Source organism: Streptomyces sp. NPDC041135 (assembly GCF_055592085.1).
This window is the reverse complement of sequence record NZ_JBVIYZ010000001.1, coordinates 675,577-731,697: the sequence shown is the minus strand read 5'-3', so window position 1 is coordinate 731,697 and position 56,121 is coordinate 675,577. Positions and strand designations below refer to the sequence as shown.

Genomic DNA, 56,121 nt, shown 5'->3' with positions numbered 1-56,121 from the left:
GCCGTCGGGGCGTGGGACGACGCGGAGTGGGCGGGCGGCGGCGAGCGGGCGCTGCGCAAGCGGGTGCGGGAGCTGACGGACGCGGTGCGCGCGACCCGCCGGACGGTGGTCGCCGTGTCCAACGAGGTGGGTTCGGGCATCGTGCCGGCCACCCCGTCCGGGCGGCGCTACCGGGACGAACTCGGGCGGCTGAACGCGCGGTTCGCGGCGGAGTGCGAGCAGGTGGTGCTGGTGGTCGCCGGGCAGGCGCTGCGGCTGCGCGGCTGACCGGCGCGGGCGCGGGCCGCGCGGGGTTCCCCTGGGACAGCCCTCAGCCGGTGCGGGTGGGTGCCGTGGCGGCGGGCGGGCGGGAGCCCTTGCGGGCGATGACGCGGTAGGCGCCGGCGAAGCGGGTGCGGCGCAGCAGGGGGGCCAGGAGGTGGTCCAGGGCGGTGGCGAGGACGGTCACGGGGGCGGCCGCGGCCCGCACGAGCGGACCGCGGTGGGCGAGGGCGAGGGACACGGCGGCCGCGAGGTCGCGGGGGACGTGGGCGGCCGCGTGGCCCGCGGTGAGGATCGCGCAGCCCTGGGACTCCAGTTCGGCGCGGAGGTTGGCCAGGGGCAGCAGGTGGAGGTGGCCGGGCTGGGCGTGGTGCGGCCACCACCGGCCGAGCAGCACCGCGAGGACGCCGCTCGGTTCGGGCGCCTCGATCAGCAGGTGGCCGCCGGGGCGCAGCGCGGCCAGGGCGGCGCGGAGTTCGGCCCGGGGGTCGGGGGTGTGCTGGAGGTGGTGGAACATGGTGATCACGTCGTACCGGGCGCGCAGGCGGTTGCGGATCTCCGAGGAGGCCAGCAGACCGCGGTGCGCCTCCTCGATGCGTTCCGCCGCCAGGGCCCGGTGGACGCGCGAGGTGAGGTCGACGCCGTCGAACGCGGTGTAGGGGAACAGGTGTCTGGCCGTCGCCGGGAAGTGGCCGTGGCCGGTGCCGACGTCCAGCCAGCTCTCCGGCTCCGGGTCCGACCAGGCCAGGACCGCGCGGGCCGCCGCGTGGTGCCTGCGGTGGTCCGGGGCGCCGGACAGCGGGCGCCCGGCGGCGCCGGCCGGGTGCCCTTCGCGCGGGTCGCGGTGGAGGAAGGCGAGGCCCTCGGCCGTGAGCCGGGGGTTCTGGAAGACGTGCCCGCAGTCCCGGCACCGGTCGAGGACGAAGGTGCCCGGCAGGCGGCGCAGCGGGTCGGGGCTGCGCAGCCGGGTGCGCAGGCGGCGGGAGCCGCACCAGGGGCAGTCCTCGCGGCGCGGCTCCTGGAACCCCTGGGCGGCGCCCCGCGGGGCGGGCGGCGCGGACCGCGCCGGCGGCATCGGCTGCGTGGACGGCATCGGCGACTCCCTTTGCGACATTCCGCTGCAAACCGGAACGTATGGGATGGCGATCCGGGGTGCAATGACATCGCCGCGACGGGGCGGGCCCGTGGCGCGGAACCGTTCGGCCGGTGCCGGTACTGTTCGGCGAATGAGCAGGCTTGAACTCGACGACTTCACCGATCTGATCGAGCGCCCCGACGGCGGCGTCCGCCGTGACGCCGAGGCCCGCCGGGAACGTCTGACCGTGCCGCCCGGGTCGCTCGGGCGCCTCGACGAACTGGGTGAGTGGCTGGCCGCCGCGCAGGGCGCCGTACCGGTCCGGCCGGTCGAACGGCCGCGGGTGGTGCTCTTCGCCGGTGACCACGGCATCGCCGCGCTCGGCGTCTCGGCCCGGCCCGCGGGCGGCGCCGCGGGGCTGGTGCGGGCGGTGCTGGAGGGCGGCAGCCCGGTGGCGGTGCTCGCACGGCGGCTCAGGGTGCCCGTGCGGGTGGTGGACATGGCGCTGGACTGCGCGCCGGAGGAGTTCCCGGCGGACGTCGTACGGCACCGGGTGCGGCGCGGCAGCGGCCGTATCGACGTCGAGGACGCGCTGACCGAGGAGGAGGCCGAGGCGGCCTTCCGGGCGGGCATGGCGGTCGCCGACGAGGAGGCCGACGCCGGTACGGACCTGGTGGTGCTCGGCGACGTCAGCGTGGGCGGGACCACGGCGGCCAGCGTGCTGGTCGCGGCGCTGTGCGGGACGGACGCCTCGGTGGTCACCGGGCGCGGGGGGCTGGCGATCGACGACCTGGCGTGGATGCGCAAGTGCGCCGCGATCCGGGACGCGCTGCGGCGGGCCCGGCCGGTGCTCGGGGACCAGTTGCAGCTGCTGGCGGCCGTCGGGGGCGCCGATCTGGCGGCGATGACGGGGTTCCTGCTTCAGTGCGCGGTGCGCAAGCTGCCGGTGATCCTGGACGGCGTGGTGGCGGCCGCCTGCGCGCTGGTGGGCCAGCGGATCGCGTTCCGGGCGCCGGACTGGTGGCTGGCGGGGCACGACAGCGGGGAGCCGGGTCAGGCCAAGGCGCTGGACCGGATGGCCCTGGAGCCGCTGCTGGACCAGGGGGTCACCGTGGGCGAGGGCGTGGGCGCGCTGCTCGCCCTGCCGCTGGTGCAGGCCGCCGCCGCGCTCTGCGCCGAACTGCCCGAGCGGCCCGCGGAACCCGAAGGCGACGGAGAGACCCCGGAGCCCGGAGAGCCCGTGCGGCCCGGGGTGGCCGCCGCGCCCGGGGGCGTGGAGGAGGCCGCGCGGGCCGGGGAGGCCGCGCCGGAGTAGTACGCGCGTTCCGGACGCGGCGCGCGTGCGGCGGGACCGCCGTCGCGGACGGGGGCTCACGCGGCCGGGATGACGCGGTTCACGGCAACTGCGCCCATATGATCCCTCCCCATGGGAGATGCCCGAATCGCCGTGGCGCAGGAAGCCGTTCCGGGGCGCCCCCGTGACCCGGAACGGCCGGGCGGCGCGGCCTCCTCGCGGGCCGCCGCCCTCGCCGTCTGGTATCTGCGGGCGGTGGCGTCGGTGAACTTCCTGAGCGCCGTGTGGGTGACCCTCGGCCAGGACGTGCGCCGGCACAACCAGGAGAACCTCTTCACCCCGTACCTGCTGACGGCCGGTTTCGCCTCGGGGGTGTTCACCGCCTTCCTCGCGATCACCATGCGCCGCCGCAAGCGGGCCGCGTGGATCCTCAACCTGGTGCTCAGCGGCGTGTTCCTGGCCCTGTTCGGCTTCGCCATGACCTTCCCGGAGATCCGGGGCTACGCCCAGAACTGGATCTCCCTGGTGCTGACGGCCGCCTTCGTCGGGGCGCTGGTGGCCGGGCGCCGGGAGTTCTACGCCAAGGGCGACCGGTCCAACCCCCGGCTCGCCGCCACGGTCGCCGTCGGCGGCGGGCTCGCCGCGTCGCTGCTGGCCGCGCTGCTGGTGACGGTCACCAACCAGGCGCCGGACGCGGCCCGTTCGACGTATGCGGAGCGCTGGCACTACGGGGCGCTGCGGCTGGTGTCGGTGGCCGCCGACGAGTCGCGCTTTCCCGGCATCGCCCCGCCGAACTGGGTGAACGTCGCCGTCAACGTGCTCAGCACGCTGCTGGTGCTGGCCGTGCTCTACGCCGCCTTCCGCTCCCGGCGGGCCGTGGACCCGCTCACCGAGGACGACGAGAAGAAGCTGCGGGCGCTGCTGGAGCGGTACGGCGAGCGCGACTCGCTGGGCTACTTCGCGCTGCGCCGGGAGAAGAGCGTGCTGTGGTCGCCGACCGGCAAGGCGGCCGTCGCCTACCGCGTCGTCGGCGGGGTCAGCCTGGCCTCCGGGGACCCGATCGGCGACCCGGAGGCGTGGCCCGGGGCGATCGTGCCCTGGCTGGCCGAGGCCCGGGCGCACGGGTGGATCCCGGCGGTGATGGGCGCGGGCGAGGAGGCCGGCACCGTGTACGCCCGGCACGGTCTGGACGCCCTGGAACTCGGCGACGAGGCGATCGTGGAGGTCGCCGACTTCACCCTGGAGGGGCGGGCGATGCGCACGGTCCGCCAGGCCCACAACCGGGTGCGGCGGGCCGGGTACCAGGTGCGCATCCGGCGGCACGAGGAGATCCCGGCCGAGGAGATGGCCCGCCTGGTCGAGCGGGCCGACGCCTGGCGCGACGGGGCGACCGAGCGCGGGTTCAGCATGGCGCTGGGGCGGCTCGGGGACGCCCGGGACGGGCGGTGCGTGATGCTGGAGTGCACCGACGCCGGGGGCCGGCTGCGGGCGCTGCTGTCCTTCGTGCCGTGGGGGCCTTCGGGGCTGTCCCTGGACCTGATGCGGCGGGACCGGTCGTGCGACAACGGGCTGATCGAGTTCATGGTGATCGAGCTGCTGCGGCGGGCCCGGGAGAACGGCATCACCCAGGTCTCGCTCAACTTCGCGATGTTCCGGTCCGTCTTCGAACGCGGTGCGCGCCTCGGCGCGGGGCCGGTGCTGCGGCTGTGGCGGTCGCTGCTGAGCTTCTTCTCCCGCTGGTGGCAGATCGAGTCGCTGTACCGCGCCAACGCCAAGTACCGGCCCATCTGGGAGCCGCGGTTCCTGCTCTTCGAGAAGAGTGCCGACCTGCCGCGCATCGGGCTGGCGTCGGCGCGCGCGGAGGGGTTCCTGGAGGCGCCGGGACTGCCGAAGTGGCTGCACCGCAGGCATCTGCGGACCCACCCGGACCCGCGGAGCGACCCGTAGACGAGCCCCGCCCGGGGACGGCGCGGCCGGTGCCGCCGGCCGTCCGGTGGGCGCGCGCGGAGTGGGGGCCGCTGTACGACGCCGTGCGCGGGCCGCTGCGGCGGCGGGGGCCGCGGGCGGTGCCGATGACGCTCGGGGCGGTGTTCCTGACGGCGGCGCTTCAGTTCGTGCAGAACCAGCCCTGGGGGTACCGCCTCGTGCAGGACGCGGGGGCCGTACGGGCGCGGGACCCGCTGTGGCTCGCGCTGCCGCGCACGCCCCTGTCGCTGTTCGTGCCGGCGCTGGACCTGCCGGTGTGGGGGGCGCTGGCGCAGATCCTGTGCGTGTTCGGGATCGCCGAGGTGTGCCTGGGCCGGTGGCGGACGCTGTGCCTGGCCTACGCCGCCACGCTCGCCGGGACGCTGTGCGCGCGCGTGGGCGTCGCGCTGGGGCCGCATGCCCCGCTGGGCCTGCCGGCCTCGGACGCGCAGGTGGTGGACACCGGCCCGTCGGCGGCGGTGGTGGGTCTCGCGGTGTTCCTGGGCTGGCGGTACGGGGCCCGGCTGACGGTGGCCGCGGTGGCGCTGGCGATGGTCGCCGAGGTGCTGGTGAAGGACAACCTGGCGGGCAAGGAGCACCTGGCCGCGCTCGCCGGGGCGGCCGCGCTGTGCGGGGTGGCGGCGCTGCGGCGCCGGCCGCGCGTCCGGCGGGGTCAGCGGCCGTCGGGCAGCCGGGCCGGGCCGGGGTCGGGCCGGCCCCCGATCCAGTCCTGAACGGCCCGGCGCGGCCTGTTCCAGCGCCGGTCGTGGCGGTAGGCCCGCAGGATGGCCCGGGCGCGGGCCCTGGGCCGGCGGCCGTAGCAGCGGCGGGCCCACGGCGAGCCGGGGCGGGCGAGGCGGACGGCGCCGACGAGGGCGACCAGGGGCACGATCACCCCGAAGACCGCGATGCGGGCCTTGCCCTTGCCCAGCGCGACCAGGGACAGCACGAAGTTGCCCGCGACCGTGGAGATGACGGCGCCGCGGTCCTGGAGTTCCCCCGGGGTGAGGTCGTTGACGCCGAACGGCGAGAACCCGGCGAGCAGCAGCCCGACCAGGGCGGCGGTGAGGACGACGACCTCCACGCTCTTGCGGCCCTCCTCGCTCCAGTAGACGTCGTCGAGGTGCAGGATCAGCGCGAACTCGTCCAGCACCAGGCCCGCGCCGATGCCGAACAGGACGGCGGCCAGGCACCCGCCGAAGCCGTGCCGGTCGCTGGCGACGGCGCCGAAGCCGCCGCCGACGGTGAGCAGGACGCCGGGGACGACGTGGTGGATGTGCAGGCCGCCTGCCTGGACGTTGCCGAAGGGGCCCTTGCCGCGGCGGATCAGCCGGGTGATCAGGCGGGTGACCGCGAAGGTGAGCACGAAGGCGGTGAGGGCGAGCAGCAGCGGGAGTTTGCCCGGCTCGATGAGGTTCCGCTGCAACCAATGTCCCATAGGCGAACTTTATCCCCGCCCCTGTGTCCCCGGCCGGGAGACGGCCTCCAGCGGCCGCCCGGTAGCCTGCGCCGGTGCCCTCACCCTCACCCACCGCCACCCCCTGGCCGGACGGCCTGCGGTTCGCCTTCGGCACCCTGACCGTGCTGCCGGTCCGGGTCACCCGCTGGGACCGGGACGCCGCGCGCGGCGGCATGCTGTGCGCGCCGCTGGCCGGTGCGGTGGTCGGCGCGGGGGCGGCGGCGCTCGGGGTGCTGCTGCTGTTCCTCGGCGCCGGGCCGCTGCTCGCCGCCGTGGCCTCGGCCGCCGTACCGGCCGCGCTCACCCGGGGCCTGCACCTCGACGGGCTCGCCGACACCGCGGACGGGCTGGGCAGCGGCAAGCCCGCCGAGGACGCGCTGCGGATCATGAAGCAGTCGGACATCGGCCCGTTCGGGGTGATCACGCTGGTCCTGGCGCTGCTGGCCCAGGTGGCCGCGCTGGCCCAGGCGTACGGCGGTTCGTGGGCCCGGGGCGCGCTGGCCGCCGTGGTCGCGGCGACCGCCGCCCGCCTCGCGCTGACCGCGGCCGCCCGCACCGGGGTGCCGGCCGCCCGGACGGAGGGGCTCGGGGCCGCGGTCGCCGGGGTGGTGCCCCGGGGCGGGGCACTGGCCGCCCTGCTCGCCGTGACGGCGGCCGCCGCGGTGGCGGGCGGCTGCCTGGGGGCGTACGACGCGGTCCGCGCCGCCCTCGCCGTCCTGGCCGCGGCCGGCGTCGCCGAACTCCTGCTGCGGCACTGCACGCGCCGCTTCGGCGGGGTCACCGGGGACGTGTTCGGCGCCCTGGCGGAGACGGCCGCGACGGTGGCGCTGGTCGTCCTGTCACTGGGCTGAAACGATCCGGCCGGACCGCCCCGCGCCGCGCGCCGCGCCCCTATCCTGATCCGCTGTACCGACCCGCTGTACACGGACAACCCGCCCCGGCGCAGGCCTGCCCCGGACGGCCGGGCTCCGTGGACGGCCGTAGGGAATCGTCACCGATCGGGGGATCTCCGTGCCGAAGCTGCGCCGCGCCGTGGCCTGGTCCATCGACTTCGCACTGGTGCTGACCGGAGCCGCGCTGCTCGCCGTGCTGACCTTCCACCGGATAGCCGCCCTGGTCACCGACGTGCCCGAGCTGGCCACCCGGGGCGGTTTCGACCTGCTGACCTCACGCGGCGACGTGCTCGTCGCCTCCGCGGGCCTCGGTCGGTCGCTGTGGGACCAAGCGGTGCTGGACGTGGAGGAGGCCTTCGGGGCGCTGGTCGCCGTCACCTTCCTCTACCAGTGGGCCTGCCTCGCCCTCCTCGGCAGCACCCTCGGCAAGGGCCTGCTCGGGCTGCGGGTCAGCCCGCGCCGGCAGCGGCACGTCCTGCGCCGCGCGGCCGTCACCACCGCCGCCGACGTCGCCGTCTACGCGCTGGCCTGTGTGCTGCTGATCGAGGGCCGGCCGGTGCTGTCGGTGCTGGTGTGGGCGGTGGCCGTGCTGCTGTTCCTGCTCAACGCGCTGCCGGTGTTCCTGCCCGGCGGCCGTTCCCTCGCCGACCGGCTGTCCGGCACCTCGGTGGGCGGCCTGGGGCTCAGCACGCCCGGCGCCACGCCCCCAGCTCGTACCTCTTCAGCAGCGAACTCAGCCGCAAACGCCGGGACTGCGCGCAGAACCGGCTGGTAGGCAGCTCGTACTCGGTGTGGAAGACGGCCTTGCCGGCCGCGACGAACGGCTTCAGCAGCGCGCACTCGCCGTACTGGGCGCACTGTTCGTCCACCGAGAAGTCGAAGTCGTCCACCAGCTGCGGGATCTGGTCGAGGTCGTTCTTCAGGCCGACGGCCAGGCCGCGCTCGTGGGCGAGGCGGGCGATCAGCCGGTTGTAGCGGAGCTGGTCGGCGGCGCGCAGCGGGAAACCGGTGCGGTTGCGGTAGCCGTCCATGTTGTCGGGCTCGACCGCGTCGAAGCCCTTGTCCCGGCACATGTCGAGACGGGCCGCCATCAGCGGCTCGAGGACGCCGGTGCGGCGGATGTCGAGCCAGCGCTCGCCCCGCCAGCCGTTGCCGCGCCCCAGCACCGCGCGGGGGAAGCGGCGGGCGTCGGGGCGGAAGTCCTCCCAGGCGCCGGTGGAGACGTAGCAGACGACCTTGCGGCCACGGCGGTGCAGGCCGGCGACGGTGGCCGCGGTGTGGTCGAAGCCGTCGATGTCGTAGACCGCGGCCTCGACGGAGGTGTCGAGGCGGCCGCTGAGCTGCCACTGCCAGGACAGCCCGGGCCGCGGCTGCCACCGGGCGCCGCCGGGCCCGGCGTCCGGCCGGGTGTGCGGGGCGGGCGCGGAACAGCCCGCCACCAGCAGCGCGAGCAGGGTGAGGAGGGTCGGCAGGGCGGGAAGCGGCGGGCGGGGATTCACCGGGCGGGCTCCAGGGTGTGCGGCGGCGTACCCCAGGCATGATCTCCCACCGCTCATCGGTGCGCGGTCGCCCTTCCCAGCAGGACGCAGGCGAGGGCGGCCTGGGCGGTCGCCGCGGTGGCGTACACGGCCACCGCGCTCCAGTCCGGGCCGGCCCCGGGGGTGAGCAGGGTCAGCGTCCGGGCGAGCGCGGCCAGGCAGCAGACCGCCGCGGCCCCGGCGACCGCGCCGAAGGACTGCAGCAGCAGGCCGGTCCACAGCACCGTGCCGAGCAGCAGCAGCCCGGCGAGGCGGACGCCGGCCGGGGCCGGGGCGTGCGGCCACAGCGCGGCGGTGGCCGGGCCGAGGACGAGCAGCGCGGCCAGATAGCCGGCGAGGCACCCGGCGAGGGCGCGGGCGGTGGTCCGCCGGAACGCCCGGGGGGTGCCGCTGGCGCGCAGCCCGGCCAGGGTGGCGCTGCGGAAGCGGTACAGCAGCCACTCGGCGGGCCCCATGCTGAGGGTGAGGGCCACGGCGGCCGGGGTGGCGACCGCGCCGGCCGGGTCACCGGACGGCACGTCAGCGAGCGCCGCGTACATCACCAGCACCCCGCTGCCCAGCCCGAACACGGCGTACGGCAGCGAGGCGAGCGCGCGCGGCGCCCCGGTGGGCCGCCGCGCGGTGAGCCCGGCCGCCCGGCCGGCCTTTCCCGGCTCCCGCACCGCCGGGGCGACCTCCAGCAGGGCCAGGACGGCGACGGCGGTGAGCGAGCCCAGCAGCAGGACCAGCCGGGCGGCCGCCGGGACGGGGCGGGCCAGCGACACGACCGCGCCGGCGGTCACCGGCAGCAGGGCGGCGAGCAGCACCCGCTCGCGGCCCGTCACCAGCAGGACCAGGGAGGCGCCGAGGTAGCAGGACTGCCCGGTGGCGAACGCGGCGGCGCCCGGGTGCGCGGTGCCCGTGACGGCCAGGGCGGCCAGCGCGCCGAGCAGGACGCCCGCCGGGGTACCGGTCAGCAGGCAGCGGAGGGCGGCCGGGCGGTCGCCCAGGCCCAGCCAGGAGTAGGCGCGGTGGGCGAGGCCCTGGTTCCAGGCCCAGCCGCACAGGGCGGCGGCCAGCAGCGGGAGGGTGCCCGCGGGCAGGCCCCGGCCGCCGGGCGGCCCGGCGAGCAGGGGCGCGCCCAGGACGTAGGCGAAGCCCGGCAGCGCGAAGACCAGCCCGCGCAGCAGGCAGCCCGGCAGGCCGATCCGCCAGGGGTCGTGGGGCGGGCCGGCCGGTTCGGGGTGGCGGCGCGGGACGCGGTCGTACAGCTCCTCCGCGAGCGCGAAGGAGTCCTCGACGCCGTAGCGCTCGCGTATCCGGTCGTCGGAGAGCCCGTCGGACTCCAGCAGGGCGGCGATCTCGTCCGGGTGGACGGCGGCCGCCGCGAAGTCGGTGAGGTCGCGGGCGAGTTCGTCGATCGGGTCGGGTCCGGCCCAGCCGGGCGCCCGGCGCGGGCGGGGGATGCCGTCGAGGGCCGCGGCGGGCGGCCGGACGTCGTCGCTCACCGGTCGGCCCCGTCCGTGGCGGCGGCCGTGTACCAGGGGTCGCGCAGCTCCAGGGTCCAGTCGGCGACCGTCTCGACGGTGGGCCGGTAGACCTCGGGGCGGCCGGCGAGTTCCCGGTAGATGGTGCGGAAGTTGTCCACCGAGCGGCGCAGGGTGAAGCGGTCGATGACCCGCCGGCGGGCCGCGGCGCCGAGGGCGAGGCGCCGTTCGTCGTCGCGCAGCAGGGTCAGGGCAGCGGCGGCCATCTTCTCCGGCTCGCGCGGCGGCACCACCAGACCGGTGTCGCCGACCGCCTCGCGGACCCCGCCGACGTCGGTCGAGACGGTCGTACGGCCGCAGGACATGGCCTCGATGAGGGAGAACGGGAAGCCCTCGGAGACGGACGACAGCATGACGAGGTGACCGGCGGCGTAGGCGCGCCACACCTCGCTGATCCGGCCCTCGAAGGTGACGCCGTCGGTGACGCCGAGTTCGGCGGCGAGTTTGGCCAGGCGGGTGGCGTAGGCCTCGCCGCCGGGCGGGACCGGGCCGAACAGGCGCAGCCGGGTGGGCGGGATCTCGGCGCGCACCAGGGCGTAGGCGCGCAGCAGGGTCTCCAGGTCCTTGATGGGGTCGACGCGGCCGCACCAGGTGAGGGTGGGCACCTCGGGTTCGGGGCCCGCGTGCGGGAAGGCGTGCGGGTCGACGCCGTTGTAGACGGTGCGGATGCGGCCGGCGTCGGCGCCCCCGCGCTCCTCCCAGCGGCGGTTGTACTGGTTGCAGGGCGTGATGAGGTCGGCGGCGCGGTAGCCGAGGGAGTTCAGCGCGCGGTAGAAGCCGAGCATGAAGGCCTTCACGGGCCAGCGTCCGTCCTCGTGGCGGTGGCCGAGGTAGCGCTCGCGCAGGTAGATGCCGTGCTCGGTGAGCAGGAACGGCACCCCGTCCAGGCGGTGGGCGGCGAGTGCGGGCAGGGTGGCCAGTCCGCTGCTGACCGCGTGCGCCACCGTGTCCTCGGGGATGCGTACGCCCAGCGGCCGCAGGGCGTGTTCGAGCAGGCCGGTGGCGGTGAGGGCGTCGTGCACGGTGGGCCGGGCGGCCGCGGTGGGCAGATGCGGCGTGGTCCAGGCCCACATCAGCGAGCGCAGCGCGGACTCGGTGCGCAGCGCCGCCGGCAGCCGTCCGTCGCGGGCGAGGACGGCGAGGTCGTACAGCGCCTCGCCGAAGTCGCAGGGCGCGGTCGGGTCGAGGAAGGACAGCAGCAGGCGTTCGTAGGCGTCGGTGAAGCGGCGCCGGGCGGTGCCGCGCGGGGCGCGCCGGTGTCCCGGACGCGGGCCCCAGGTGGGTACGGCGGTGTGCCGGCGGACGTTGGGCGGCAGCTCCCAGGCGACCGGTTCGCGGCCGGTGCCGGTGAGCGAGACGAGGTGGAAGTCGACCTCCGGCATGCCCTTGACGAGCTGGTCGCACCAGGTGCTGACCCCGCCGTGGACGTGCGGATAGGTGCCTTCGGTGAGCATGGTGACCTGGCGGCCGGTGCGCGGCATGCGCGGTTCCCCCCTGGAACGTGTGGTGCGGCCCCGCGGGCACCCCGGAAGGCGCGGGCCTGCCGGGGTGCGTGCGGTGCGGATGCGCGTGGTGCGGGATGCGCGTGGTGCGGGATGCGCGTGGTGCGGGATGCGCGTGGTGCTACGCCGGCAGCTTCAGCGTGAGGGCGCTCTGGAGGGTGCCCGGGGTGGCCCAGGCCGAGCGGCGGCCCGCGTACGGGGTGCCGAACGCGGTGGAGCCGAGCAGGAGTTGCTGGGTCGTGCCCTCGGGGGCAGTCACCGGTACCCGGGTCCCGGCCGGGGCGGTGACGGTGACGGTGTTGCCGATCCGGTAGGCCGTGACCTGGCCCTTGTCGAGGGCGGTCTGCCACGTGGCCCGGTTCTGCAGTTCGGCGCCGATGGCGCTCTGCCGCAGGTTCACCACCGGGGTGTTGTCGGCGAACAGCGCCTGGTAGTCGTCGAGGACGCGGTCCAGCACGGGGTAGAGGAGCCGGTCCTCGGCCAGGTTGGACTGGTGGACGTAGTGCGGACGCGGGTCGTTGGCGAGGACGTGCCCGAGGTCGGTGCGGGCCTCGGCCGGCACGATCCGGGAGTCGAAGCCGGTGGCGGTGTCCAGCGGCGCGGGCAGGCAGGTGGAGGTGGCGTTGTTCTCGCAGATGCCGCTGCCGCCGTCGGCCTTGGAGGTGTAGATCCAGTTGTACTCGTCGGCCAACTCGGCCTTGGTGCCGGTGTTGTAGTACACGTTCATCGGGTAGCGCGGCACGGTGAGGACGCTGTTGCCGACGGCGCGCTGCTCGGGCTCGCGGGAGTTGTCCGAGGCGGTCCACCTGACGCCGTTCAGCGACAGGGCGCCGGCCAGGTTGGGGTTGTCCTGCGGCTGCTGGGGCAGCGTCTTCAGGCCCGAGTGCTCGCCGGTGACCAGCTCGGTGCGGTCCAGGGTGAGGCCGTGCACCGCGGCCCAGTCGTTGTTGTCGGCGATCTGCGCGGAGACGTCGGAGAGGCTCGTCCACCGCGTGGAGCCGTCCGGGTTCTTCGCGCAGCTCCACGGCACGCTGGTGGTGTCCTGCACGCAGCCGAGGAACAGGTGGGTGTAGGTGTGGTTGACCCAGCGGTACTTGGCCCGGTCCGCCAGCAGCCGGTCGGTGAGCGCGTCGGTGCCGCCGTTCTCGCTCTTCCACTCCTCCCCGGCGCCCGCGTTGAACACCATGTCCAGGGTGAAGCCGTGGTCCTGCTCCCACTGGGCGGCGTAGGCGGCGTCGGCGGCGGTCATGCGGATCGGCGCGCCGGTGTCCTCGCCGCCGCCCGCGCAGTCGATGTCGCCGGGCGTGCAGTTGCGGTCGGGGTCCCAGCGGGCGTCGGGCGCGAAGACGTCGTCGACGTGCACGGCGAGGTAGTTGCGGGCCCGGCCGAGGTGGACGCCCTGGGTGAGCCACTCCACGATGCCCCGGGCGAGCACCCGGAACTGCTGCTGGTACTGGTTGTAGGCGAACGTCAGGACCAGCTCGCGGCGCCCGTCGTGGGCGTACTCCCCCATCAGGCTGCCGGTGCCGGTGCCGCCCGGCACGGGGGTGTCCACGTAGCTGGTGTAGCCGGCGCGGGGCTGGGCGACGAAGCCGTAGCTCTCCTGGACGGTGGCCGAGTTGTCCTCGAAGCCGAAGCCGCCGTCCAGGTAGCCGAAGGGCCCCGAGCGGCCGGCCGTGGTGACGGTGGCCGGGCGGCCGTCGAGGGCGCCCGCGTAGCCGTTGTTGTCGGTGTAGTCCAGGCCGACCTCGGGGTGGGCCCAGGTGTAGGCGTCGACCTGCGGGATGCCGTACACCCTCTCGTACGTCTCCAGGGCCGTCTGCTCGGCGGAGCCCGCGCCGAACGGGGCCTCGTCGGGCAGGACGACGCCCTGGAACTTCGCCCGCGGCCGGCCGCTCACCGTGTCGCTCAGATAGGCGCCGGTGATCGTCGGGCGGGCGGTGTCGGAGAGGTCGACCCGCGTGTACGGGACGCCCTCGCTTCGCAGCTCGGCCGCGATGGCCGCCACGGAACTGCCGCCGTCGTCGACGACCAGCACGCGCAGATCGATGCGCGGATCGGTCGCGGCCGACGCGCCGGGAGCGGCGAGCCCCAGCGTGACCAGCCCCGTCGCCGCGGTCACGGCCGCCGCTCTGCACAGGCGCAGACTCTGCCTCATCGGTGGTTTCTCCCCCCAGAGGATCCCCCGGTGATGAAAATGCGGGGGATCTGTGGAAATCATGCGAATCGGTGCGCGAACCGCCCACCGAACCCGATGAGTGTGGCCCAGATCACCGAGGTGTAAAGGTGAAAAGCGGACACGACGCCACGTTCGGGTGAACGCCCGCAGGAATGAGCGAACCCGCACACACGCGTAGGCTCGTGCCGGGTGTTTCGCCGGCAAGGGGGGAGGGACCCGGTCGGCACCGGCCCCCGGACGAGTTCTAGGGTCGGTTCCCGGGCCCGGTCGACCCACCCCGTCTCGGCCACAGCAACTTCACATCGGAAGCGAGATTTCACCACCGTGACTGCTCTCACTCTCAGCACCGCCGCGGTGCCCGGCCTGCGGGCCGACGCCATCGTGATCGGTGTCGCCAAGGGCTCCGGCTCCAGGTCCGGGCACCTCGTCGTCGCGCCGGGCGCAGAAGCCGTGGACAAGGCGTTCGACGGCCGGCTGGCAGGCGTCCTGGAGACCCTCGGCGCCTCCGGGGCCGAGGGCGAGCTGACGAAGCTGCCCGCCCCGGCCGGCTTCAAGGCGCCGCTCGTGGTGGCGGTGGGCCTGGGCGCGGAGCCCGGCGAGGACGCCGGCTACGACGCCGAGACGCTGCGCCGGGCCGCCGGCACGGCCGCCCGCGCGCTGGCCGGCACCCGCAAGGCCGGCTTCGCTCTCCCCCTCGACGACGCCGGCGCGGTCGGCGCGATCGGCGAGGGCGTGCTGCTCGGCGCCTACGTCTTCGACGCGTACAAGGACAACGGCGCCGACGCCCGGGGCCGGGGCGGCCGGGCCCCGCTGGCCGAGGCCACCCTGCTGGGCGGCAAGCCGCGCGACGCGGCCCACAAGGGCGCCGTCGCCCGCGCCGTCGCGGTCTGCGAGGAGCTGAACCGGGCCCGCGACCTGATCAACACCCCGCCGAACGACCTCACCCCCGAGGCGTTCGCCGCGATCGCGCAGACCGCGGCCAAGGAGCACGGCATCAAGGTGCAGGTGCTCGACGAGAAGGCGCTGACCAAGGGCGGCTACGGCGGCATCCTGGGCGTCGGCGGCGGCTCGGCGGCCGCCCCGCGCCTGGTGAAGCTGTCGTACACGCACTCCAAGGCGGAGAAGAGCCTGGCCTACGTCGGCAAGGGCATCACCTACGACTCCGGCGGCATCTCGCTGAAGCCGGCCGGCCACAACGAGACGATGAAGTGCGACATGAGCGGCGCCGCCGCGGTCTTCGCCGCCGTCGTCGCCGCCGCGCGCCTGGGCCTGCGGGTCAACGTCACCGGCTGGCTGGCGCTGGCCGAGAACATGCCGTCCGGCTCCGCCGTGCGCCCGGGCGACGTGCTGCGCATGTACAGCGGCAAGACCGTCGAGGTGCTCAACACCGACGCCGAGGGCCGGCTGGTGCTCGGCGACGCGCTGTGGGCGGCCTCGCAGGAGCGGCCGGACGCGATCGTGGACGTGGCCACGCTGACCGGCGCGATGGTGCTGGCGCTGGGCCACCGCACCTACGGGATCATGGCCAACGACGACGCGTTCCGCTCCGCGGTGCACGAGGCGGCCGAGGAGGTCGGCGAGCCGGCCTGGCCGATGCCGATGCCGGAGCACCTGCGCAAGGGCATGGACTCCACCGTCGCCGACATCGCGAACATGGGCGAGCGGATGGGCGGCGGCCTGGTCGCCGGGCTGTTCCTGCGGGAGTTCGTGGGCGAGGGCATCACCTGGGCGCACCTGGACATCGCGGGCCCGGCCTTCAACGAGAGCGCCCCGTTCGGGTACACCCCCAAGGGCGGTACGGGCTCCGCGGTGCGGACGCTGGTGCGGCTCGCGGAGCTGACCGCCGCCGGCGACCTGGGCTGAGGCCCGCCCGAGAGCCCTGGGCCGGTCCGGCGGACCGGGCCGGTGACGCGGCGCCGCCCCGGCGCTCCGCGTCACCGGGCGTGATCCGCCGGACCGGCCCCGCGGCGGGCGGCCGGCGTCCGGCCGCCCGCCGTCCGCCGGCGGCCGCGGGGGCCGGCCGCCGGTTCCCCGGGCCCCCGGAGGGGCCGCTTCCGGGGCTTTCACAGGCGAGCGTGTGTTGTCTCACACCACAGCCCCGCGTCTCGATCTCGAGCGACAAGTGCGAAGATGGGGCTCGGCAGGACAGGGCCCCCACCGAAGGGCCGAAGCAAAAAGCGGCCGGACACCAGCCGCCGACCGGTCATCGAGGACCGGCGTGGCGCACATGCATGGAGGACGTGACGTGGCGAACGACGCCAGCACCGTTTTCGACCTAGTGATCCTCGGCGGTGGTAGCGGTGGTTACGCCGCGGCCCTGCGCGGGGCGCAGCTGGGCCTGGACGTCGCCCTGATCGAGAAGGACAAGGTCGGCGGTACCTGCCTGCACCGGGGTTGCATCCCCACCAAGGCCCTGCTGCACGCGGGCGAGATCGCCGACCAGGCCCGCGAGAGCGAGCAGTTCGGTGTCAAGGCCACGTTCGAGGGCATCGACGTACCGGCCGTGCACAAGTACAAGGACGGCGTCATCGCCGGCCTGTACAAGGGCCTGCAGGGTCTCATCGCCTCCCGGAAGGTGACGTACATCGAGGGCGAGGGCCGGCTGTCCTCCCCGACCTCCGTGGACGTCGACGGCCGGCGTGTCCAGGGCCGTCACGTCCTGCTGGCGACCGGCTCCGTGCCGAAGTCGCTGCCGGGCCTGGAGATCGACGGCGACCGGATCATCTCCTCCGACCACGCCCTCGTCCTGGACCGCGTGCCGAAGTCCGCGATCGTCCTCGGCGGCGGCGTCATCGGCGTCGAGTTCGCCTCCGCCTGGAAGTCCTTCGGTACGGACGTCACGGTCATCGAGGGCCTCAAGCACCTCGTCCCGGTCGAGGACGAGAACTCCTCCAAGCTCCTCGAGCGCGCGTTCCGCAAGCGCGGCATCAAGTTCAACCTGGGCACCTTCTTCTCCAAGGCCGAGTACACCCAGGACGGTGTCAAGGTCACCCTCGCCGACGGCAAGGAGTTCGAGGCCGAGCTGCTGCTCGTCGCCGTCGGCCGCGGCCCGGTCTCGCAGGGCCTGGGCTACGAGGAGGCCGGGGTCGCGATGGACCGCGGCTACGTCCTCGTCGACGAGTACATGCGGACCAACGTCCCCACCATCTCGGCGGTCGGCGACCTGGTCCCGACGCTCCAGCTCGCGCACGTCGGCTTCGCCGAGGGCATCCTGGTGGCGGAGCGTCTGGCCGGTCTCAAGACCGTCCCGATCGACTACGACGGCGTGCCGCGGGTGACGTACTGCCACCCCGAGGTCGCCTCCGTGGGCATCACCGAGGCCAAGGCCAAGGAGATCTACGGTGCGGACAAGGTCGTCGCTCTGAAGTACAACCTGGCGGGCAACGGCAGGAGCAAGATCCTGAACACCGCGGGCGAGATCAAGCTCGTGCAGGTCAAGGACGGTGCCGTGGTCGGCGTCCACATGGTCGGCGACCGCATGGGTGAGCAGGTCGGCGAAGCCCAGCTGATCTACAACTGGGAAGCGCTGCCGGCGGAGGTCGCCCAGCTCATCCACGCCCACCCGACGCAGAACGAGGCGATGGGCGAGGCCCACCTGGCCCTGGCCGGCAAGCCCCTCCACTCCCACGACTGAGCCTTCGGTCAACGGAACGCGACGACACAGACTTCCGCAACTCGTAAGGAGCAACCGAAACCATGGCGGTTTCCGTAACCCTTCCGGCGCTCGGTGAGAGCGTCACCGAGGGCACTGTCACCCGCTGGCTGAAGGCCGAGGGCGAGCGCGTCGAGGCCGACGAGCCGCTGCTCGAGGTCTCGACCGACAAGGTCGACACCGAGATCCCCTCCCCCGCCGCCGGCGTGCTGGCCTCCATCAAGGTCGCCGAGGACGAGACCGTCGAGGTCGGCGCCGAGCTGGCCGTCATCGACGACGGCACGGGCGCGCCCGCTGCCACCCAGGCCCCGGCCGCCGAGGAGGTGGCCCCCGCGGCCCCCGAGCCGGCCCCGCAGGCCCAGCCGTCCACCGAGCAGGAGGCTCCGGCCCCCGCTCCCACCGCCGAGGCCGCGTCCGGCGGCGGTTCCGCCGAGGGCACGGACGTGGTCCTGCCCGCGCTCGGCGAGTCCGTCACCGAGGGCACCGTCACCCGCTGGCTGAAGCAGGTCGGCGACTCCGTCGAGGCCGACGAGCCGCTGCTCGAGGTCTCCACGGACAAGGTCGACACCGAGATCCCGGCGCCCACCTCCGGTGTGCTGCTGGAGATCACCGTCGGTGAGGACGAGACCGCCGAGGTCGGCGCCAAGCTCGCCGTCATCGGTGCCCCGGGTGCCGCCCCGGCCGCCCCCGCGGCTCCGGCCGCCCCGGCGCCCGCCGAGGCCCCGGCCCCGGCCCCCGCCGCCGAGACCCCGGCCGCCCCCGCGGCGCCCGCGGCCCCGGCAGCTCCCGCCGCCCCGGCCCCGGCCCCGGCCCCGCAGGCGCCGACGGCCCCGGCTCCGCAGCAGCAGACGACCCCGGCGCCCGAGCCGGTGCCGTCCGCTCCGGCTCCCGCTCCCGCTCCGGCCGCGGCCCCGGCCGCCGCTCCCGCCGCCGCCCAGGCGTCGGACGACGGCGCGTACGTGACCCCGCTGGTGCGCAAGCTCGCCGCGGAGAACGGCGTCGACCTGGCCGGTGTCAAGGGCACCGGCGTGGGCGGGCGCATCCGCAAGCAGGACGTCATCGCCGCCGCCGAGGCCGCGAAGGCCGCTGCCGCCGCCCCGGCCCCGGCCGCCGCCGCGCCGGCCGCCGCCAGGAAGGCCCCGGCCCTGGAGGCCTCGCCGCTGCGTGGCCAGACCGTCAAGATGACCCGCATCCGCAAGGTCATCGGCGACAACATGGTCAAGGCGCTGCACGAGCAGGCGCAGCTGTCGTCGGTCGTCGAGGTCGACGTCACGCGCCTGATGAAGCTGCGCAACCGGGCGAAGGACTCCTTCGCGGCCCGCGAGGGCGTCAAGCTCTCCCCGATGCCGTTCTTCGTCAAGGCCGCCGCCCAGGCGCTGAAGGCCCACCCGGTCGTCAACGCCCGGATCAACGAGGCCGAGGGCACGATCACCTACTTCGACACCGAGAACGTCGGTATCGCGGTGGACTCCGAGAAGGGCCTGATGACCCCGGTCATCAAGCACGCCGGCGACCTCAACCTGGCCGGCATCGCCAAGGCCACGGCCGAGCTGGCGGGCAAGGTCCGGGGCAACAAGATCACCCCGGACGAGCTGTCCGGCGCGACCTTCACCATCTCCAACACCGGCTCGCGCGGCGCGCTCTTCGACACGATCATCGTGCCGCCGAACCAGGTCGCGATCCTCGGCATCGGTGCCACGGTCAAGCGTCCGGCCGTCATCGAGACCGAGGAGGGCACGGTCATCGGCGTCCGCGACATGACCTACCTGACCCTCTCCTACGACCACCGTCTGGTGGACGGCGCCGACGCGGCCCGTTACCTGTCGACGGTCAAGTCGATCCTGGAGGCGGGCGAGTTCGAGGTCGAGCTGGGGCTGTGACCCCCGCCCGCGCCCTCGGTCGCTGACGAAGCTGCACGGCGCCCCCGTCCGGAACCCTCCGGGCGGGGGCGCCGCGTGCGTCCGGCCGCCACCGCGTGTAAGCCTCGTCTCACCTGCGGGAAAGCTCCCCCGTGCGCCCCTCCCGCGCGGCGCTGCGGCCTTATTGTCTAAACGTCACACGCCCCCGGGGGCCGGAGGGCCTCTCCCTAAGGAGCTTCCATGACCGCGCCCGTCGTCCACTCGCTGCGCGAACAGATCCGCGAGCACATCGTGGAGGGAATCGTCAGCGGCCGCTGGAAGCCGGGCGAGCGCATCGTGGAGCGGCGCATCGCGACCGAGCTGGAGGTCAGCCAGACGCCGGTGCGGGAGGCGCTGCGGGAGCTGGAGTCGCTGCGGCTGATCGAGTCGGCGCCGAACAAGGGCGTGCGGGTGCGCAACCTGACGGCGGCCGACCTGGAGGAGAGCTACCCGGTGCGGGCCGGTCTGGAGGCCATCGCGGCCGAGCTGGCGGCCGACCGGCTGGCCGGTGACTGCTCGGCCCTGGAGCCGCACGTCAGCGCCCTGTACGAGGCCGACCGCGACGCCGACGGCACCGCCCAGGTCCGGCACACCGTGGGCTTCCACCGCGAGCTGGTCCGCGCGGCCGGCAACTCGGTGCTGCTGCACACCTGGGAGGGCCTGGGCATCGAGGTCTTCACCGCCCTGTCCATCCGCTGGCTGGGCACGGTGCAGCAGTCGTACGCCGAGGAGCACCAGGAGCTGGTGGAGGCGTTCAAGCGGCGCGACCCCCGCATCCCCGAGCTGGTGAAGGCCCACGTGCTGGGCTGCGCACCGCGCGCGTAGCCGTCGCCGCAGCCGAGCGTGCTGCCGCTCAGACGCGTCCCTCACCTGCGGAAACCGGACCAAAAGCCGCTCTTGACGCGGCACCCGGTGCCTCGCCGCGGGGCACCCTGTGCCGAGTTTCTCGGAATCGAGAGGTTTTGGCCCTCAACCCTTTGATCGATCATCGATCAGGGAGTTACAGTCGCCGACGGACCCGGGACGCACGTCGCACACCGACACCGCATCCGGGTCCGTCCGCCCTGTCCTGCCAAAGACAAAGGGCACCCCCGAACCCCTTGACGACGAGGGAACCCCCTTCGACTGAGGAAGGCGGCGACATGACCGACCCCCACGCCATCCGGCCGAGCGCGCTCGACCAGCTCCCCGACCGCGACCCGGAGGAGACCGCCGAATGGCAGGCCTCCCTCGACGCCGTCGCCCGGGAGGCCGGGCCGCACCGCGCCGCGTACCTGATGCGGCGCACGCTGGAGCGGGCCGAGGCGGGCGGCGTCGCGCTGCCGAAGCTCCTCGAGACCGACTACGTCAACACCATCCCCACCGCCGCCGAGCCGGGCGTGCCCGGTGACGAGGCGATGGAGAACCGGATCACCGCCTGGAACCGCTGGAACGCGGCCGCGATGGTCACCCGGGGCGCGAAGCACGGCGTCGGCGGCCACATCGCCACCTTCGCCTCCGCGGCCTGGCTCTACGAGACCGGCTTCAACCACTTCTTCAAGGGCAAGGAGTCCCCGGAGGCCGACGGCTCCGGCGACCAGCTCTACATCCAGGGCCACGCCTCCCCCGGCATCTACGCCCGGGCCTTCCTCGACGGCCGGCTCACCGAGGCGCACCTGGACAACTTCCGCCAGGAGTCCGGCGGCAACGGCCTGCCCTCGTACCCGCACCCGCGCCGGCTGCCCTGGCTGTGGGAGTTCCCGACGGTGTCGATGGGCCTCGGCCCGCTGTCCGCGATCTACCAGGCGCGCTTCAACCGCTACCTCACCAACCGCGGCATCAAGGACGTCTCCGCCTCGCACGTGTGGGCCTTCCTCGGCGACGGTGAGATGGACGAGCCGGAGTCGACCGCGGCCCTCGCGCTCGCCGCCCGTGAGGAGCTGGACAACCTCACCTTCGTCATCAACTGCAACCTCCAGCGCCTCGACGGCCCCGTACGCGCCAACTTCAAGATCGTGCAGGAGCTGGAGGCCCAGTTCCGCGGCGCCGGCTGGAACGTCGTCAAGACGCTGTGGGGCACCGCCTGGGACGAGCTGTTCCGCCTCGACACCACCGGCGCGCTGGTACGCCGGCTGCGCCAGGTACCGGACGCGCAGATCCAGACGTACCAGACCCGGGACGCCGCCTACATCCGCCAGGACTTCTTCGGCGCCGACCCGGCGCTGGTGGAGATGGCGAAGCTGCTGAGCGACGACACGATCCTGGAGTGCTTCCACCTCTCCCGCGGCGGTCACGAGGCCCGCAAGGTCTACGCGGCCTACCGGGCGGCCGTCTCCCACAAGGGCGCGCCGACGGTGATCCTGGCCCAGACGGTCAAGGGCCACACCCTGGGCGAGGGCTTCGCGTCGAAGAACGCCAACCACCAGATGAAGAAGCTCTCGGTGGACGAGTTCAAGGCCATGCGGGACCTGCTGGAGCTGCCCATCAAGGACAGCGACTTCGTGGACGGCGTGGTGCCCTACGGCCACCCGGGCGCCGACTCCCCCGAGGTGCGCTACCTCCAGGAGCGCCGCGCGGCCCTCGGCGGCCCCGCCCCGGCCCGCCGCGTGCACCCGGTCGCCCCGCTGCCGGCCCCGGCCGACAAGGCCTTCGCCGCCTTCGACAAGGGCTCCGGTTCCCAGAGCGTGGCCACCACCATGGCCTTCGTCCGGCTGATCAAGGACCTGGTGCGGGACAAGGAGACCGGCCGGCGCTGGGTGCCGATCGTCCCCGACGAGGCGCGCACCTTCGGCATGGAGAGCCTCTTCCCGTCCCTGGGCATCTACTCGCCCAAGGGCCAGACGTACGAGCCGGTCGACCGCGACCAGCTGATGTACTACAAGGAGGCCACCAACGGCCAGATCCTCAACGAGGGGATCACCGAGGCCGGTTCGATGGCCGACTTCATCGCCGCTTCGACGTCGTACGCGACGCACGGCGAGGCGATGATCCCGTTCTACATCTTCTACTCGATGTTCGGCTGGCAGCGCACGGCCGACCAGATGTGGCAGCTCGGCGACCAGCTCGGCCGCGGCTTCCTGGTCGGCGCCACCGCGGGCCGCACCACCCTCACGGGCGAGGGTTTGCAGCACGCCGACGGCCACTCCCCGGTCATCGCCGCGACCAACCCGGCGGCGCTGACGTACGACCCGGCCTTCGCCTACGAGGTCGCGGCGATCGTCAAGGACGGTCTGCGCCGGATGTACGGCGCGGCGGCCCCGGACGAGGACCCGAACGTCTTCTACTACCTGACCGTCTACAACGAGCCCATGCCGCAGCCGGCCAAGCCGTCCGCGCCCGGCGTCGACGAGGGCATCGTCAAGGGCCTGTACCGCTTCAACACGGCGGAGTCGGCCGGTGCGGCCCCGGCGGCCGACGCCCCGCGCATCCAGCTGCTGGGCTCCGGCACGGCGATCCACTGGGTGCTCCAGGCGCAGCGGATGCTGGCGGCGGACTGGGGGGTGGCGGCCGACGTGTGGTCCGCGACCTCCTTCACGGAGCTGCGCCGCGACGCGCTGGAGGCCGACGCCGCCCTGCTGCGCGGCGAGGAGCGGGTGCCGTTCGTGCGCCGGGCGCTCCAGGGTGCCGAGGGCCCGGTGCTGGCCGTGACCGACTACATGCGCCAGGTCCCGGACCAGATCGCGCAGTGGGTCGAGCAGGACTGGTCCTCGCTGGGCGCCGACGGCTTCGGCCTGTCGGACACCCGTGCGGCGGCCCGCCGCCACTTCGGTGTCGACGCCGAGTCGGTCGTGGTCGCGGCCCTGGCCCAGCTCGCCCGGCGCGGCGAGGTCAAGGCGACGGCCGTGAAGGAAGCGCGGGAGAAGTACGGGCTGTAAGCGGTACGGGCTGTGAGCCCGCGGCACGGCCCCTGGGGCCCTGAGGGGGTACGGCGTCTCGCCGTGCCCCCTCGTCGTCGTCCGCGCGGGCGGCGCGGCCGGGCGGGGCGCGCCGCCGGGCCGAGGACCCGGGCGGGGGCCCGGGCCCGGCTCGGTAACGATCCGCCGCACTCCGCCGCACTCCGCGTGCGCCCCGCACCCGCAGGGCCGATGCTGGACCCGTGATGGACGAGACGGAGTTCTGGGAGCTGGTGGACACCACCCGCGAGGCCGCCGAGGGGGACCCGGAGGAGCAGGCCGACCTGCTCGTGGCACGCCTGCTCGAGCTGGACCCGGACATGGTCCTGGACTTCGCCCGTCACTTCGAGGCCCGCTACAACCGGGCCTACCGCTGGGACCTGTGGGCGGCCGCCTCGATCCTGCTGGACGGCGCGAGCGACGACGCGTTCGACTTCTTCCGGTGCTGGCTGATCGCCCAGGGCCGCGAGGTGTTCGAGGGCGCCCTGCACGACCCGGACTCGCTGGCCGACCTGCTGGACGACTTCGACGAGGAGATCGACGGCGACGCCGAGGAGCTGGGCTACGCGGCCGACGAGGCCTACGAGCAGCTGACCGGCACCGTCGCCCCCGACCTGGGCATCGCCCCGGCGCCCGCCGAGCCGGAGGGCACGCCCGTCGACTTCGAGAGCGAGGCGGCGCTCGCGGAGCGCTGTCCCAAGCTGTGGCAGCGCTTCCGGGAGTGAGCGCGGCGCCCCTCACCCGGCCGCGGGACCGCCCCGCCGCCGGGCCTTGGCCCCTGCCCTTGATGTGCGGTGTGCCACCCGGTGGAACCATCGTCCCGGTCCGGGGCGTTTGCGGGGTACCCGCACGGGTGGCCGGTCCGCCGTGCGCCGCGCGCGGGTCCGGTCGCACGCGGGCACGGCTGATCACCGGGCCGGTCCCGCCCGTACTGAGGGGTGCCCGTACCGAGGGCTGAGAGAGGCGGCCGCGTGAACCTGTTCGACCTGCTGCTCGCGCTCGTGGTCCTCGGCTGTGCGGCGTCCGGGTACCGCCGCGGGCTGGTGGCCGGGTGCGTGTCCCTCGCGGGGTTCGCGGGCGGCGCGGCCGCCGGGGTGTGGGCGCTGCCGTGGGTGACGGGCCTGGCGGCGCGCGGGTCGGCGGCGGCGACGGCGGCCGCGGTGGCGGCGGTGCTGGTGCCGGCGGTGGCCGGGCACGAGCTGGCGGGGCGGCTGGCGCGGCGGCTGCGGCGGCGCCTGGACCGGGCGGCGCCGGGTCCGCTGCGGGTGGCGGACGGGCTGGGCGGGGCGCTGGCCAACGCGGTCGCGGTGCTGCTGGTGGCCTGGGTCGCGGCGAGCGTGCTGGGCGCGGCCTCCGCACCGGCGCTGACGGCCCCGGTGCGGGACTCGGCGCTGCTCGGTGCGGTGCAGCGGACGATGCCCTCGACCACCCCGGCCTGGTTCTCGCGGGCCACCTCCGCGCTCACCGAGGCGGGCTTCCCGCAGGTCTTCGACCCGTTCGAGAGCGAGTCGGCGGCCCGGGTGCCCCGGCCCTCGGGCGACAGTGTCACGCCCGGTGCGCGCGCGGCGGCCGAGCACAGCTCGGTGAAGATCGAGGGCGTCGCGGGCGCGGAGGGCCGTGAGGGCAGCGGGTTCGTGTACGCGCCGCAGCGGGTGATGACCAACGCGCACGTGGTGGCGGGCATCGACGCGCCGAGCGTGCGGGTGGGCGGGGTCGGGCGGCCGTACCCGGCGCGGGTGGTGCTGTTCGACGCGGAGCGGGACGTGGCGGTGCTGTACGTGCCGGGTCTGAGCGCGCCGGTGCTGCGCTTCGAGGCCGGTGCCGAGCGCGGGGACCCGGCGGTGGTGGCCGGCTATCCGCAGGACGGCGGCCTCGATCTGCAGGCGGCCACGGTGGCCGGCCGGATGCGGGCGACGGGCCGGAACATCTACAACGACGCCACGGTCACCCGCGAGATCTACTCGATACGGTCGACCGTGCTGCCCGGCAACTCCGGCGGCCCGCTGCTGACCACCGGGGGGCGGGTGTTCGGCGTGGTCTTCGCCCGCTCCACGTCCGACGCCGAGACGGGATACGTGCTGACGGCGGCCGAGGTGGCCCCCGACGCGTCACGGGCGGCCCGGGCGACCGAACCGGTGGACACCGGGGACCTGCTCACGTCCTGAACGGGCGCGCCCGGTGCCCGCCTACAGCGAGCGGCCCATCAGCACGTCGTCGACGTACGTCCCCTCGATCAGGAACTCCTGCGGCAGCACGCCCTCGACGGTGAACCCCTCGGCCGCGTAGAGCGCGCGGGCGGGCGTGTTGTGGCCGAGCACCCGCAGCGTCAGCCGCCGGGCGCCGCGCCGGCGGGCCTCCTCGGCGGCGGCGCGCAGCAGGGCCCGGCCGACGCCCCTGCCGCGGGCCTCCTCGGCGACGGCGAGGCCCTGGATCTGGCGGACGTGCGCGTTCACGGCGAGCGGGGTGGGCAGGGCGAGCCGGAGGTAGCCGACGACGTGCCCGTCGAGTTCGGCGACGAGGTGGTCCTCGGCCCGGTGGCCGTCGTCGAAGAAGGGCGGGTACGGCGGCCGCGGCCGGGGCGTGACCGCGTGCAGCCGGGACCAGGTGGCGCGGTCGAGCCGGCCCAGCTCCTCCTCGTCGTCGGGCAGGGCGGTGCGTATGTGCGGGTGCGGCATGACGGCAGCCTACGTCGGCGGGGCAGCGGAGTCCTGACGGTTTTCCGGGGGCGGCGGCGTCATGATGGCGGCATGGAACCTAGGCGAATCGCGGTGGCCGGCGCGTCCGGTCTGATCGGCAGCGCTCTGGTGCGGTCCCTGACCGCCGACGGGCACCGGGTGGTGCGGCTGGTACGCCGGGCGCCCCGGGGCACGGACGAGGTGCGCTGGGACCCCGAGCGGGGGTCGGTGGACGCGGCCGGGCTGGCAGGCTGCGCGGCCGTGGTGAACCTGGCCGGGGCCGGGATCGGCGACCGGCGCTGGACCGAGGAGTACAAGCGCCGTATCCGCGACAGCCGGGTGCGGGGCACCGCGGCGCTGGCCGAGGCGGTCGCCGCCCTGGACGAGCCGCCGCGGGTCTTCGTCAACGGCAGCGCCATGGGCATCTACGGCGACACCGGCGACCGGGTCGTCGACGAGGACGCGCCGCCCGGTGACGGCTTCCTGCCCTCGGTGTGCGTGGCGTGGGAAGCGGCGGCGGAGCCGGTCGCGCGGGCGGGCGTGCGGACGGTGTTCCTGCGCACGGGGCTGGTGGTGGCCCGGGGCGGCGGGGCCTGGGGCAAGCTGTTCCCGCTGTTCCGGGCGGGGCTGGGCGGGCGGCTGGGCGACGGGCGGCAGTACTGGTCGTTCATCGCGCTGCACGACGAGGTCGCCGCGATCCGGCACCTGCTGGACACCGAAGGGCTGTCGGGGCCGTTCAACCTGACCGCCCCGCGGCCGCTGACGAACCGTGAGATCACCGAGGCGATGGCCCGGGTGCTGCACCGGCCGGCCCTGCTGCCGGTGCCCGCGCCGGTGCTGCGGGCGGCGCTGGGCGAGATGGCCGGGGACGTGCTGGGCAGTCAGCGGGTGGTGCCCAAGCGGCTGCTGGAGTCGGGGTTCACCTTTGCGTTCCCGGGGATCGAGGACGCCGTCCGTGCCGCCTGACGTACTCCTGTGACCGAATGCGACCGCTGTGCGACCGTGCCCTGTGCATGCGCGACTGCCGTTGACCGATTGCGGCCCTAACCTCGACCCGAACTCGGGTATCCGTGGAGCCGGTTGGGGGCATCACGTCTCCACCGGCCGCGCAACCACAGGAGGGGCCTCGTGCTTGAGCCCGCGTACCAGGTGGACGTCGTCATCGTGGGAGCCGGGATCGCCGGCCTCTCGGCGGCTCATCGGCTGAACAGCGCAGGAGTCACGACCACAGTCCTCGAGGCGGCCCCGTGGGTGGGCGGCCGCATGTCGACCGACAAGGTCGACGGTTTCCGGCTGGACCGGATCGGACAGCTGCTGTCCACCTCCTTCCCGGAACTGCGCCGCGCCCCGGGGCTCGGCGGCCTGGTGCTGCGGTGCTTCGCCCCGGGTGTGCTGCTGCACCGCGACGGGCGCACGCACCGGACGGGTGCGCCGGCGGGCGGAGGAAGCGCCAGGGGCGCACTGCACGTGGTGCGCGCCTTGGCGAGCGCCCCCAGGGGCTCGGCCGCGTCGCCCGCGCGCTCCGGCGCCCCGGTGGGCGGCGCCGTCGACCAGGCCCGTCTCGGCACCGCCCTGGGCCGGATCGCCGCCACCCCTGTGGAGCGGCTGCTGGCCCGCCCGGAACTGCCCGCCGCGCGGGCGCTGGCCGAGCGCGGGGTGCCCGCCCGCACGATCGAGGGCTTCCTGCGTCCGCTGCTGGCAGCCCTGCTGTGCGACCCGGAGCTGACCACGTCCAGCCGCTGCGCCGACCTGGCGCTGCGCTCCTTCGCCGGCGGCCGGCTGTGCGTCCCGGAGGGCGGCGCCGAGGCGCTGCCCGAACTGCTCGCCCGGCGGCTGCCGCCGGGGACCGTGCGCACCGGGGTGCGGGTGACCTCGGTGTCCACCACCTCGGTGACCACCGCCGAGCACGGCCGCATCCGCTGCCGCGCGGTGCTGCTCGCGACCGACGCGCGGGCCGCCGCCGAGCTGCTGCCGGGGCTGCGGGTGCCGGACTTCCACCCGGTGACGGTGGTCCACCACACCACCGACGAGCCCGCCCCCGCCCTGGCGGCCGGCTCCTGCCTGCTGCTGGACGCCGACCGCGGCGGTCCGGTCGCGCACACCGCGGTGCTCAGCAACGTCGACCCGAGCCGGGCGCCCGCCGGCCGGGTGCTCATCGCCTCGACCGTGCTCGGCACCCCGCCCGGCGACGTCGACACCGCCGTGCGCATCCACCTCTCCCGGCTGTACGGCACCTCCACGCGCCGCTGGGAGACCTTGGCGGTGCACCACACCCCGGAGGCGGTGCCCGCCATGCGGCCGCCGCACGACCTGCGCCGCCCGGTGCGCCTGCTGGCCGGGCTGTACGTGTGCGGCGACCACCGCGACACCAGCACCGTCCAGGGCGCCCTGCACTCGGCCCACCGCGCCGCCTCGGCCGTCCTCGGCGACCTGGGCGCGGCGGGCTCCCTGCACCGGGCGGAACCGCTGCCGCGGGCGGCCTGAACGGCCGGGAGCGGGGAGCCGCCGGGCCCGGTGCGGCGCCGCCGCGGGGCCTCAGCCGAGGGCCGCCACCTTGTCCCGGTAGCCGCGCACCGGCGCCGCGTCCTTGTACGGCTCCAGCCGGCGCTCGAAGTCCCGGACGTACTCGACCGCCCGGACCGAGCGCATCTGGGCCGCCTGCCCGGCCGCCTCCGCGCCCAGGGCGCAGGCCTGGTCGAGTTCGCCCAGGCCGAGGCGGGCGGTGGCGAGGACGACCCGGCAGAACAGCCGGCTGCGGGCGTAGGCGGGGGCGCGCAGCTGGAGGGAGCGTTCGGCGTGCTGGGCGGCGGCCCGGAACTGCTGGAGGTCCCGGTGGCAGTGCCCCAGCTCGTCGGCGAGCTGGGCCTCGTCGAAGAACCGGGCCCAGTACGGCACGTCGTCCCCGGGCCGGGCGACCTCCAGGGCGCGCTCGGCGCGGACCAGTGCCCCGGTGCACGCCCGCACCTCCCCGAGCACCCCGTGCGCCCGCGCCTCCGCGGAGTGCAGCAGCGCCTGCACCACCGGCGGTGCGTTGGTGCCCACCCCCTGCTGGGCCACCCGGGCCAGCTGGACGGCCTCACGGCCGTGCCCGAGGTAGACGGCCTGCCGGCTCATGGTGACCAGCACGTAGGAGCCGTAGGCCCGGTCCCCGGCCGCCTGGGCGAGCCGCAGGGCCTGCACGAAGTAGCGCTGCGCCAGACCGTGCGCGGCGATGTCGTACGAGGTCCAGCCGGCGAGCCGGGTGAGGTCGGCGGCCGCCGCGAACAGCCGGCGGCCGGTCTGCTCGCCGTACGTGCCGCGCAGCATCGGCTCGCACTCGTGCTCCAGGTAGCGCACCAGGGCCTGGCGGGCGTGGCCGCCGCCGTAGGTGTCGTCGAGGGTGCGGAACAGCTCGCCGACGGAGCGCAGCGCCGCGATGTCGCCGGTGCCGACCCGGTGCCCGGGGGCCCGGTCGGCGGGGCCGCGCAGGCGCGGCGGGGCGGGACCGTCGGCCTGGGCCGGGACGCGCGGGGCGGCGGGCCGTGCCTGGGCGGGCACCCGGGCGGGCGGCTCGCCGCGGGCGACCCGGTCGTCGGCGCGGCCGATCAGCCAGTCCCGGCTGGGCACCACGAGCCCGGCCGGGGTGAAGGCGATCTTGCGCAGTTCGGCGTGGCTGCCGGAGTCCTTGCGCCACAGGCCGCTGACGATGTCGACGGCCTCCTCCGGGGTGGCGGCGAACTCCAGCCCGGCGTAGACCGGGGCGCAGGCGTCCAGGCCGAGGTCCTGGGCGGTGAGCCGGCGGCCGAGCCGGCGGGTGAACACCTCGGCGATGAGGGCGGGCGTGGTGCCGCGGGGCTGCTGGCCGCGCAGCCACCGGGTCACGGAGGTCTTGTCGTATCTGAGGTCCAGCCCGTGCTCCAGACCGAGCTGGTCGACGCGGCGCGCCAGACCCGCGTTGGAGAACCCCGCTTCGGCGATGAGCGCGGCGAGCTGGCGGTTGGGGGTGCGCTGCGCGGGTCGGTCCGTCATCTGCGGTGCGGTCTCCTGCCTTCCGGGCCGATGTGCCCGGATTGCCTGTGAGCAGCCCTTATGGCCTCATGGACGGCGCGAATGTAGCGGAGAGTGAGCAGCTCGTCGCACGCTCCGTCGTTCATTCATCCGATCGTGTGAGAATTGACCGCGCGGCTGACGTCCCCCGGTCGGACGTACAGTGGCGTGGGCGCCGTACGCGCCTGACACAGCCGTCGTCGAGGGAGGCGCTTGCCGTGAGTGGATTGCGGTTCGTCCGGATGGGGTTCGGCGCGGACGCCGTCGACTACCAGGAGGCCTGGGACGAGCAGCGCCGGGTGCACGCCGCCCGGTTCGCCGACGAGGTGCCCGACACCGTCCTGCTGCTGGAGCACCCCCCGGTCTACACGGCGGGCCGCCGCACCGCGGACAGCGAGCGCCCGCTGGACGGCACGCCGGTCATCGACGTCGACCGCGGCGGCAAGATCACCTGGCACGGCCCCGGTCAGCTCGTCGGCTACCCGATCCAGAAGCTGCCGCGCCCGGTCGACGTGGTCGCCCACGTGCGGCGGCTGGAGGAGGCGCTGATCCGCACCTGCGCCGAGTTCGGCCTGGACACCACCCGGGTCGAGGGCCGCAGCGGGGTGTGGGTGCTCGGCGACCCGGTCGAGCAGCGGCCCGCGCTCGGAGGGCTCTCCCTGGACTTCGACCCGCGCCTGCACGACGAGGAGTTCGACCCCCGGCTGAACGGCCCCGAGTACGCCCCGTCCAACGCCGGACAGCGCCGCGAGGACCGCAAGATCGCCGCGATCGGCATCCGGGTCGCCAAGGGCGTCACCATGCACGGCTTCGCGCTCAACGTGAACCCCGACAACAAGTGGTTCGACCGGATCATCCCGTGCGGCATCCGGGACGCCGGCGTCGCCTCCCTCGCGGGCGAGCTGGGCCGGGACGTCACGATCGAGGAGGTGCTGCCGGTGGCCGAGCGGCACCTGCGGGACGTGCTGGAGAACGCGGTGCTCGCACCGCGGGAGATCGTGCGGACCCCGGCCTGACCGGTCCCCCGATCCCGCCCGCACAGCGCCGGGTGGCCATGAAATCGACGGGCGTACTCTTGAGGACGCCGAGGAATCAATTGCTAGGGAGCCGGTCGTGTCCGCAGTCGCACCCGACGGACGCAAGATGCTGCGCCTGGAGGTCCGCAACAGCCAGACCCCCATCGAGCGCAAGCCCGAGTGGATCAAGACCCGGGCGAAAATGGGCCCCGAGTACACGAAGATGCAGAACCTCGTGAAGAGCGAGGGCCTGCACACGGTCTGCCAGGAAGCCGGCTGCCCGAACATCTACGAGTGCTGGGAGGACCGCGAGGCGACCTTCCTCATCGGCGGCGACCAGTGCACCCGGCGCTGCGACTTCTGCCAGATCGACACCGGCAGGCCCGAGGCGCTGGACCGCGACGAGCCGCGCCGGGTGGGCGAGTCCGTGGTCACCATGGACCTGAACTACGCCACCATCACCGGCGTCGCCCGCGACGACCTCGAGGACGGCGGCGCCTGGCTGTACGCGGAGACCGTGCGCCAGATCCACCGGCAGACCGCGGACCGCGAGGGCGGCCGGACCAAGGTGGAGCTGCTCGCCCCCGACTTCAACGCCGTCCCCGAGCTGCTGGCCGAGGTCTTCTCCGCCCGCCCCGAGGTCTTCGCGCACAACGTCGAGACCGTGCCCCGGATCTTCAAGCGCATCCGCCCCGGCTTCCGCTACGAGCGCTCGCTGCGGGTCATCACCGAGGCGCGGGACTTCGGGCTGGTCACCAAGTCCAACCTGATCCTCGGCATGGGCGAGACCCGCGAGGAGGTCAGTGAGGCGCTGCGCCAGCTGCACGACGCGGGCTGCGAGCTGATCACCATCACCCAGTACCTGCGCCCGAGCGTGCGCCACCACCCGGTGGAGCGCTGGGTGAAGCCGCAGGAGTTCGTGGAGCTGAAGGAGGAGGCCGAGGAGATCGGCTTCTCCGGCGTGATGTCCGGCCCGCTGGTGCGCTCGTCCTACCGGGCCGGCCGGCTGTACGGCATGGCGGTGGAACAGCGCCGCTCGGCCGCCCCCGCGCGGGACGGCGCGCAGATCGCCGCCCAGGCCGTGTGAGTTCACACACTGGGAGCTACTGGTCGGTAATGACCGAATGGACGCGGCCCCGGCCGTCCTCGCTGATGAGGGCGTACGCCGGGGCCGCTTCCGCGCGCATGTGACACGCGTCAAGGTTTCATTCCTGTTTGACCGGTCGGACATGCCCTGGTAACACCAATCAGTGACCCTGGAATCACACCACGTACATCCGTCACCGGAAGCGTGCTCGCACCCTTACCGAGGGGGGACCTCCGCCATGCAGGCCGCACCCGTCCGCGCCACCGCCATCCCGTCCGTCACCGACGCGCTGCGCGCCGTGGAGTCGCTGCTGCTCAGCAGCGGCCAGCGCACCGCCCGCCGCAACGCCTGGACCTCCGTCCTGGAGGACCGCCGCCGCGCCAAGGACCGGGTCGAGGCGCAGCGCGTCCTGGACCAGGCCGCCACCCGCCTCTGACCCGGCCTGCGATCCCCCCGCCGCCCGCCGGGCACCGCCGTCGTCGGCGCTCCCCGGGCCACGTAGACTTCGTGGCATGGCGAGGAAGGAAACCGCGGCGGACGCCGCGAACCCCGGGCGACTGAAGCAGATCGCCCTGACCTACAAGATGACCCGCAAGGCCGACAAAACGATCGGTCTTGTGCTCGCGGCAGTCGGCATCATCACCTTCGGTGTCTTCCTCGCGATCGGCTTCCTGATCGGTCACCCCATCTATCTCGGCGTCGCCGGGCTGTTGCTCGCCTTCCTCGCGACGGCGATCGTCTTCGGCCGCCGTGCGGAACGGGCCGCCTTCGGGCAGATGGAGGGCCAGCCGGGCGCCGCCGCGGCCGTGCTGGACAACATCGGCCGGGGCTGGACGACGACACCGGCGATCGCGATGAACCGCAGCCAGGACGTGGTGCACCGGGCGGTGGGCAAGGCCGGCATCGTGCTGGTCGCCGAGGGCAACCCCAACCGGGTCAAGAGCCTGCTGGCCGCCGAGAAGCGGAAGATGGCCAGGATCGTCGCGGACGTGCCGGTGCACGACGTGATCGTCGGCACGGGCGAGGGCCAGGTCGAGCTGAAGAAGCTGCGCACGACCATGCTGAAGTTCCCGCGCGTGCTGACCGGCCCGCAGGTGACCGCGACCAACGACCGGCTGCGGGCCCTGGGCGACCTGATGAGCAACATGCCGCTGCCGAAGGGCCCGATGCCCAAGGGCATGCGGATGCCCCGCGGCGGAAAGACCCGCTGACCCCTCGTACGGACGAGAAAGGGGGCGCCCGGATCACTCCGGGCGCCCCCTTCGTCGTACGGTCCCGCTCCGTCGCACGCTCCCGGCGCCGGTCAGGCGCGCACCTCGACGGTCCCGGCGAGCCTGTCGTGCAGGCCGCGGCCGTCGCGGTCCCAGATCAGGGCCGGCACCGCCAGGCACAGCAGCACGGTCCGCAGCAGCGCGCGCAGCGGCTGGACGCGGCCGGTGGCGACGCCGACCACGCGGACGCCGAACAGCCGCTTGCCCGGGGTGCTGCCGATCGTGCCGACCGTCAGGACGCCCAGGACGAGGAAGACCAGCAGCGCCCAGTTGGCGGTGGCGGGCGTGTAGCCGTCGGTGATCAGGCCGTATGCGATCAACTCGCACAGGGCCCAGTCCACGGCCAGCGCGCCGAGCCGCCGCCCGGGACGCGCGATCGAGCCCGGTCCCTCCTCGGGGAGGCCGAGCTGCTCGCCCCGGTAGCCGAACTCGGCGCCGGCGTCCTCCATGGCCGCGCGCGGTCCGGACAGCCATGATCCGATTGCTTGCCTGTTGTCCACCCGTCCACGGTACTGCGGCCCCGCCTTCCCACCGGGGGCCGGGGGTGGCGTCGGGGTGTGTGGGGGCTACGGTGGACCCAGGGCTGGTTAACTTCTGCGAAACAAATGGGTCACGCCCGAGAAATCACCCGTCCCTAGGGTCGAGGTCAGCGTGTGCCACCGCACTGGCCGCACGAACGAACTACCACCCCGGCGTCGACGGTCGGGAGTAGGAGGAGCTGGATGTTCCAGAACGCCGACGAGGCCAAGAAGTTCATCGCGGACGAGGACGTCAAGTTCGTCGACGTCCGCTTCTGCGACCTGCCGGGCGTCATGCAGCACTTCACGGTGCCCGTCGAGGCGTTCGACGCGGACGAGGAGCTGGCCTTCGACGGGTCCTCGATCCGTGGCTTCCAGGCCATTCACGAGTCCGACATGGCCCTGCGCGCCGACCTGTCCACCGCCCGGGTGGACCCGTTCCGCCGGGACAAGACGCTCAACATCAACTTCTTCATCCACGACCCGATCACGGGCGAGCAGTACTCCCGTGACCCGCGCAACGTGGCGAAGAAGGCCGAGGCGTACCTCACCTCCACCGGGATCGCCGACACCGCGTACTTCGGCCCCGAGGCCGAGTTCTACGTCTTCGACTCCGTCCGCTTCGCCACCAGCGCGAACGAGTCCTTCTACCACATCGACTCCGAGGCCGGCGCCTGGAACACCGGGTCCGTGGAGAACAACCGCGGGTACAAGGTCCGCTACAAGGGCGGCTACTTCCCGGTCGCCCCGGTCGACCACTTCGCCGACCTGCGCGCCGAGATCTCCCTGGAGCTGGAGCGGTCCGGCCTGAAGGTCGAGCGCCAGCACCACGAGGTGGGCACCGCCGGTCAGGCCGAGATCAACTACAAGTTCAACACGCTGCTCGCCGCGGCCGACGACCTCCAGCTCTTCAAGTACATCGTGAAGAACGTGGCCTGGCGCAACGGCAAGACCGCGACCTTCATGCCGAAGCCGATCTTCGGTGACAACGGCTCGGGCATGCACGTGCACCAGTCGCTGTGGACCAACGGCGACCCGCTGTTCTACGACGAGCAGGGCTACGCCGGCCTGTCGGACACCGCCCGCTACTACATCGGCGGCATCCTCAAGCACGCCCCGTCGCTGCTGGCCTTCACCAACCCGACGGTCAACTCCTACCACCGCCTGGTGCCGGGCTTCGAGGCGCCGGTGAACCTGGTGTACTCGCAGCGCAACCGCTCCGCCGCGATGCGTATCCCGATCACCGGTTCGAACCCGAAGGCCAAGCGCGTCGAGTTCCGCGCGCCCGACTCCTCCGGCAACCCGTACCTGGCGTTCTCCGCCCTGCTGATGGCGGGCCTGGACGGCATCAAGAACAAGATCGAGCCGGCCGAGCCGATCGACAAGGACCTGTACGAGCTGGCCCCCGAGGAGCACGCGGGCGTCCCGCAGGTGCCGACCTCGCTCCCGGCCGTCCTGGACTCCCTCGAGGCCGACCACGAGTTCCTCCTCGCGGGCGACGTGTTCACGTCGGACCTGATCGAGACGTGGATCGACTTCAAGCGCACGAACGAGATCGCGCCGCTCCAGCTGCGTCCGCACCCGCACGAGTTCGAGCTGTACTTCGACGTGTGACGGACGGGTACCCCGGCACGCCCCTCGGCCCTCTCTTTCGGAGAGCGGCCGGGGGGCTTCGTCGTGAGCGGGCGGGCGTACAACCATTGCCGCTTTCCAAGCTTCCTACTCTCGGGGGATCATCCCTCCTGATCCGTCGGACGAGAGAGGTTGCACGGGGATGTCTGAACTGGACGACTGGGAGCGCGAGTTCGACCACAGGTGGGCGAATTCGGCGGAACACAAGGAGCCCTCCGCCCGGGCCCGGATGCTCGCCGCCCGCTGGAAGGAGAACCCCCCGGACCCGGCCCCCTTCCGGGCCGACCCCGGCCCGGTGGGACCGCGCCGCTCGTCCTGGGTCTCGACGGCCGTCGTGCTCGGCTGCGTGGCCGCGGTGATATTCCTGCTCGGCTACGCCCAGTACCGCTCGCCGTACTAGGCGGTCGCCACCGGGCGGGTCGCCCGCGGGCACGCAGGTGCACACTGGACAGCGGGACGAGTGCCTGACTGCGGGGTGAGGCGAGATGCGAAGCCGCTTCCGGAGCGATCGGCGGTTGACCGCGCGCATGGGCGTCACGCTGTTCCTGCTGGGACTGCTGTACGTGGGGTTCGTGGCCGCGCTGATCGTGCTGCTGAAGTCGTGGGTGCTGGTCGTGGTGGTCGCGGCCGCCCTGCTCGGCGCCCAGTACTGGTTCTCCGACCGGGTCGCGCTGTACGCGATGCGCGGCCGGATCGTGGAGCGCGCGGAGTATCCGGGGCTGCACGGCGTGGTGGACCGGCTGTGCGCGCAGGCGGACATGCCCCGGCCCGCGGTCGCGGTGGCGCCCACCGACATGCCGAACGCGTTCGCCACCGGGCGCAACCCCGACCACGCGGTGCTCTGCGTGACCACCGGCCTGCTGCACCGGCTGGACCCCGCCGAGCTGGAGGGCGTGCTCGCGCACGAGCTGGCGCACGTGGCGCACAAGGACGTCGCGGTGATCACCGTGGCGTCCTTCCTCGGGGTGATCGCCGGGCTGATGGTGCGCTTCGCGTTCTACTCCCAGCTGCTGCGGGGCCGCCGGGACCAGAACACCGCGGCGGTGTTCGCGGCGGTGATCTGCGTCTCGGCGGCCGTGTACGCGCTCAGCTTCCTGCTGATCCGGGCGCTGTCCAGGTACCGGGAGCTGGCGGCCGACCGGGCGGCGGCGCACCTCACCGGCCGTCCCTCGGTGCTGGCCGCCGCGCTGACGAAGGTCTCCGGGGACATCGCCCGCATCCCGGCCCGGGACCTGCGTACGGCCCAGGCCTTCAACGCGTTCTACTTCACCCCGGCGCTCGGCGCCGGACCCGGCATCGCCCGGCTGTTCTCCACGCACCCGAGCCTGGAGCAGCGGCTGGAGCAGCTGGGCCGGATCTCCGCCGAGCTGGGTGAGGCGGCGGCCCCGGAGACCACGGGCTGAGGACGCGGGCCGGGAGGACAGGCCGCGAAACGCGGGTCGAGGCCGCGGACGCGGTTCGAGGTCGAGGAGGGAAGCCGAGGATGGGGCTGCTGGACATCCTGCTGGGCCGTACGCGACCGGTCGCGCCCGACCTGGACCGGTTGTTCGGGCTGCCGTCGGCGGCCGTGACGCTCCAGGCGGCGACCGGGTTCGCCCCGGCCGGGCAGGGCGCGGTGTGCTTCGCCGCGGTCGAGGGCGCGGCCTTCGAGCGGACCCGCCAGGAGGTGCGGGAGCTGCTGGACGCCGACACCGACCGCACCGGCCCCCCGGTCGAGCTGCTCCGGGACGACTACGGCTACTGCTGGCTGGTCTCCCGGCGGACCCCGGAGCAGCTGCCGCAGCTGGTCAACGACCTGCACGCGGTGAACAGCGCCCTGGAGGCCGCCGGTTTCGGCCCGCAGCTGCTGTGCTCCCTGGCCGCGTTCACCGACGGCACCGGCCGCGCGCTGGCCCTGGTGTACCTGTACAAGCGGGGCACCTTCTACCCCTTCGCCCCGCTCCCCGGTGCCGGGGAGCGGCGGGACGGCGCGCTGGAACTCCAGGTGCGGGCGGCGCTCACGGACGAACTGCGGGTCGAGCCGGACCTGGGCCGCTGGTTCCCGGTGTGGGGCGCCCCCGGACTGTGACTGGGGGCGCCCCGCCCTCACCTGCCGCTGTTCTCCCGCTGCCCGCGGCTCTCGCGGGGGCGCTCGCGGCGGTAGCGGCGCTCCCACTTGGCCTGGAGGTCGCGGCGCTCGCGGTAGGCCCGGTACGAGCCGGGCACGCCCGCGCCGGTGCCCGTGCCGGACGTGGGCGGCGCCGGTGTGTCCCGTCCCCGGCGCAGGTAGAGGACGAGCACGGCGACGGCCGCCAGCCAGTAGACGTGGTTGCCGAATCCGAGGATCACCAGGACGGCGGTCCCGGACAGGACGAGGGTCCCCATGACACGCCTCCGTTCGGTGGACGGGCCGGCTCCGCCGCGCGGGGCGCCGGGGCCGGATCGGGTGAAGTGCCGGTTTCGCGGTGTCTGTCCGGCGGATGTCCAGCGTAGGGAGACGGCCGTACGCCCCGCATCCCGTTTTCCGCCCGTACGGGGCGAACGGGCCCGGCGGCCGGGCCCGTTGTCAGTGGCGTCGGCGATGATGCCCCCGGGCCGGCGGGCGTGCCGGCCCCGGCGGCACGGACGGGACGGACGGAGGCCGGTATGAGCGGGAACGGGCGGGCGCGGGACGGCGGGGGGCGGCTGCGGCACATCGGTGCGGCGGAGCGCCGGGCACGGCTGGCGCTGCGCCACCGCCTGGCCGCCACCGCGCGGGCGGCGAGCCCCGAGCAGGTCGCCGCTTCCCTGGTGGCGCTGCACGGCACGGACCCGGCGACGGTGCACCTGGCGGTGGCCGCCCGGCTGGCCGACCCGGCCGGGGCGGTGGCGGCGACGGAACGGGCCTTGTACGAGGACCGCACGCTGGTGCGCATGCACGGCATGCGGCACACGGTGTTCGTGTTCCCCGCGGAGCTGACGGCGGTCGTGCACGCCTCGACCGGCCGTGCGGTGGCCGCCCGCGAACGCGCCTCGCTGCTGAAGGACATGGCGAAGGCGGGCGCACCGGACGCGGCCTGGCTGGCGGACGTGGAGGCGGCGGCCCTCGCGGCGCTGGCCCGCCGCGGGCAGGCGACCGCGGCGGAGCTGGCGGCGGACGAGCCGCGGCTGCGCGAGCGGTTCGTGTACGCGGCCGGCAAGAGCTACGAGGGCGTCCACACCGTCTCCGGCCGCCTGCTGCGCGTGCTGGGCGTCGAGGGCAAGGTGGTCCGCGGGCGGCCGCTGGGCTCCTGGACGTCCAGCCAGTTCCGCTGGGCACCGGCGCCCGGGCATCCGGAACTGGACCCGGCCGGGGCCCAGGCCGAGCTGCTGCGCCGGTGGCTCGCGGTGTGCGGGCCCGCGACGGAGGCCGACCTCACCTGGTGGACGGGGTGGCGGGTGACGGAGGTCCGCCGGGCCCTGGCCGCGACCGGGGCCCGGGAGGTGTCGCTGGACGACGGCACGGGATACGTCGCCGACGGGGACCTCGACGCCGTACCGGAGCCCGAGGAGCCCTGGGTGGCCCTGCTGCCCGCTCTCGACCCGACCGCCATGGGGTGGCGGGAGCGGGACTGGTACCTCTCCCCCGAGCTGCGCCCGCTCCTCTTCGACGGCAGCGGCAACGTCGGGCCGACGGTGTGGTGGAACGGGCGGGTGGTGGGCGGCTGGGCCCAACGTCCCGACGGCGAGGTCGTCTGGCGCGTCCCCGACCCGGGTGTGCGGCGGGAGGCCGGGCCGGCGGTCGCCGCGGAGGCGGAGCGGCTGCGGGCGTGGCTGGGGGCGACCAGGGTGACGCCGCGGTTCAGGACCCCGCTGGAGCGGGAGCTGTCGGCGTGACCCGGTGCCGGACGCCCTGTCAGGAGTGAGCGTCCGGCACCGGGCGGCTCAGCGGCTGTAGCGCATCAGCGCCCGCACCATGTGGCACGTGGTGTCCGACGGCGGGTGGATCCCGACGCGCCGGGCCGTGCTCCGTATCGTCTCGTCGCGGGCCTGGGCGGGCAGATAGACACCGGAGTCGAGCAGCGCGATGGCGAGGCGCATGGCCTTCAGACGCCGGTTGTGGGCGACGTACCACTCGCGCGGCCGTCCGGCCGGCAGCGGACGCTTCACGAGGGACTGGGCGGTCGGGAACGTAACCGTCGCCTTCGGCTCCGGCTTCAGTGCGGCAGCGGGCACAAGCATCCTCCTGTCGCGATCAGGGCCTTCCACCGGAGCCTTCGGCAACTCCGGTTGACCCTCGAACACTTCCTCCAGTCTACTGCCCGCCACTGACAATCGGACGGATCGCACGGTTCGACAAATGGCCTGGTGGAAGCGGTAATTGACGTGCTGTCACCGCTGCTGCGGGAGGGACGGGTGGGGCGCCGGGAAATTCGAACACGACGATCGGGGACCGTGTCCGCCACGGCGGCCTCCCGGGTCGGCGCGCGGCCGGGTCTCGGCTACGTTGGGGGCATGGAGATCTGGATCAATCCGGCCTGTTCCAAGTGCCGCAGCGCGATCGGCCTGCTCGACGCCGAGGGGGCCGAGTACACCGTCCGGCGCTACCTGGAGGACGTGCCGGGCGAGGACGAGATCAAGGCCGTGCTGGAGCGGCTGGGCCTGGAGCCGTGGGACATCACCCGCACCCAGGAGGCGGCCGCCCGGGAGCTGGGGATCGGCGGCTGGCCCCGGGACGAGGCCGCGCGGGACCGGTGGATCGCGGCGCTCGCCGCACACCCCGCGCTGATCCAGCGGCCGATCATCACGGCCGACGACGGGACGGCGCTCGTGGCGCGCAGCGAGGAGGCGGTGCGGGAGGCGCTGTCCCGCGGCACGAGCTGAGCGGGCCGCACCTCCCCACCTGCCCACCTCCCCCTCGCCCCTCCGCCCAGCCCTGGCGCCATGATCCGTGTGGCGTACGCCACTTGTGCGTCTTCTGTGACCGCTGAGCAACCTCGTTCGGTATCTCGTACATAGCGGCGTACGCTCCCCTACCTCTTCAGGAGGCGCGGATGTCGCGCAGGAGAACTCTCGGCACGAAGAAGAAGGTCGCGCTGCTCGTCAGTGCCGCGGCGGTGGCGGGCGGCGGGGCCTTCGCCCTGGCGTCCACCTCGAACGCCGCGCAGGGGCCGCAGGGCGCCAGAACGCTGTCCGCCGCGGACTCGACCGTCTGCCAGGGACTGGCCACGGCGCTGGGCAACAACCAGAAGTTCATCGACGGCCAGCGGGCGGCACCGGACGCGCAGTCGGCGGCCCGGATCACCAACCGCGAGGCGGTCATCGCGCAGATCAAGGTCCAGCAGAAGGCGGCCGGCTGCGTCGTCGGGGAGTCGGCTCAGGACCCCCAGGCGGCGCAGGGCGGCCGGCAGGGCAACGGTCAGCAGGGCGGAACCCAAACGGCCGGGGCCCAGCAGGGCAACGGTCAGCAGGGCGCGGGACAGGCGGCCGGGGACCAGGCGGCCGGGCAGCAGGGTGCGCAGCCCTCGCAGAGCGCCGCCGCGGGTTCGGGCCGGCAGGTGTGCGCCGGCTCCACCGTCACGCTCTCCGGCGAGGGCGGCGCCCCGGCGGCGTCCAGCAACCAGTTCCCGGCGGGCACGACCCTGAAGGTGACCAACCTGGACAACAACAAGTCCACGACCGTGAAGGTGACCTCGGTGTCCGGCAGTTGCGCGCTGCTGAACAACGCCGCCTTCGAACAGGTCCGGGAGCCCGGCAAGTTCCTGATCCGCCGGGCGCTGATCGAGAAGGTGGGGTGAGGCCGGGGCGGCAGCGAGACGACCGGTGAGAGAGGGCCGGGTCGCGTCCGGGGGCATCGGCGCGGCCCGGCCCTCCGCCGTGCCCGGGTGACCGGGCGGGCGGTCGTACGCAACCCGCGGGTGCCCGAGCCGTGGCGGGGCCGCCCTACGGCCGCCGCGAGCGGCGGCGCGGGGCGCCGGGGGCGGCGCCCCTGCCCCGCGCGGCCGTCCTCACCGTGTGAGGCGCGGCACACGAACACCAGGTAACACGTGGTTCACCTACGGGCAACGGCCGGGAAATCGCCTGTTGACAGGCTGCCGGGCGTATCCACGCGGTGCTCCGGTGCCGCGGCACCGCAGCACCCGCAAGTGCGCCCAGACCCACCCCCGAAGGATGTGGCCCGTGAGCTTCAAGGCTGAGTACATCTGGATCGACGGCACCCAGCCGACGGCCAAGCTCCGTTCGAAGACGAAGATCCTCACGGACGACGCCAAGGGTCAGGAACTGCCGATCTGGGGCTTCGACGGGTCCTCCACCAACCAGGCCGAGGGCCACGCCTCGGACTGTGTGCTCAAGCCGGTCTTCTCCTGCCCGGACCCGATCCGCGGCGGGGACGACATCCTCGTCCTGTGCGAGGTGCTCACCATCGACCTCGCCCCGCACCCCACCAACACCCGGGCCGCGCTGGCCGAGGTGGCGGAGCGGTTCGCCGCGCAGGAGCCGATCTTCGGCATCGAGCAGGAGTACACCTTCTTCGACGGCTCCCGTCCCCTGGGCTTCCCCGAGGGCGGCTTCCCGGCCCCGCAGGGCGGCTACTACTGCGGTGTCGGCGCCGACGAGATCTTCGGCCGTGACGTGGTCGAGGCGCACCTGGACAACTGCCTGAAGGCGGGCCTGGCCATCTCCGGCATCAACGCCGAGGTCATGCCGGGCCAGTGGGAGTTCCAGGTCGGCCCGGTCAGCCCGCTGGAGGTCTCCGACCAGCTGTGGGTGGCCCGCTGGCTGCTCTACCGCACCGCCGAGGACTTCGGCGTCTCCGCCACCCTCGACCCCAAGCCGGTCAAGGGCGACTGGAACGGCGCGGGCGCGCACACCAACTTCTCCACCAAGGCGATGCGCAAGGGCTACGACGCGATCCTCACCGCCTGCGAGTCGCTCGGCGAGGGCTCCAAGCCGCTGGACCACGTCAAGAACTACGGCGCCGGCATCGACGACCGCCTCACCGGCCTGCACGAGACGGCCCCCTGGGACCAGTACTCCTACGGCGTGTCCGACCGCGGCGCCTCGGTCCGCATCCCGTGGCAGGTGGAGAAGGACGGCAAGGGCTACATCGAGGACCGCCGTCCCAACGCCAACGTCGACCCGTACGTGGTGACCCGTCTGCTGGTCGACACCTGCTGCTCGGCGCTGGAGAAGGCCAACCAGGTCTGACCGGCCCCCGCTCTCCCGCCTGTTGTCCCGAGGGGCGCCCACCGCGACGGTGGGCGCCCCTCGCGCATGCCGCCGGACGGCACCCGGCGGCGGCGCGCGGCCCGTCCCGGCGACGGCGCGGGGAGGGTCCGGCGACGGGAAACGTCCACCCAGTGAGAGAAGGCTCCTGTAACGGGCGGGTGTCTGCTTCAATGGGCGCATGGCCAGCTACCAGAAGAACACCGCGACGGGTCGCCATGACCTCGAGCCGTTCTGGCCTTCCCGTCAGCACCATGACTTCGACCGGGTGTGTTGCCGCGCGATGAACGCGCCGGCCCTCTAAAGCCGTACAACCCGGCCTTCGGCCAGCGCGGAACGAGTACGTCCCGGCGCGCCCGACCACGAATCGCGGCCGCCGTCCTCATCGACGAACCTCTCGCGCGAAAGAGCTGACCTCTCATGGCGACCACCCGTTCCCTGACCACCGCCACCCTCACCGCCCCGTCCCCGGCCGCCCCGCGGCACCGGCTGCGTGCCGTCGACCGGGACGAGGTGGTCGACGTCGCGGACTTCCTGCCGCCGGGCGCCACCTGGCTGCCCGCGCCGCAGCACGCCCTGCCCACCCTGCCCGGCCAGCCGCCGATGGTCGGTTACCTGCTGCTGGTGCCGGCCGACCAGCAGCCGCCGTTCCCGCCCTTCGCACCGGTCGCCGTACCGGACCACCCGCACACCGACACCGTGGCCGACACCGTGGCAGGTGCCGCGACGGCGGCGGCCCCGGCCGTGCCCGCGGCCGGCGAACCGCTCGTGCGGGTCGACGGCGTACGGCGCACCGCCCAGGTCGACGGCCGTGAACTCGACCTGACCTACCTGGAGTTCGAGCTGCTGGCGCACCTCGTGGCGCACCCCCACCGGGTGCACACCCGCGACCAGCTGGTGACCACGGTGTGGGGGTACGGCCACGTCGGCGACGGCCGTACCGTCGACGTGCACATCGCCCGGCTGCGCCGCAAGCTGGGCGCCGAGCACCGCAGGGCCATCCAGACGGTGCGCCGGGTCGGCTACAAGTACACCCCGCCGACCGGGCGCTGACCGGCCGCTCTGCCGTCGGCAGATCCGTCTTCCCCGCTCCCCGCGCACCGGGCACGATCCCGGCATGAGACTTCTTGTGCTGGGCGGGACGGAGTTCGTGGGGCGGGCCGTGGTGGAGGCCGCGCTCGGGCGCGGCTGGGAGGTGACCGTCTTCCACCGGGGCCGGCACCTCCCGCCCGCCGGGGTGCGGGCGTTGCACGGCGACCGCACCGCCGACGGCGGTCTGGCCGCGCTCGCCGCGGACGGCGGCGGCTGGGACGCCGTGGTGGACACCTGGTCGGCCGGGCCCCGCGCGGTGCGCGACGCGGCCCGGCTGCTGCGGGGCCGCGCCGGGCGGTACGTGTACGTCTCCAGCCGGTCGGTGTACGCCTGGCCCTGGCCACTCAGCGCCGGTGCGGACGCCGCGGTGGTGGAGGGCGCCGCCGCCGACGCCGGGCCGTCCGACTACGCCCGGGACAAGCGGGGCGGCGAACTGGCCGCCGTGGAGTCCTTCGGCGCGGACGGCTCGCTGCTGGTGCGGGCCGGGCTGATCCTCGGTCCGTACGAGAACGTCGGGCGGCTGCCCTGGTGGCTGACCCGGATCGCGCGCGGCGGCCCCGTGCTGGCGCCCGGCCCGCACGACCTGCCGGTGCAGTACATCGACGCGCGCGACCTCGCCGACTGGGTCCTCGGCGCGGTCCGGCGGCGGCTGAGCGGACCGTACGACCTGGCCGGGCCGCCCGGTCACACCACCATGGGCGGGCTCCTCGACGCCTGCGTCCGGGTCACCGGCGCGGCGGCCGAGCTGCGCTGGACCGACCCGGACGCCGTCCTCGGCGCCGGGATCGAGCCGTGGACCCAGCTGCCGGTGTGGGTGCCGCCCGGCGGGGAGATGTACGACAGCGTGCACCGCGCGGACGTGTCGCGGGCGCTGGCCACCGGGCTGACGTGCCGGCCGGCCCGGGAGACGGTCGCGGACACCTGGCGGTGGCTGACGGAGATCGGCGGCAGCGCCCCGCAACGGCCGGACCGGCCGGCCGTGGGCCTCGATGCGGAGGTGGAGGCGAGGGTGCTGGCATCCGGTGGGGGTGTACCCAGCTCCACCCCCGGAGGGGGGACCTCGCACCAGTGACCGCGGCCGGCGGGTCGGCCAGACTGGCGCCATGAACACCGACGCGAAGCAGGGCGCCGTACGGGCACGCTCCAGGGAGGTCCTGCTGGCCGCCGTGCGGGGGCTCGTGCTGGCCCTCGTGGTGCTGCCGTTCTCGATACTCGCCCTGGTCCTGAGCCTGCTCTCCCTCGCCCTGATCCCGGTCGGCGTCGGCCTGGTCACCACCCCGTGGGTGCTGTCCGCCGTCCGGGCCCTCGCGGACACCCGGCGGGAGCACGCGGCCGAGTGGTGCGGGGTGCGGATACGGTCGGCGTACCGGCCGGTGCCGCCCGGCGCCCGTCCGTGGACCCGCACCTTCGCGCTGCTGAGCGACCCCCAGGTGCGGCGGGACCTGCGGTGGCTGCCGGTGGACATGACGGCCGGGTTCGTCACCGCGCTGCTGCCCGCGGTGCTGCTGCTCTACCCCTTGGAGGGGCTGGCGCTGGCGGCGGGGCTGTGGCGGACCATGACCGGCGGCCCCTACGGTGCGTACGGGCCGTACTGGTACGCCTTCGTGCCGGTCAGCGGGCAGGGAACCGCGCTCGCGGCGGGCGCGCTGGGCCTGGCCGTCCTGCCCGCCGCCTACCGCTGGACCCCCGGCCTGCTGGCCGTCCACTTCCGGCTGGCCCGGGCCGTGCTCGACCCCGGCCACGAGGAACTCACCGAGCGGGTACGGGTGCTGACCGAGACGCGGCGCGACGCGGTGGACACCTCCGCCGCCGAACTGCGCCGGATCGAGCGGGACCTGCACGACGGGGCACAGGCCCGGCTGGTCGCCATGGGCATGGACCTCGGCACGATCGAGGTGCTGCTGGAGAAGGACCCGGCGCAGGCCCGGCGGCTGCTCGCCCAGGCCCGCCGGAACTCCGTGGAGGCCCTCGGTGAGCTGCGCGACCTGGTCCGGGGCATCCATCCGCCGGTGCTGGCCGAGCGCGGGCTCGGGGACGCCGTACGGGCGCTGGCGCTGCGGCTGCCGGTGCCCACCGAGGTGAGCGTGGAGCTGCCCGGGCGCGCGGAGGCCCCCGTGGAGTCGGCGGCCTACTTCGCGGTCAGCGAGGTGCTGACCAACGCGGTCAAGCACTCCGGCGGCGACCGGATCTGGGTCGACCTGCACCACGCCGGCGGCATGCTGCGGATCTCGGTCACGGACAACGGCCGGGGCGGTGCGCAGGCCGGGGCCGGCTCGGGGCTCGCGGGGGTGGAGCGGCGGCTCGGTACATTCGACGGCGTCCTGGCCGTCAGCAGCCCCGCGGGCGGTCCCACGATGGTCACCATGGAGATTCCGTGCGCGTTGTCCTCGCCGAAGACCTCTTCCTCCTGCGCGACGGACTGATCCGGCTGCTGGAGGCCTACGGCTTCGAGGTCGCCGCGGCCGTCGAGTCCGGCCCCGAACTGGCCCGGGCGCTGGCCGAACTGGAGCCGGACGTCGCGGTGGTCGACGTCCGGCTGCCGCCGACCCACACCGACGAGGGCCTGCAATGCGCCCTTCAGGCCCGGCGGCGGCGGCCCGGGCTGCCGGTGCTGGTCCTCTCGCAGCACGTGGAGCAGCTGTACGCGCGCGAGCTGCTGGCCGACGGCAGCGGCGGCGTGGGGTACCTGCTGAAGGACCGGGTGTTCGACGCGGACCAGTTCGTGGACGCCGTACGGCGGGTGGCGGCGGGCGGCACGGCGATGGACCCGCAGGTCATCCAGCAGCTGCTGGCGCGGCGGTCGGCCGGTGACCGGCGGCTGGACGCGCTGACCCCGCGCGAGCGGGAGGTGCTGGAGCTGATGGCGCAGGGCCGGTCGAACGCGGCGATCGCCGCCGCGCTCGTGGTCACGGAACGGGCCATCGCGAAGCACACCTCCAACATCTTCACCAAGCTGGGCCTGGAGGTGTCCGAGGACGACAACCGCCGCGTCCTGGCGGTCCTCGCTCACCTGGACCGTGACCGCTGACCTGCCCGTTCCCCGCTCAACTGGCGCTGCTGGACGCCTGGTTGCGCCCGCCGTCCGGTGAGTCGTGCCGACGAATGTGTGTGACGGGTGAACACCCGCGGGGCGGGACGCGTATGGAGGGGAGCCGCTTCACTCCTGTCGGGCGCCTCGATGCTGCCCCGCAAGGAAGTCAGAGGAGTTCCATGGGACGCAACACACGAAAACGCCGTACGCCGCTGGCCACCAAGGCCATAGCCGCATCGGCGGCCCTAGCGCTCGGTGGGGGCGGGCTGATCTGGGCGAACTTCTACGCCTCGGCGCACGAGTCGAACAACGGCGGGTGGAACCAGACCAAGTCCGCCGGTGCGCAGGTCGCCACGATCTCCTGCCCCGACGTCGGCCAGAAGCTGACGAACGTGCCGGGCCGGGCCCGCACCGAGGTCGACGGTGAACTGGCCAGCCTGGACAGCCAGATCACCGACGCCTACCAGCGCCTGGCCACCACCCGCGACGCGCAGACCAGGGACGCGAGCTTCGTCCAGAACTCCATCCTGCAACCGCTGAAGGACCGGCGGGCGGCGCTCATCGACCGCATCAAGCTGGAGATCAGCCGGGCCGGCGGCACCACGCCCGCCGGACTGGAGACCCTCGCCTCCTGCACCGGCACCACCGCGGCCCAGACCACGGGGGGCGGCCAGAACAGCGGCGGCCAGCAGAACGGTGGTCAGAACACCGGTGGCCAGCAGAACGGCGGCCAGAACAACGGTGGGCAGGGCAGCGCCACCGCCAGTCCCAGCGCCGGCTCCGGCACCGGGCAGAACGGCGGCGCGGGTCAGCAGCAGGGCGGCAACGGTCAGGCGGGCAACGGCCCGGCCGCCGCGGACTTCGTGGACATCACCAAGGTCCAGCCGAACGTCGCCGCCAAGCCGCGCCGCTCCGGCAACGCCTCCACCGGCACCTTCACCACCCGGTGCGGGGTCAACGCGAACAAGAACCACAACACCGACAACGTGATCGTGGCACCCGGCGTAACCAACGGCGCCCACCACCTCCACGACTACGTCGGCAACCAGAAGGTCAACGCGTTCGCCAGCAACGGCACCTTCCTCCAGGGCGGCACCAGCTGCCAGAACAAGAGCGACCTGTCGTCGTACTACTGGCCGGTGGTCCGCGTCCAGAACGGCCAGCAGGACTTCGACCAGAACGCGGACGGCGGTGGCAAGGAGGGCAACGTCGGCAAGATCCTGGTCCCCGCGCAGGCCCAGATCAAGTACGTCGGCAGCCCGACCGGCAAGGTCGTCGCCATGCCGCAGTTCCTGCGCATCATCACCGGTGACGCCAAGACCACGACCAACGGCCTGGCCAACGCCAACGCGCACTGGAGCTGCACCGGCTTCGAGAACAAGGTGCAGCTGACCACGCAGTACCCGATCTGCCCGCGCGGCAGCCAGGTGGTGCGCACGTTCGCCTTCCAGAGCTGCTGGGACGGGCAGAACACCGACAGCGCCAACCACCGCACCCACGTGGCGTTCGCCGACGCGAACGGCAACTGCGCGAACGGCTTCAAGGCCATCCCGCAGCTGACGATGCGCCTGGTGTACAACATCACGCCGCCGGTCGTGCAGAACGGGGTGGTGAAGAACGCGTACGCCGTGGACGGCTTCCCGGAGCAGCTGCACAAGCCGGCCACCGACCACGACGACTTCATCAGCGTCACGACGGGTGGCCTGGCCAACCGGATCGCCAACTGCATCAACCGGGGTCAGCGCTGCCAGTGACCCGGGCGGGTGAGTGACGAAGGCCGGTGGCGGAGGGGTTCCTCCGCCACCGGCCTTCGCCGGCTCCCGCCCGCGGTCAGCCGCTGTGCGCGTGGTGGTCGGTGCCCTGCTCCACCTCGCCGCCGAGCCTGCCGCGCAGCGCCCGCACCACCCCGTCGTCGCCGACGGCGACCCACTTGCGGCCGACCAGGTAGAACCCGCCGTAGTCCTTGGCGTCGTCGATCCACTCGCGCTGGCCGCGGTCGGTGGCGAAGGTGGCGAGGACGAACCTGCCGTCGGGGTTGTGGCAGATGGCCTGGCGGATCTCGTCGGCGTCGGTCTGAAGGTCCGGATCGCACTTCACCCGCGCGGCCAGGCTCTCCAGGCTGCCGGTGGCGGCCGGCGGCGCGGAGGCGGTGGCCGCGCCGGAACCGCCCGAGCCGCAGCCCGCCAGCGCCAGTACGGCCGCGGCGCCCGTCGCGGCGAGCATCGGTCGCGTCACCCTCATCTGTTCCTCCGGTCCTGGTGGGCCAAGCATGCCGCAGGGAGTCCCGGCGAGGGGTCCCCGCCCTGGATACGGCTCCCGCGCGCGCAGCGCTCAAAAAAGGGGGCGCCGCGGCGGGCACCGGCGTGTGAGGGTGAGCGGATGGACCAAGACTGGGAAGAGCGCGTCGCGGCCGCCTGGGCCGGCTTCGACACCTACGCGGAACAGCACGCGTCCGCGTTCCGGGACGTGATCGGCGCCCTCGTCGCCGAACTGCCCGCCGGCAGCCCGCTGGGCCCGTTCGAGCGGGCCTGCGCCTGGGACTCGACGGGCCACTCCGACAAGGCGGTCCCGCTGTACCGGGAGGCGCTGGCGCTCGGTCTGCGCGAGATCAGTCCCTACCGGGCCCGCCGGACCGCGGTCCAGCTCGCCAGTTCCCTGCGCAACACCGGCCGGGCCCAGGAGGGCGTCGACCTGCTCACCCCGGAACTGGACGCGCCCTCCGACGAGCTGGACGACGCTATACGCGCCTGCCTGGCCCTGTGCCTGTCCAGCCTCGGCCGGGACCGGGAGGGCCTCTCGCTGGTCCTCGGCGCCCTCGCCCCCCATCTCCCGCGCTACCAGCGCTCGATGGCCAACTACGCCCGCGCCCTCACCGAACCCCGGCACGACGACAGGCCCTAGAACTGTTGCGCAGGGGTGAGTCACCCGCGCGGGGGTGACTCACCCCCGGCTCGCTCGTTCTTCTGGACGTGCAGTCACAGGATGTAGCCCAGCGTCACGCAGCCGGCACCTCCGGGGCGAACCCGGTGGTCGACGTCGAGCAGGCCGAGGCCGCGCTCGTCGAGCACTATCCCCGCCTGGTCCGGCTCGCCTACCTGGTGCTGCCGCCCGGCTCCGGCCGGGGCCGCCGGGTGCTGACCGCACACGCGCTCACCCAGCGGGCGCTGCCCCGCGGCCGCAAGCCCGCCTCCGTGATCCCGCCGCAGGGGACCGGCCGGGACGGCGACCCGGGGTACGCCTTCGTCCGCCAGCAGGTGCTGCGTACGGCCCTGGCGGCGGCCCGTCCGGGCGGGCGGCCGCGGCGCGACCGGCTGCCGTCGCTGCTGCCGCAGGTGTGGGGGCTGCGGCTGTTCCCGCGCTCCGGCGGCGCCGACGAACTCGCCCTGGACCAACGGCTGTCCGCCCTGTCCGCGGAGGCCCGGGCCGCCTATGTGCTGCGCGGCCTGGAGAAGCTGGCCGACCCGGACGTGCGCCGGGTCCTGGAGGCCGCCGGGGCCGAGGACGCGGGGTCCGCGCTGGCGGAGGCCAACAGCGTGCCCGCCGAGTACGCGCTGCTCGCCTCCCCCGAGTTCGACCCCTGCTCGCTCCAGGCCCGGCCCACCGACCTGATGCGGCGCCGGCAGCACACCAAGGCGGCGCTGGCCGCGGCGGCCGCGCTCGCGGTGTGCGGCGCCCTGATCGCGCTGCCCGGCGGCGGCTGGGGCCCCGACGGCGCCGCCGCTCCCGCGTACGCGCAGAACCCGGCGGCCCAGGCCGCGCTGGACCCGGGCAGGCTGATCCGGGCGGTGCCAACGGCCTGGGAGTCCTCGGCCCGCCTGGACTACTCGGTGTGGCCCGCGCGCGGCGCCCTCACCGGCGACACGGCCCTGCTGCGCCGCGCCCTCGCGGTCTGGGCCCGGCCCGGGGAGACCGTCCGCGTCTCGGCGACCCCCGGCACCCAGACCGGCGGCCCCGCCGGACCGCCCCAGCTGCTGTACGCGGGCCTGGTCGACAACGCGCGCGTGGTGCTGCTCTACGACGGCCTGCGCATCGCCCGGTACGCCGAACCGAAGGACGGCACCCAGGGCGCCGCCCTCGACTTCGCCCGCGTCGACGGCGCGACCAGGGCGGAGGCCGGGGCCCTGGTGCTCGGCCGCGCGGACGGCAACGTCCGCTATCTGACGGCGCCCTGGGTGAAGCGGGCGGCCCAGCGGGACCTGATGAAGCCCGGGTCGGCCGCCACGGACCTGCCGCTCACCGACGGGGTGACCACCCCGGTGGCCAGCCCGGCCCTGCGCGGCGGGCCGTGCACGTCCTGGACCGTGCTGGAGCTGACCGACGCCCTGGGCACCCGGCTCGCCACCGACCTCGGCGAGCTGGTGCCGGCCCATCTGACCGCGGGCCGGCCCGGATCGGTCACCGAGGTGTCCAAGGCGAAGGCCCAGCAGGCCTGGGCGCCGTTCGCCTGCTCGCTGGCCGCCGAGCGGTCGGCCGGGGTGCGCAGCGTCAACGCCTGGGCGTACGCGCGGCAGACGCTGCCCGAGACCGGTGGCACCGGCGCCTGGGTGTGCACGCGGGCGGAGACCTGGCGGGGCGGCGGGGCGGCGGTGCTGGCCCAGTTCCGCACCCCGGGCGGACCGGTGGGCGCGGTCGTGGCCAAGGGGACGGACGTGGCGGCGTGCGGCCCGCGCGATCCGCACGTGCTGGCCGGGGTGCTGTGGAAGGCGGGGTCCGGGGACTGGTACCTGCTGGCCGCGGGCAGCCGGGACACCGCGTTCATCCGCACCACGGGCGGCGTCACGGCGGCCGTCCAGGGCAGCGTGCTGGCGGTCCGTGTCCAGCAGGGCACCCGGGCGGAGCTGAAGGGCACCCTGGCGGACGGCCGCTCGATCGGCGGCCTGCGCTAGGGCCTGGCCCCGGGCCGGGGACATCATCGCCCGCACCGGCGCCGGAGGAAACCGCGCCCGGCCGGATTGAATCGGTAAGATGTTCGCATGACTACCGGGGTGCGCCGCAGGATGGGTGTCGAGGAGCGGCGGCAGCAGCTGATCGGGGTCGCTCTCGAACTGTTCAGCCGGCGCTCGCCCGACGAGGTCTCCATCGACGAGATAGCGGCGGCCGCCGGTATCTCCCGCCCGCTCGTCTACCACTACTTCCCCGGCAAACTCAGCCTGTACGAGGCCGCGTTGAAGCGGGCGGCGGAGGATCTGGCGGGCCGGTTCACGGAGCCGCACGACGGCCCGCTGGGGGCCCGGCTGCTGCGCGTGATGCGCCGGTTCTTCGACTTCGTCGACGAGCACGGGCCCGGTTTCGCGGCGCTGATGCGCGGTGGCCCGGCGGTCGGTTCCTCCACGACCAACGCGCTCATCGACTCCGTACGGCAGGCGGCGTACGTCCAGATCCTGTCGCACCTGGGCGTGAGCGACCCGCCCGCGCGGCTGGAGCTGGTGGTCCGCTCCTGGATCTCGCTCGCCGAGTCGACGGCGCTGCTGTGGCTGGACGGCCGCCGTGTCCCGCGCGCCGAGCTGGAGGTGCAGCTCGTCAACGACTTCGCGGCGCTGGTGGCGGTGAGCGCGGCCTACGACGCGGAGATGGCCGCGCTGGTGCGCACGATGGTGCGGGACGAGCCGGCCGACGGCCCCTTCGCGAGGCTGGCCGGCCGGCTCCTGTCCCTGGCGTCCTAGTTACCGCTCGAACTTGCGGTAGGTCGGGTCGAGGTCGCGGATCTCGGCGGAGGCGTGCAGGCGGTACCCGTCCGCCTCCGCCACGTGCTCACGCAGCAGGTCCAGGACCGTCTGCGTCAGTTTCTCCTTGGTCTCCCCGCTGCGCCCGGCGAGGAGACCGATGCTCACGTGCACCACGGCGTGCTGCCCGGCCGCCGGCTCCTCGTAGCCGAACGCGGTGAGGTCGCTGCGCCGGAACTGCGTCTTGCAGGCCTCCGGCCGGGCCGCCGCGATCTCGACGGTGGCCTCGTGCAGCGCCCGCGCGAAGCCCTCCCGGTCGAAGGCCTCCTCCATCACGTGGGAGTAGTCGACGATGATCTGCGGCATGGCACTCCTGTTCTACGGCAACGACCTCACCCTAGGGCCTCTCGTTCGCTACTTCGCGGCCCGTGTGAACACCGCGACCGTACGCGCCGGCACGGTGAAGGTGCCCGAGTCCGCGGCGTAGGCCGAGGTGCGCACCACCGCGTCCGAGCCCTTGGCCTGGACCGGGTGCAGCCGGTAGGAGGTGCCGGTCAGGGCGCCGACGTGCTGGGTCTGCCGTTCGGGCGTGGCGTTGAAGACGACGACGAGGTCACCGGCGCGCATGGTGATCACCCCGGGCGTCTCCGCCGTGCCGGACAGCGGGAAGGAGACCTGGTCCTGCACCCGCGCGGCCGTGGCGAGGGAGAAGGCCCGCTCGGTGGTGCGGATGCGCAGCAGGTCCCGGTACGCGGCCGAGGCGCCGGTGATCTGCGGGCACCCGACGTGCACCGAGGTGAGCAGCGGCTTGGCGTACGCCCACTTGGACTCGTTGTCGGCCGCCGGGGGCAGCCCGCGCCCGAAGCCGTTGCCGTCGGCGCAGTTCCAGTGGATGGCGTTGAACCAGTCGCCGCTGTCGAAGGAGTTGCGGTCCAGCGACTTCGAGCGCAGCAGGTCGCTGCCCGCCTGGGAGAGGGCCGGCCCCTGCGAGAGGGCGGCCGTGGCCATCGCCAGGACCTGCATGCGGGCCCGGTCGGACGCGGCCGTGTCCTTGGGCAGCTTGTAGGCCAGCGCGTCGAACAGCGACTCGTTGTCGTGGGCGTCGGTGTAGGCGAGGGCGTCGCCGGGCGCGGCGGCGTAGCCGGCCGGGGCGCCGTTGTAGTCGACCTGGGCGCCGGTGACGTCCTTGCCGGCGGTGTCGGTGAAGCGGTATCCGGCCAGGTTGCCGGTCAGGCCGACCTTGATCAGGTCCTGGTAGTGCAGCAGCCGGGCCTTCTGCTCGGCCGGGGTGCCGTTGGCGTCGGAGGAGTTGGGGTCGGTGTACAGGCCGGAGGCGAAGCCCTGGACGCCGGGGTCGGAGTCGAAGGGGCCGCCGCCGCGCACGGCGTCACGGGCGCGGTCGGAGAAGGTGGCGACGCCGGTGCCCGCCATGTTCTTCTGCGTGGCCTGGGTGAACCGGGCGTCGTCGGCGACCTCGCCGAAGTTCCAGCCCTCGCCGTACAGGATGATCTTCTTGCCGTCGACGCCGTCCTTGCGCACGGTCAGCGCGTCGAGGGCCTTGCGGACCGCGAGGATGTTCGCCTTGGGGTGGTGGCCCATGAGGTCGAAGCGGAAGCCGTCGACCTTGTACTCCTTGGCCCAGGTGACGATCGAGTCGACCACCAGCTTGCCCATCATGCGGTTCTCGGTGGCGGTGTTGGCGCAGCAGGTGCTGTTGGCGACCGTGCCGTCGGCGAGGAGGCGCTGGTAGTAGCCCGGCACGATCCGGTCCAGGACGGAGGTGTCCGCCTGGCCGGCGGCCGCCGTGTGGTTGTAGACGACGTCCATGACGACGCGCAGGCCGTCCTGGTTCAGGGACTTGACCATCTGCCGGAACTGGACCGTGCGGGCGGTGCCGTCGGGGTCCGTGGCGTAGGAGCCCTCGGGGACGGTGTAGTGGTAGGGGTCGTAGCCCCAGTTGTAGGCGTCCTTGGCGGCGGTCTTCGCCACGCAGGCCTGCTGCTCGGCGGAGTCGGCGGCGTAGGAGGCGAGGTCGCAGCCGGGGGTCGCCCGGTCGGCCTTCTTCTCCGGCACGGTGGCCAGGTCGAAGGCGGGCAGCAGGTGGACGTACGACGTGCCGGACCGCGCCAGCCGCCGCAGGTGCTTCGAGCCGTCGCTGCCGCGGTCGGTGAAGGCCAGGTAGGTGCCCCGGTGCGCGGCCGGGACCGTGTCGTCGGCGACCGAGAAGTCGCGGACGTGCAGTTCCTGGATCTGCGCGTCCCGCAGCGGGACGGCCTTGGGCTTGTGCAGCGCGGACCAGCCGCCCGGGGCGAGGGAGCGGTCGTCGAGGTCGGTGATCAGGCTGCGCTCGGAGTCGGTGGTGAGGGCGACCGAGTAGGGGTCGGTGACCTTGTTGGTCACGAGCTTGTGCACGCTGGGCGCCCAGACCCGGACGAGGTAGCGGTAGGGCTTGTTCTTCCAGGAGGCGGGGCCGGTGACGGACCAGACGCCGGTGGCGGCGTCGCGGTGCATCGCCACGGTGGTGCCGTCGAGGTCCAGGGACACCGTCCGCGCGGTCGGCGCCCACACCGACAGCGTCGGCCTGCCGTGGTGGAAGACCGGCCCGAGGGCCGCCTTCGTCGCGTCGTACACGTCGTCCAGGACGCCGGCGATCTGCACGCCGGTGGCGGACAGGACGGCGCCGTTGGCGGCGAGCTGGGAGACGACGAGCTGGCCGCCGAGGGCCTCGCGCACCCGGTCGCGGTCGCGCCGGTCGACGGACCAGGCGGTGTAGTCCTTCAGGTGCGGGAACTTCGCCTTCTGCGCGTCGCTCAGCGTGGTCTTCGTCAGCCGCAGCCAGCGCTCGTCGTCGCTGGTCAGGGCCCCGCCCTTGACGGCGATGGAGCCGTCGCGGGAGTAGCGCAGCTGGGTGGAGGCGGCGGCGTCGGAGCCGTTGTAGGCCACGGTGTCCCGGTCGATCCAGACCGCCTTGGAGGTGGCCAGGTCGAGGGCGCCCGCGCTGCCCGCGGGCTGCGGCAGCAGGTGCTTGTCCTCCCCGCTCAGCAGCCACACCTCGTGGCCCTCGGCCTTGAGGTCCAGGGACTGGTCGGTGGGGAGGTCCTTCGCGTCACCGTTGTGGATGATGTAGCTGAGGCTGGTGGCACCGTCGGTGAGCGGGACGTCGAAGACCGCGCCGTAGGAGTCGGTCCGCACCGGCTTCAGGGGCTGTCCCCAGTCGGTGGGGGCGGCGGCGCCGCTCCAGACGTGCAGGCCCCAGCCGTCGTAGTCGCCGTCGGCGCGGTGGTAGTGCAGGACGGCCTTGGAGGTGTCCTGCGCCGGGTAGTCGGGGCGCTCGGTGCGGACGGTCGGGTCGCCCTGTTCGAGCCAGACCTCGCCGGTGCGGGTGACGTCGATGGTGCGGTCGGCGGAGACGTCCTTGTCGCCGTCCTTGTCGATGACCAGGAAGCTGACGGAGGAGGCGCCGGGCTTGAGCTTGACGTAGGCGAAGGCGCCGTAGGCGTCGCGGCCGGTGAAGGGGTGGCTGGCGGGCCACTGCGTGGCCTCGCCGTCGGCGAGGTCGCCCCAGGCGTACAGGCCCCAGTCGGCGTAGTCGCCGTCGGTGCGCTTGTAGTGGACGACCGCGTAGTCCCGGGAGGAGGCGGTGGGCACCTCGTCGGCGGGCGGGGTGCCGGTCGTGCTCGCGGCGGTGGCGCTCGCCCGGTGGCCCGCCGAGTCGATGACGACGGCCTTGTAGCGCAGCGCGGTCCCGGCCGGTACGTCCTTGCCGAGGGTCTGGGTGACCTTGTAGGGGGCGTGGTCGGCGGAGCCGAGGACGCGCCAGGGGCCGTTGCCG

The 56,121-nt window shown here is 74.1% G+C and carries 50 protein-coding genes (2 of these 50 cut by a window edge); 36 read left to right on the top strand and 14 right to left on the bottom strand.

Features of this window, described 5'->3' with window-relative positions; all coding sequences use genetic code 11:
- Positions 1-267: the final stretch of a bifunctional adenosylcobinamide kinase/adenosylcobinamide-phosphate guanylyltransferase gene (locus tag ACZ6CZ_RS03270; protein WP_469013917.1), read on the top strand. 936 nt of this gene lie to the left of the window's left edge; the window shows 267 of its 1,203 coding nt (coding positions 937-1,203); the start codon falls outside the window, past its left edge; the stop codon is at positions 265-267.
- A gap of 43 nt (positions 268-310) precedes the next feature.
- On the opposite strand, the gene ACZ6CZ_RS03265 is transcribed toward ACZ6CZ_RS03270, so the two are convergent.
- On the bottom strand, positions 311-1,354 hold the full coding sequence (locus ACZ6CZ_RS03265; RefSeq protein WP_469013914.1) for a class I SAM-dependent methyltransferase: 1,044 nt from the start codon (positions 1,352-1,354) through the stop codon (positions 311-313).
- A 133-nt stretch (positions 1,355-1,487) separates the two neighbouring features.
- Between ACZ6CZ_RS03265 and cobT the strand changes: the two genes are divergently transcribed.
- The 3 genes from cobT to ACZ6CZ_RS03250 all read left to right on the top strand — a co-directional run bounded on the left by cobT (position 1,488) and on the right by ACZ6CZ_RS03250 (position 5,329).
- Positions 1,488-2,651, top strand: coding sequence for a nicotinate-nucleotide--dimethylbenzimidazole phosphoribosyltransferase (cobT, locus tag ACZ6CZ_RS03260; RefSeq protein ID WP_469013912.1), 1,164 nt, complete (start codon positions 1,488-1,490; stop codon positions 2,649-2,651).
- A 111-nt stretch (positions 2,652-2,762) separates the two neighbouring features.
- On the top strand, positions 2,763-4,577 hold the full coding sequence (locus ACZ6CZ_RS03255) for a phosphatidylglycerol lysyltransferase domain-containing protein (RefSeq protein ID WP_469013911.1): 1,815 nt from the start codon (positions 2,763-2,765) through the stop codon (positions 4,575-4,577).
- Between the two features lie 29 nt (positions 4,578-4,606).
- Positions 4,607-5,329 carry a hypothetical protein gene (locus ACZ6CZ_RS03250; protein WP_469013909.1) on the top strand — a complete coding sequence of 241 codons (723 nt, stop codon included), beginning with the start codon at positions 4,607-4,609 and terminating at the stop codon, positions 5,327-5,329.
- Here the strand turns inward: ACZ6CZ_RS03250 and ACZ6CZ_RS03245 are convergent.
- Complete coding sequence (locus ACZ6CZ_RS03245) at positions 5,269-6,033, bottom strand: hypothetical protein (RefSeq protein ID WP_469013906.1); 765 nt, start codon at positions 6,031-6,033, stop codon at positions 5,269-5,271. The two genes, ACZ6CZ_RS03250 and ACZ6CZ_RS03245, sit on opposite strands and share 61 nt — an antisense overlap.
- Before the next feature lie 74 nt (positions 6,034-6,107).
- On the opposite strand from ACZ6CZ_RS03245, the gene ACZ6CZ_RS03240 reads away from it, so the two are divergent.
- Both ACZ6CZ_RS03240 and ACZ6CZ_RS03235 read left to right on the top strand, forming a co-directional pair.
- The gene (locus tag ACZ6CZ_RS03240) at positions 6,108-6,905 is read left to right on the top strand and encodes an adenosylcobinamide-GDP ribazoletransferase (protein ID WP_469013902.1); all 798 of its coding nucleotides are present in this window, start codon (positions 6,108-6,110) and stop codon (positions 6,903-6,905) included.
- Between the two features lie 160 nt (positions 6,906-7,065).
- Positions 7,066-7,722, top strand: coding sequence for an RDD family protein (locus ACZ6CZ_RS03235; RefSeq protein WP_469013898.1), 657 nt, complete (start codon positions 7,066-7,068; stop codon positions 7,720-7,722).
- Here ACZ6CZ_RS03235 and ACZ6CZ_RS03230 read toward each other — a convergent pair.
- From ACZ6CZ_RS03230 to ACZ6CZ_RS03215, 4 genes are all read right to left on the bottom strand, one after another.
- Positions 7,631-8,503 carry an endo alpha-1,4 polygalactosaminidase gene (locus ACZ6CZ_RS03230; RefSeq protein WP_469013895.1) on the bottom strand — a complete coding sequence of 291 codons (873 nt, stop codon included), beginning with the start codon at positions 8,501-8,503 and terminating at the stop codon, positions 7,631-7,633. The two genes, ACZ6CZ_RS03235 and ACZ6CZ_RS03230, sit on opposite strands and share 92 nt — an antisense overlap.
- Positions 8,500-9,972: a hypothetical protein gene (locus ACZ6CZ_RS03225; protein WP_469013893.1), complete on the bottom strand. Its 1,473-nt coding sequence runs from the start codon at positions 9,970-9,972 to the stop codon at positions 8,500-8,502. The genes ACZ6CZ_RS03230 and ACZ6CZ_RS03225 overlap by 4 nt, the downstream gene beginning before the upstream one ends.
- A complete protein-coding gene (pelF, locus tag ACZ6CZ_RS03220) occupies positions 9,969-11,492 on the bottom strand; it encodes a GT4 family glycosyltransferase PelF (protein ID WP_469013892.1) in 1,524 nt (507 codons plus the stop codon). The genes ACZ6CZ_RS03225 and pelF overlap by 4 nt, the downstream gene beginning before the upstream one ends.
- 142 nt (positions 11,493-11,634) lie before the next feature.
- Entirely contained in the window at positions 11,635-13,671 is a 2,037-nt protein-coding gene (locus ACZ6CZ_RS03215) for a hypothetical protein (RefSeq protein WP_469013891.1), read from the bottom strand.
- A gap of 345 nt (positions 13,672-14,016) precedes the next feature.
- Here ACZ6CZ_RS03215 and ACZ6CZ_RS03210 point away from each other — a divergent pair, with 345 nt between their 5' ends.
- The 7 genes from ACZ6CZ_RS03210 (at position 14,017) to ACZ6CZ_RS03180 (ending at position 25,279) form a co-directional block, all read left to right on the top strand.
- Positions 14,017-15,555: a leucyl aminopeptidase gene (locus tag ACZ6CZ_RS03210; RefSeq protein ID WP_469013890.1), complete on the top strand. Its 1,539-nt coding sequence runs from the start codon at positions 14,017-14,019 to the stop codon at positions 15,553-15,555.
- A gap of 382 nt (positions 15,556-15,937) precedes the next feature.
- Positions 15,938-17,326, top strand: coding sequence for a dihydrolipoyl dehydrogenase (gene lpdA, locus ACZ6CZ_RS03205; RefSeq protein WP_469013889.1), 1,389 nt, complete (start codon positions 15,938-15,940; stop codon positions 17,324-17,326).
- 62 nt (positions 17,327-17,388) lie between these two features.
- Positions 17,389-19,224, top strand: coding sequence for a 2-oxoglutarate dehydrogenase, E2 component, dihydrolipoamide succinyltransferase (gene sucB, locus ACZ6CZ_RS03200; RefSeq protein WP_469013887.1), 1,836 nt, complete (start codon positions 17,389-17,391; stop codon positions 19,222-19,224).
- Positions 19,225-19,443: 219 nt separating this feature from the next.
- Positions 19,444-20,067 carry a GntR family transcriptional regulator gene (locus ACZ6CZ_RS03195; RefSeq protein ID WP_469013886.1) on the top strand — a complete coding sequence of 208 codons (624 nt, stop codon included), beginning with the start codon at positions 19,444-19,446 and terminating at the stop codon, positions 20,065-20,067.
- A 317-nt stretch (positions 20,068-20,384) separates the two neighbouring features.
- The gene (aceE, locus tag ACZ6CZ_RS03190) at positions 20,385-23,096 is read left to right on the top strand and encodes a pyruvate dehydrogenase (acetyl-transferring), homodimeric type (protein ID WP_469013885.1); all 2,712 of its coding nucleotides are present in this window, start codon (positions 20,385-20,387) and stop codon (positions 23,094-23,096) included.
- Positions 23,097-23,320: 224 nt separating this feature from the next.
- Entirely contained in the window at positions 23,321-23,839 is a 519-nt protein-coding gene (locus tag ACZ6CZ_RS03185; RefSeq protein ID WP_469014374.1) for a DUF4240 domain-containing protein, read from the top strand.
- 246 nt (positions 23,840-24,085) lie between these two features.
- Positions 24,086-25,279 (top strand): MarP family serine protease, encoded by a 1,194-nt coding sequence (locus ACZ6CZ_RS03180; protein WP_469013883.1) that lies wholly within the window; start codon positions 24,086-24,088, stop codon positions 25,277-25,279.
- A 21-nt stretch (positions 25,280-25,300) separates the two neighbouring features.
- Here the strand turns inward: ACZ6CZ_RS03180 and ACZ6CZ_RS03175 are convergent, their stop codons facing one another.
- Positions 25,301-25,789 carry a GNAT family N-acetyltransferase gene (locus tag ACZ6CZ_RS03175; RefSeq protein WP_469013880.1) on the bottom strand — a complete coding sequence of 163 codons (489 nt, stop codon included), beginning with the start codon at positions 25,787-25,789 and terminating at the stop codon, positions 25,301-25,303.
- A 72-nt stretch (positions 25,790-25,861) separates the two neighbouring features.
- On the opposite strand from ACZ6CZ_RS03175, the gene ACZ6CZ_RS03170 reads away from it, so the two are divergent.
- Together ACZ6CZ_RS03170 and ACZ6CZ_RS03165 are read left to right on the top strand one after the other, a co-directional pair.
- On the top strand, positions 25,862-26,755 hold the full coding sequence (locus ACZ6CZ_RS03170; protein WP_469013878.1) for a TIGR01777 family oxidoreductase: 894 nt from the start codon (positions 25,862-25,864) through the stop codon (positions 26,753-26,755).
- Positions 26,756-26,917: 162 nt separating this feature from the next.
- Positions 26,918-28,273, top strand: a complete 1,356-nt coding sequence (locus ACZ6CZ_RS03165) for an NAD(P)/FAD-dependent oxidoreductase (protein WP_469013876.1) — start codon at positions 26,918-26,920, stop codon at positions 28,271-28,273.
- Between the two features lie 51 nt (positions 28,274-28,324).
- Here the strand turns inward: ACZ6CZ_RS03165 and ACZ6CZ_RS03160 are convergent, their stop codons facing one another.
- Positions 28,325-29,797: a regulator gene (locus ACZ6CZ_RS03160; protein ID WP_469013874.1), complete on the bottom strand. Its 1,473-nt coding sequence runs from the start codon at positions 29,795-29,797 to the stop codon at positions 28,325-28,327.
- 236 nt (positions 29,798-30,033) lie between these two features.
- On the opposite strand from ACZ6CZ_RS03160, the gene lipB reads away from it, so the two are divergent.
- From lipB to ACZ6CZ_RS03140, 4 genes are all read left to right on the top strand, one after another.
- Positions 30,034-30,831: a lipoyl(octanoyl) transferase LipB gene (lipB, locus tag ACZ6CZ_RS03155; RefSeq protein ID WP_469013872.1), complete on the top strand. Its 798-nt coding sequence runs from the start codon at positions 30,034-30,036 to the stop codon at positions 30,829-30,831.
- Between the two features lie 97 nt (positions 30,832-30,928).
- Complete coding sequence (gene lipA, locus ACZ6CZ_RS03150; protein ID WP_469013871.1) at positions 30,929-31,918, top strand: lipoyl synthase; 990 nt, start codon at positions 30,929-30,931, stop codon at positions 31,916-31,918.
- Between the two features lie 238 nt (positions 31,919-32,156).
- Positions 32,157-32,354, top strand: coding sequence for an SCO2195 family GlnR-regulated protein (locus tag ACZ6CZ_RS03145; protein ID WP_469013869.1), 198 nt, complete (start codon positions 32,157-32,159; stop codon positions 32,352-32,354).
- Positions 32,355-32,430: 76 nt separating this feature from the next.
- On the top strand, positions 32,431-33,129 hold the full coding sequence (locus ACZ6CZ_RS03140; RefSeq protein WP_469013868.1) for a DUF4191 domain-containing protein: 699 nt from the start codon (positions 32,431-32,433) through the stop codon (positions 33,127-33,129).
- 92 nt (positions 33,130-33,221) lie between these two features.
- On the opposite strand, the gene ACZ6CZ_RS03135 is transcribed toward ACZ6CZ_RS03140, so the two are convergent.
- A complete protein-coding gene (locus ACZ6CZ_RS03135; RefSeq protein ID WP_469013866.1) occupies positions 33,222-33,689 on the bottom strand; it encodes an RDD family protein in 468 nt (155 codons plus the stop codon).
- Positions 33,690-33,911: 222 nt separating this feature from the next.
- Between ACZ6CZ_RS03135 and glnA the strand changes: the two genes are divergently transcribed.
- The 4 genes from glnA (at position 33,912) to pspAB (ending at position 37,407) form a co-directional block, all read left to right on the top strand.
- Positions 33,912-35,321, top strand: a complete 1,410-nt coding sequence (gene glnA / locus ACZ6CZ_RS03130; protein ID WP_469013865.1) for a type I glutamate--ammonia ligase — start codon at positions 33,912-33,914, stop codon at positions 35,319-35,321.
- Positions 35,322-35,481: 160 nt separating this feature from the next.
- A complete protein-coding gene (locus tag ACZ6CZ_RS03125) occupies positions 35,482-35,739 on the top strand; it encodes an SCO2583/SCO2584 N-terminal domain-containing protein (RefSeq protein ID WP_469013862.1) in 258 nt (85 codons plus the stop codon).
- An 85-nt stretch (positions 35,740-35,824) separates the two neighbouring features.
- Entirely contained in the window at positions 35,825-36,742 is a 918-nt protein-coding gene (gene htpX, locus ACZ6CZ_RS03120; RefSeq protein WP_469013860.1) for a zinc metalloprotease HtpX, read from the top strand.
- An 80-nt stretch (positions 36,743-36,822) separates the two neighbouring features.
- A complete protein-coding gene (pspAB, locus tag ACZ6CZ_RS03115) occupies positions 36,823-37,407 on the top strand; it encodes a PspA-associated protein PspAB (RefSeq protein WP_469013859.1) in 585 nt (194 codons plus the stop codon).
- A gap of 17 nt (positions 37,408-37,424) precedes the next feature.
- Here the strand turns inward: pspAB and ACZ6CZ_RS03110 are convergent, their stop codons facing one another.
- Positions 37,425-37,703, bottom strand: coding sequence for a hypothetical protein (locus ACZ6CZ_RS03110; RefSeq protein ID WP_469013857.1), 279 nt, complete (start codon positions 37,701-37,703; stop codon positions 37,425-37,427).
- A 261-nt stretch (positions 37,704-37,964) separates the two neighbouring features.
- On the opposite strand from ACZ6CZ_RS03110, the gene ACZ6CZ_RS03105 reads away from it, so the two are divergent.
- On the top strand, positions 37,965-39,173 hold the full coding sequence (locus ACZ6CZ_RS03105) for a winged helix DNA-binding domain-containing protein (RefSeq protein WP_469013853.1): 1,209 nt from the start codon (positions 37,965-37,967) through the stop codon (positions 39,171-39,173).
- 48 nt (positions 39,174-39,221) lie between these two features.
- Here ACZ6CZ_RS03105 and ACZ6CZ_RS03100 read toward each other — a convergent pair whose 3' ends face one another.
- On the bottom strand, positions 39,222-39,512 hold the full coding sequence (locus ACZ6CZ_RS03100; protein WP_469013851.1) for a hypothetical protein: 291 nt from the start codon (positions 39,510-39,512) through the stop codon (positions 39,222-39,224).
- Positions 39,513-39,791: 279 nt separating this feature from the next.
- Between ACZ6CZ_RS03100 and ACZ6CZ_RS03095 the strand changes: the two genes are divergently transcribed.
- From ACZ6CZ_RS03095 to ACZ6CZ_RS03055, 9 genes are all read left to right on the top strand, one after another.
- Positions 39,792-40,160 (top strand): ArsC/Spx/MgsR family protein, encoded by a 369-nt coding sequence (locus ACZ6CZ_RS03095; RefSeq protein ID WP_469013850.1) that lies wholly within the window; start codon positions 39,792-39,794, stop codon positions 40,158-40,160.
- 170 nt (positions 40,161-40,330) lie between these two features.
- Positions 40,331-41,074 carry an RlpA-like double-psi beta-barrel domain-containing protein gene (locus ACZ6CZ_RS03090; RefSeq protein ID WP_469013848.1) on the top strand — a complete coding sequence of 248 codons (744 nt, stop codon included), beginning with the start codon at positions 40,331-40,333 and terminating at the stop codon, positions 41,072-41,074.
- A gap of 382 nt (positions 41,075-41,456) precedes the next feature.
- Positions 41,457-42,485 carry a glutamine synthetase gene (glnII, locus tag ACZ6CZ_RS03085; RefSeq protein WP_469013846.1) on the top strand — a complete coding sequence of 343 codons (1,029 nt, stop codon included), beginning with the start codon at positions 41,457-41,459 and terminating at the stop codon, positions 42,483-42,485.
- A gap of 199 nt (positions 42,486-42,684) precedes the next feature.
- Entirely contained in the window at positions 42,685-42,807 is a 123-nt protein-coding gene (locus ACZ6CZ_RS03080) for a hypothetical protein (RefSeq protein WP_469013844.1), read from the top strand.
- Between the two features lie 116 nt (positions 42,808-42,923).
- A complete protein-coding gene (locus ACZ6CZ_RS03075) occupies positions 42,924-43,556 on the top strand; it encodes a winged helix-turn-helix domain-containing protein (RefSeq protein WP_469013842.1) in 633 nt (210 codons plus the stop codon).
- A 64-nt stretch (positions 43,557-43,620) separates the two neighbouring features.
- Positions 43,621-44,667, top strand: a complete 1,047-nt coding sequence (locus ACZ6CZ_RS03070; protein WP_469013841.1) for an NAD-dependent epimerase/dehydratase family protein — start codon at positions 43,621-43,623, stop codon at positions 44,665-44,667.
- Between the two features lie 31 nt (positions 44,668-44,698).
- Positions 44,699-46,018, top strand: coding sequence for a sensor histidine kinase (locus ACZ6CZ_RS03065; protein ID WP_469013840.1), 1,320 nt, complete (start codon positions 44,699-44,701; stop codon positions 46,016-46,018).
- The gene (locus ACZ6CZ_RS03060) at positions 45,970-46,623 is read left to right on the top strand and encodes a LuxR C-terminal-related transcriptional regulator (RefSeq protein ID WP_469013838.1); all 654 of its coding nucleotides are present in this window, start codon (positions 45,970-45,972) and stop codon (positions 46,621-46,623) included. Before ACZ6CZ_RS03065 ends, ACZ6CZ_RS03060 begins: the two co-directional genes overlap by 49 nt.
- Before the next feature lie 182 nt (positions 46,624-46,805).
- Positions 46,806-48,380 carry a DUF1996 domain-containing protein gene (locus ACZ6CZ_RS03055; RefSeq protein ID WP_469013837.1) on the top strand — a complete coding sequence of 525 codons (1,575 nt, stop codon included), beginning with the start codon at positions 46,806-46,808 and terminating at the stop codon, positions 48,378-48,380.
- A gap of 76 nt (positions 48,381-48,456) precedes the next feature.
- Here the strand turns inward: ACZ6CZ_RS03055 and ACZ6CZ_RS03050 are convergent, their stop codons facing one another.
- On the bottom strand, positions 48,457-48,867 hold the full coding sequence (locus ACZ6CZ_RS03050; RefSeq protein WP_469013836.1) for a hypothetical protein: 411 nt from the start codon (positions 48,865-48,867) through the stop codon (positions 48,457-48,459).
- Between the two features lie 138 nt (positions 48,868-49,005).
- Between ACZ6CZ_RS03050 and ACZ6CZ_RS03045 the strand changes: the two genes are divergently transcribed.
- The 3 genes from ACZ6CZ_RS03045 to ACZ6CZ_RS03035 all read left to right on the top strand — a co-directional run bounded on the left by ACZ6CZ_RS03045 (position 49,006) and on the right by ACZ6CZ_RS03035 (position 52,289).
- The gene (locus ACZ6CZ_RS03045; protein WP_469013834.1) at positions 49,006-49,527 is read left to right on the top strand and encodes a tetratricopeptide repeat protein; all 522 of its coding nucleotides are present in this window, start codon (positions 49,006-49,008) and stop codon (positions 49,525-49,527) included.
- 68 nt (positions 49,528-49,595) lie between these two features.
- Positions 49,596-51,512, top strand: coding sequence for a hypothetical protein (locus ACZ6CZ_RS03040; RefSeq protein ID WP_469013833.1), 1,917 nt, complete (start codon positions 49,596-49,598; stop codon positions 51,510-51,512).
- A gap of 87 nt (positions 51,513-51,599) precedes the next feature.
- Positions 51,600-52,289, top strand: a complete 690-nt coding sequence (locus ACZ6CZ_RS03035) for a TetR/AcrR family transcriptional regulator (protein ID WP_469013832.1) — start codon at positions 51,600-51,602, stop codon at positions 52,287-52,289.
- On the opposite strand, the gene ACZ6CZ_RS03030 is transcribed toward ACZ6CZ_RS03035, so the two are convergent.
- Positions 52,290-52,655: a 5-carboxymethyl-2-hydroxymuconate Delta-isomerase gene (locus ACZ6CZ_RS03030; RefSeq protein WP_469013830.1), complete on the bottom strand. Its 366-nt coding sequence runs from the start codon at positions 52,653-52,655 to the stop codon at positions 52,290-52,292.
- Between the two features lie 48 nt (positions 52,656-52,703).
- On the bottom strand, positions 52,704-56,121 hold the 3' portion of the coding sequence (gene pulA / locus ACZ6CZ_RS03025) for a pullulanase-type alpha-1,6-glucosidase (protein ID WP_469013829.1). It continues 2,003 nt past the right edge of the window; the window shows 3,418 of its 5,421 coding nt (coding positions 2,004-5,421); its start codon lies off the right edge, out of view; the stop codon is at positions 52,704-52,706.

Coding starts and splice junctions, on each gene's coding strand:
- ACZ6CZ_RS03035 (WP_469013832.1), top strand. CDS start 51,600: ATGACTACCGGGGTGCGCCGCAGGATGGGTGTCGAGGAGCGGCGGCAG.
- ACZ6CZ_RS03170 (WP_469013878.1), top strand. CDS start 25,862: ATGGAACCTAGGCGAATCGCGGTGGCCGGCGCGTCCGGTCTGATCGGC.
- glnA (WP_469013865.1), top strand. CDS start 33,912: ATGTTCCAGAACGCCGACGAGGCCAAGAAGTTCATCGCGGACGAGGAC.
- ACZ6CZ_RS03030 (WP_469013830.1), bottom strand. CDS start 52,655: ATGCCGCAGATCATCGTCGACTACTCCCACGTGATGGAGGAGGCCTTC.
- ACZ6CZ_RS03140 (WP_469013868.1), top strand. CDS start 32,431: ATGGCGAGGAAGGAAACCGCGGCGGACGCCGCGAACCCCGGGCGACTG.
- sucB (WP_469013887.1), top strand. CDS start 17,389: ATGGCGGTTTCCGTAACCCTTCCGGCGCTCGGTGAGAGCGTCACCGAG.
- ACZ6CZ_RS03125 (WP_469013862.1), top strand. CDS start 35,482: ATGTCTGAACTGGACGACTGGGAGCGCGAGTTCGACCACAGGTGGGCG.
- ACZ6CZ_RS03195 (WP_469013886.1), top strand. CDS start 19,444: ATGACCGCGCCCGTCGTCCACTCGCTGCGCGAACAGATCCGCGAGCAC.
- ACZ6CZ_RS03050 (WP_469013836.1), bottom strand. CDS start 48,867: ATGAGGGTGACGCGACCGATGCTCGCCGCGACGGGCGCCGCGGCCGTA.
- cobT (WP_469013912.1), top strand. CDS start 1,488: ATGAGCAGGCTTGAACTCGACGACTTCACCGATCTGATCGAGCGCCCC.
- ACZ6CZ_RS03215 (WP_469013891.1), bottom strand. CDS start 13,671: ATGAGGCAGAGTCTGCGCCTGTGCAGAGCGGCGGCCGTGACCGCGGCG.
- ACZ6CZ_RS03160 (WP_469013874.1), bottom strand. CDS start 29,797: ATGACGGACCGACCCGCGCAGCGCACCCCCAACCGCCAGCTCGCCGCG.
- ACZ6CZ_RS03095 (WP_469013850.1), top strand. CDS start 39,792: ATGGAGATCTGGATCAATCCGGCCTGTTCCAAGTGCCGCAGCGCGATC.
- ACZ6CZ_RS03090 (WP_469013848.1), top strand. CDS start 40,331: ATGTCGCGCAGGAGAACTCTCGGCACGAAGAAGAAGGTCGCGCTGCTC.
- ACZ6CZ_RS03065 (WP_469013840.1), top strand. CDS start 44,699: ATGAACACCGACGCGAAGCAGGGCGCCGTACGGGCACGCTCCAGGGAG.
- ACZ6CZ_RS03255 (WP_469013911.1), top strand. CDS start 2,763: ATGGGAGATGCCCGAATCGCCGTGGCGCAGGAAGCCGTTCCGGGGCGC.
- htpX (WP_469013860.1), top strand. CDS start 35,825: ATGCGAAGCCGCTTCCGGAGCGATCGGCGGTTGACCGCGCGCATGGGC.
- ACZ6CZ_RS03230 (WP_469013895.1), bottom strand. CDS start 8,503: ATGAGCGGTGGGAGATCATGCCTGGGGTACGCCGCCGCACACCCTGGA.
- ACZ6CZ_RS03265 (WP_469013914.1), bottom strand. CDS start 1,354: ATGCCGTCCACGCAGCCGATGCCGCCGGCGCGGTCCGCGCCGCCCGCC.
- ACZ6CZ_RS03075 (WP_469013842.1), top strand. CDS start 42,924: ATGGCGACCACCCGTTCCCTGACCACCGCCACCCTCACCGCCCCGTCC.
- pspAB (WP_469013859.1), top strand. CDS start 36,823: ATGGGGCTGCTGGACATCCTGCTGGGCCGTACGCGACCGGTCGCGCCC.
- aceE (WP_469013885.1), top strand. CDS start 20,385: ATGACCGACCCCCACGCCATCCGGCCGAGCGCGCTCGACCAGCTCCCC.
- ACZ6CZ_RS03070 (WP_469013841.1), top strand. CDS start 43,621: ATGAGACTTCTTGTGCTGGGCGGGACGGAGTTCGTGGGGCGGGCCGTG.
- ACZ6CZ_RS03145 (WP_469013869.1), top strand. CDS start 32,157: ATGCAGGCCGCACCCGTCCGCGCCACCGCCATCCCGTCCGTCACCGAC.
- ACZ6CZ_RS03185 (WP_469014374.1), top strand. CDS start 23,321: ATGGACGAGACGGAGTTCTGGGAGCTGGTGGACACCACCCGCGAGGCC.
- pelF (WP_469013892.1), bottom strand. CDS start 11,492: ATGCCGCGCACCGGCCGCCAGGTCACCATGCTCACCGAAGGCACCTAT.
- ACZ6CZ_RS03045 (WP_469013834.1), top strand. CDS start 49,006: ATGGACCAAGACTGGGAAGAGCGCGTCGCGGCCGCCTGGGCCGGCTTC.
- ACZ6CZ_RS03175 (WP_469013880.1), bottom strand. CDS start 25,789: ATGCCGCACCCGCACATACGCACCGCCCTGCCCGACGACGAGGAGGAG.
- ACZ6CZ_RS03245 (WP_469013906.1), bottom strand. CDS start 6,033: ATGGGACATTGGTTGCAGCGGAACCTCATCGAGCCGGGCAAACTCCCG.
- ACZ6CZ_RS03080 (WP_469013844.1), top strand. CDS start 42,685: ATGGCCAGCTACCAGAAGAACACCGCGACGGGTCGCCATGACCTCGAG.
- ACZ6CZ_RS03055 (WP_469013837.1), top strand. CDS start 46,806: ATGGGACGCAACACACGAAAACGCCGTACGCCGCTGGCCACCAAGGCC.
- ACZ6CZ_RS03105 (WP_469013853.1), top strand. CDS start 37,965: ATGAGCGGGAACGGGCGGGCGCGGGACGGCGGGGGGCGGCTGCGGCAC.
- ACZ6CZ_RS03110 (WP_469013857.1), bottom strand. CDS start 37,703: ATGGGGACCCTCGTCCTGTCCGGGACCGCCGTCCTGGTGATCCTCGGA.